The sequence below is a fragment of the Streptomyces polyrhachis genome, from assembly GCF_042663125.1.
GTDB classification, from domain to species: Bacteria; Actinomycetota; Actinomycetes; order Streptomycetales; family Streptomycetaceae; genus Streptomyces; species Streptomyces polyrhachii.
Genome location: NZ_JBHSZO010000012.1, coordinates 54605 through 112275, shown reverse-complemented (window position 1 = coordinate 112275; position 57671 = coordinate 54605). Strand labels below are relative to the sequence as shown.

At 74.4% G+C, this 57671-nt stretch carries 46 protein-coding genes, 1 other RNA gene and 1 pseudogene (2 of these 48 running past the window's edge); 25 read left to right on the top strand and 23 right to left on the bottom strand.

What is annotated here, in order from left to right; all coding sequences use genetic code 11:
* The 5 genes from ACFQLX_RS10260 to ACFQLX_RS10240 form a co-directional block, all read left to right on the top strand.
* On the top strand, nucleotides 1-280 hold the 3' end of the coding sequence (locus ACFQLX_RS10260; RefSeq protein WP_386413916.1) for an NAD-glutamate dehydrogenase. It extends 4661 nt beyond the left edge of the window; the window shows 280 of its 4941 coding nt (coding positions 4662-4941); its start codon lies off the left edge, out of view; the stop codon is at nucleotides 278-280.
* Nucleotides 281-742: 462 nt separating this feature from the next.
* On the top strand, nucleotides 743-2368 hold the full coding sequence (locus ACFQLX_RS10255; protein WP_386413915.1) for a stealth family protein: 1626 nt from the start codon (nucleotides 743-745) through the stop codon (nucleotides 2366-2368).
* Entirely contained in the window at nucleotides 2365-3150 is a 786-nt protein-coding gene (locus ACFQLX_RS10250) for a hypothetical protein (RefSeq protein WP_386413914.1), read from the top strand. The genes ACFQLX_RS10255 and ACFQLX_RS10250 overlap by 4 nt, the downstream gene beginning before the upstream one ends.
* Entirely contained in the window at nucleotides 3147-6047 is a 2901-nt protein-coding gene (locus ACFQLX_RS10245; protein WP_386413913.1) for a stealth conserved region 3 domain-containing protein, read from the top strand. Before ACFQLX_RS10250 ends, ACFQLX_RS10245 begins: the two co-directional genes overlap by 4 nt.
* A gap of 337 nt (nucleotides 6048-6384) precedes the next feature.
* A complete protein-coding gene (locus tag ACFQLX_RS10240) occupies nucleotides 6385-6924 on the top strand; it encodes a hypothetical protein (protein WP_386413912.1) in 540 nt (179 codons plus the stop codon).
* Between the two features lie 60 nt (nucleotides 6925-6984).
* Here the strand turns inward: ACFQLX_RS10240 and ACFQLX_RS10235 are convergent, their stop codons facing one another.
* The 4 genes from ACFQLX_RS10235 to ACFQLX_RS10220 all read right to left on the bottom strand — a co-directional run bounded on the left by ACFQLX_RS10235 (nucleotide 6985) and on the right by ACFQLX_RS10220 (nucleotide 14088).
* The gene (locus ACFQLX_RS10235) at nucleotides 6985-7893 is read right to left on the bottom strand and encodes a carbohydrate ABC transporter permease (RefSeq protein ID WP_386413911.1); all 909 of its coding nucleotides are present in this window, start codon (nucleotides 7891-7893) and stop codon (nucleotides 6985-6987) included.
* Entirely contained in the window at nucleotides 7890-9281 is a 1392-nt protein-coding gene (locus ACFQLX_RS10230; RefSeq protein ID WP_386413910.1) for a carbohydrate ABC transporter permease, read from the bottom strand. The genes ACFQLX_RS10235 and ACFQLX_RS10230 overlap by 4 nt, the downstream gene beginning before the upstream one ends.
* A 9-nt stretch (nucleotides 9282-9290) precedes the next feature.
* Nucleotides 9291-10673, bottom strand: coding sequence for an ABC transporter substrate-binding protein (locus ACFQLX_RS10225; protein WP_386413909.1), 1383 nt, complete (start codon nucleotides 10671-10673; stop codon nucleotides 9291-9293).
* A gap of 241 nt (nucleotides 10674-10914) precedes the next feature.
* Entirely contained in the window at nucleotides 10915-14088 is a 3174-nt protein-coding gene (locus ACFQLX_RS10220; RefSeq protein ID WP_386413908.1) for an FtsK/SpoIIIE domain-containing protein, read from the bottom strand.
* A 418-nt stretch (nucleotides 14089-14506) separates the two neighbouring features.
* Between ACFQLX_RS10220 and ACFQLX_RS10215 the strand changes: the two genes are divergently transcribed.
* From ACFQLX_RS10215 to prfB, 3 genes are all read left to right on the top strand, one after another.
* A complete protein-coding gene (locus ACFQLX_RS10215) occupies nucleotides 14507-16231 on the top strand; it encodes a serine/threonine-protein kinase (protein WP_386413906.1) in 1725 nt (574 codons plus the stop codon).
* A 93-nt stretch (nucleotides 16232-16324) separates the two neighbouring features.
* Nucleotides 16325-17635 (top strand): serine/threonine-protein kinase, encoded by a 1311-nt coding sequence (locus tag ACFQLX_RS10210; RefSeq protein WP_386413905.1) that lies wholly within the window; start codon nucleotides 16325-16327, stop codon nucleotides 17633-17635.
* Nucleotides 17636-17644: 9 nt separating this feature from the next.
* Complete coding sequence (gene prfB / locus ACFQLX_RS10205) at nucleotides 17645-18757, top strand: peptide chain release factor 2 (protein WP_386413904.1); 1113 nt, start codon at nucleotides 17645-17647, stop codon at nucleotides 18755-18757.
* 72 nt (nucleotides 18758-18829) lie between these two features.
* On the opposite strand, the gene ACFQLX_RS10200 is transcribed toward prfB, so the two are convergent.
* The 9 genes from ACFQLX_RS10200 to ACFQLX_RS10160 form a co-directional block, all read right to left on the bottom strand.
* The gene (locus tag ACFQLX_RS10200; protein ID WP_386413903.1) at nucleotides 18830-19024 is read right to left on the bottom strand and encodes a hypothetical protein; all 195 of its coding nucleotides are present in this window, start codon (nucleotides 19022-19024) and stop codon (nucleotides 18830-18832) included.
* Between the two features lie 182 nt (nucleotides 19025-19206).
* Nucleotides 19207-19575, bottom strand: a transfer-messenger RNA (tmRNA) gene (gene ssrA / locus ACFQLX_RS10195).
* A gap of 140 nt (nucleotides 19576-19715) precedes the next feature.
* Nucleotides 19716-20201, bottom strand: a complete 486-nt coding sequence (smpB, locus tag ACFQLX_RS10190; RefSeq protein ID WP_386413902.1) for an SsrA-binding protein SmpB — start codon at nucleotides 20199-20201, stop codon at nucleotides 19716-19718.
* Nucleotides 20202-20219: 18 nt separating this feature from the next.
* The gene (locus tag ACFQLX_RS10185; RefSeq protein ID WP_386413901.1) at nucleotides 20220-21446 is read right to left on the bottom strand and encodes a S41 family peptidase; all 1227 of its coding nucleotides are present in this window, start codon (nucleotides 21444-21446) and stop codon (nucleotides 20220-20222) included.
* A gap of 78 nt (nucleotides 21447-21524) precedes the next feature.
* Entirely contained in the window at nucleotides 21525-22445 is a 921-nt protein-coding gene (gene ftsX / locus ACFQLX_RS10180; protein WP_386413899.1) for a permease-like cell division protein FtsX, read from the bottom strand.
* A 57-nt stretch (nucleotides 22446-22502) separates the two neighbouring features.
* Nucleotides 22503-23192: a cell division ATP-binding protein FtsE gene (gene ftsE / locus ACFQLX_RS10175; RefSeq protein ID WP_386413898.1), complete on the bottom strand. Its 690-nt coding sequence runs from the start codon at nucleotides 23190-23192 to the stop codon at nucleotides 22503-22505.
* A gap of 185 nt (nucleotides 23193-23377) precedes the next feature.
* Complete coding sequence (locus ACFQLX_RS10170; RefSeq protein ID WP_386413897.1) at nucleotides 23378-23623, bottom strand: methylated-DNA--[protein]-cysteine S-methyltransferase; 246 nt, start codon at nucleotides 23621-23623, stop codon at nucleotides 23378-23380.
* A 182-nt stretch (nucleotides 23624-23805) separates the two neighbouring features.
* Nucleotides 23806-25587, bottom strand: a complete 1782-nt coding sequence (locus ACFQLX_RS10165) for a serine/threonine-protein kinase (protein WP_386413896.1) — start codon at nucleotides 25585-25587, stop codon at nucleotides 23806-23808.
* A gap of 89 nt (nucleotides 25588-25676) precedes the next feature.
* A complete protein-coding gene (locus ACFQLX_RS10160) occupies nucleotides 25677-26930 on the bottom strand; it encodes an MFS transporter (RefSeq protein ID WP_386413894.1) in 1254 nt (417 codons plus the stop codon).
* Between the two features lie 228 nt (nucleotides 26931-27158).
* On the opposite strand from ACFQLX_RS10160, the gene ACFQLX_RS10155 reads away from it, so the two are divergent.
* From ACFQLX_RS10155 to ACFQLX_RS10125, 7 genes are all read left to right on the top strand, one after another.
* Nucleotides 27159-28547 (top strand): nitrate/nitrite transporter, encoded by a 1389-nt coding sequence (locus tag ACFQLX_RS10155; RefSeq protein WP_386413893.1) that lies wholly within the window; start codon nucleotides 27159-27161, stop codon nucleotides 28545-28547.
* 159 nt (nucleotides 28548-28706) lie between these two features.
* On the top strand, nucleotides 28707-29876 hold the full coding sequence (locus ACFQLX_RS10150) for a uroporphyrinogen-III synthase (RefSeq protein WP_386413892.1): 1170 nt from the start codon (nucleotides 28707-28709) through the stop codon (nucleotides 29874-29876).
* Nucleotides 29877-29960: 84 nt separating this feature from the next.
* Nucleotides 29961-30518 carry a sigma-70 family RNA polymerase sigma factor gene (locus tag ACFQLX_RS10145; protein WP_386413891.1) on the top strand — a complete coding sequence of 186 codons (558 nt, stop codon included), beginning with the start codon at nucleotides 29961-29963 and terminating at the stop codon, nucleotides 30516-30518.
* Entirely contained in the window at nucleotides 30515-31336 is an 822-nt protein-coding gene (locus ACFQLX_RS10140; protein ID WP_386413890.1) for a zf-HC2 domain-containing protein, read from the top strand. The genes ACFQLX_RS10145 and ACFQLX_RS10140 overlap by 4 nt, the downstream gene beginning before the upstream one ends.
* Nucleotides 31337-31425: 89 nt before the next feature.
* Entirely contained in the window at nucleotides 31426-33816 is a 2391-nt protein-coding gene (locus ACFQLX_RS10135; RefSeq protein WP_386413888.1) for a HelD family protein, read from the top strand.
* A 401-nt stretch (nucleotides 33817-34217) separates the two neighbouring features.
* Nucleotides 34218-35651, top strand: a complete 1434-nt coding sequence (locus ACFQLX_RS10130; protein WP_386413887.1) for an NAD-dependent malic enzyme — start codon at nucleotides 34218-34220, stop codon at nucleotides 35649-35651.
* Between the two features lie 395 nt (nucleotides 35652-36046).
* A complete protein-coding gene (locus ACFQLX_RS10125; RefSeq protein WP_386413886.1) occupies nucleotides 36047-36328 on the top strand; it encodes an HU family DNA-binding protein in 282 nt (93 codons plus the stop codon).
* A gap of 77 nt (nucleotides 36329-36405) precedes the next feature.
* Here the strand turns inward: ACFQLX_RS10125 and murA are convergent, their stop codons facing one another.
* A complete protein-coding gene (gene murA, locus ACFQLX_RS10120) occupies nucleotides 36406-37743 on the bottom strand; it encodes a UDP-N-acetylglucosamine 1-carboxyvinyltransferase (protein ID WP_386413885.1) in 1338 nt (445 codons plus the stop codon).
* Between the two features lie 281 nt (nucleotides 37744-38024).
* On the opposite strand from murA, the gene ACFQLX_RS10115 reads away from it, so the two are divergent.
* The 5 genes from ACFQLX_RS10115 (at nucleotide 38025) to ACFQLX_RS10095 (ending at nucleotide 44235) form a co-directional block, all read left to right on the top strand.
* Nucleotides 38025-38630 (top strand): YqgE/AlgH family protein, encoded by a 606-nt coding sequence (locus ACFQLX_RS10115; protein WP_386413884.1) that lies wholly within the window; start codon nucleotides 38025-38027, stop codon nucleotides 38628-38630.
* Nucleotides 38631-38708: 78 nt separating this feature from the next.
* On the top strand, nucleotides 38709-39005 hold the full coding sequence (locus ACFQLX_RS10110; protein ID WP_386413883.1) for a DUF3039 domain-containing protein: 297 nt from the start codon (nucleotides 38709-38711) through the stop codon (nucleotides 39003-39005).
* 528 nt (nucleotides 39006-39533) lie between these two features.
* Nucleotides 39534-40460, top strand: coding sequence for an FAD binding domain-containing protein (locus ACFQLX_RS10105; protein ID WP_386413881.1), 927 nt, complete (start codon nucleotides 39534-39536; stop codon nucleotides 40458-40460).
* Complete coding sequence (locus ACFQLX_RS10100; RefSeq protein ID WP_386413880.1) at nucleotides 40457-41905, top strand: (2Fe-2S)-binding protein; 1449 nt, start codon at nucleotides 40457-40459, stop codon at nucleotides 41903-41905. Before ACFQLX_RS10105 ends, ACFQLX_RS10100 begins: the two co-directional genes overlap by 4 nt.
* On the top strand, nucleotides 41902-44235 hold the full coding sequence (locus ACFQLX_RS10095) for a xanthine dehydrogenase family protein molybdopterin-binding subunit (protein ID WP_386413879.1): 2334 nt from the start codon (nucleotides 41902-41904) through the stop codon (nucleotides 44233-44235). Before ACFQLX_RS10100 ends, ACFQLX_RS10095 begins: the two co-directional genes overlap by 4 nt.
* Before the next feature lie 52 nt (nucleotides 44236-44287).
* On the opposite strand, the pseudogene ACFQLX_RS10090 reads toward ACFQLX_RS10095, so the two are convergent.
* Nucleotides 44288-45049, bottom strand: a pseudogene (locus ACFQLX_RS10090) (DsbA family oxidoreductase); the annotation flags it as partial.
* 95 nt (nucleotides 45050-45144) lie between these two features.
* A complete protein-coding gene (gene hppD / locus ACFQLX_RS10085) occupies nucleotides 45145-46290 on the bottom strand; it encodes a 4-hydroxyphenylpyruvate dioxygenase (RefSeq protein ID WP_386413878.1) in 1146 nt (381 codons plus the stop codon).
* 130 nt (nucleotides 46291-46420) lie between these two features.
* Here hppD and ACFQLX_RS10080 point away from each other — a divergent pair, with 130 nt between their 5' ends.
* The 3 genes from ACFQLX_RS10080 to ACFQLX_RS10070 all read left to right on the top strand — a co-directional run bounded on the left by ACFQLX_RS10080 (nucleotide 46421) and on the right by ACFQLX_RS10070 (nucleotide 48862).
* Nucleotides 46421-46906: an Lrp/AsnC family transcriptional regulator gene (locus ACFQLX_RS10080; protein ID WP_386413877.1), complete on the top strand. Its 486-nt coding sequence runs from the start codon at nucleotides 46421-46423 to the stop codon at nucleotides 46904-46906.
* Between the two features lie 88 nt (nucleotides 46907-46994).
* Complete coding sequence (locus tag ACFQLX_RS10075) at nucleotides 46995-47582, top strand: ArsR/SmtB family transcription factor (RefSeq protein ID WP_386413876.1); 588 nt, start codon at nucleotides 46995-46997, stop codon at nucleotides 47580-47582.
* Nucleotides 47579-48862 carry an MFS transporter gene (locus tag ACFQLX_RS10070; protein WP_386413875.1) on the top strand — a complete coding sequence of 428 codons (1284 nt, stop codon included), beginning with the start codon at nucleotides 47579-47581 and terminating at the stop codon, nucleotides 48860-48862. Before ACFQLX_RS10075 ends, ACFQLX_RS10070 begins: the two co-directional genes overlap by 4 nt.
* A 45-nt stretch (nucleotides 48863-48907) precedes the next feature.
* Here ACFQLX_RS10070 and ACFQLX_RS10065 read toward each other — a convergent pair whose 3' ends face one another.
* From ACFQLX_RS10065 to ACFQLX_RS10040, 6 genes are all read right to left on the bottom strand, one after another.
* Nucleotides 48908-49687, bottom strand: a complete 780-nt coding sequence (locus ACFQLX_RS10065) for a S16 family serine protease (protein ID WP_386413874.1) — start codon at nucleotides 49685-49687, stop codon at nucleotides 48908-48910.
* 43 nt (nucleotides 49688-49730) lie between these two features.
* Entirely contained in the window at nucleotides 49731-50390 is a 660-nt protein-coding gene (locus ACFQLX_RS10060) for an IclR family transcriptional regulator (RefSeq protein ID WP_386413873.1), read from the bottom strand.
* Nucleotides 50391-50599: 209 nt separating this feature from the next.
* Entirely contained in the window at nucleotides 50600-52384 is a 1785-nt protein-coding gene (locus tag ACFQLX_RS10055; protein ID WP_386413872.1) for a DEAD/DEAH box helicase, read from the bottom strand.
* 130 nt (nucleotides 52385-52514) lie between these two features.
* Entirely contained in the window at nucleotides 52515-52913 is a 399-nt protein-coding gene (locus tag ACFQLX_RS10050) for a type II toxin-antitoxin system death-on-curing family toxin (RefSeq protein WP_386413871.1), read from the bottom strand.
* Nucleotides 52910-53110 carry a ribbon-helix-helix protein, CopG family gene (locus tag ACFQLX_RS10045; protein WP_386413870.1) on the bottom strand — a complete coding sequence of 67 codons (201 nt, stop codon included), beginning with the start codon at nucleotides 53108-53110 and terminating at the stop codon, nucleotides 52910-52912. Before ACFQLX_RS10045 ends, ACFQLX_RS10050 begins: the two co-directional genes overlap by 4 nt.
* Nucleotides 53111-53135: 25 nt before the next feature.
* Nucleotides 53136-54626 carry an MFS transporter gene (locus ACFQLX_RS10040; RefSeq protein WP_386413869.1) on the bottom strand — a complete coding sequence of 497 codons (1491 nt, stop codon included), beginning with the start codon at nucleotides 54624-54626 and terminating at the stop codon, nucleotides 53136-53138.
* Between the two features lie 144 nt (nucleotides 54627-54770).
* Between ACFQLX_RS10040 and ACFQLX_RS10035 the strand changes: the two genes are divergently transcribed.
* The gene (locus ACFQLX_RS10035; protein ID WP_386413868.1) at nucleotides 54771-56138 is read left to right on the top strand and encodes an FAD-binding oxidoreductase; all 1368 of its coding nucleotides are present in this window, start codon (nucleotides 54771-54773) and stop codon (nucleotides 56136-56138) included.
* 16 nt (nucleotides 56139-56154) lie between these two features.
* On the opposite strand, the gene ACFQLX_RS10030 is transcribed toward ACFQLX_RS10035, so the two are convergent.
* Nucleotides 56155-56637 carry an SsgA family sporulation/cell division regulator gene (locus tag ACFQLX_RS10030; RefSeq protein ID WP_386413867.1) on the bottom strand — a complete coding sequence of 161 codons (483 nt, stop codon included), beginning with the start codon at nucleotides 56635-56637 and terminating at the stop codon, nucleotides 56155-56157.
* A 252-nt stretch (nucleotides 56638-56889) separates the two neighbouring features.
* On the opposite strand from ACFQLX_RS10030, the gene ACFQLX_RS10025 reads away from it, so the two are divergent.
* Nucleotides 56890-57671: the 5' portion of an RDD family protein gene (locus ACFQLX_RS10025; RefSeq protein WP_386413865.1), read on the top strand. It continues 466 nt past the right edge of the window; the window shows 782 of its 1248 coding nt (coding positions 1-782); its start codon is at nucleotides 56890-56892; its stop codon lies beyond the right edge, outside the window.

Below are 57671 nucleotides of genomic sequence, written 5' to 3'. Positions count from 1 at the left end.
ACTGCCGCGCTCCGACCGCTGGCAGTCGATGGCGCGGGCGTCGATCCGGGAGGACCTGTACGCGGCGCATCAGCTGCTGGCGGCGGACGTGCTCGCCGTCGAGGTCGAGGCGTCGGCCACGCCGGAGGAGCGGTTCAAGGCGTGGGAGCAGAAGAACGCGGCGATTCTCGGGCGGGCGCGGGCGACGTTGGAGGAGATCCAGAACTCGGACTCCTTCGATCTGGCGAACCTGTCGGTGGCTATGCGGACGATGCGGACGCTGCTTCGCAGCAACCGGTGAGGGGCTGACGCGGTCGGGTGTTCTGGGGGCTGCGCCCCCAGACCCCCGTCGCGCCTGGCGGCGCTCGCCCTCAAACGCCGGGCGGGCTGGGATTGCGGTTGCGCTGGGTTGTCGGGTGCGGGCGGGCTGGGATTGCGGTCGGGCTGGGTTGTCGGGTGCAAGCAGGCTGGGATTCGGGTCGGGCTGGGTTGTCGGGTGCGGGCGGGCTGGGATTCCGGTTGGGCTGGGTTCTCGAACGCCGGGCCGACCGGGGTTCCGGTGGGGTTCGGTTGTCGGGTGCCGCCATGCGTGGGGGGTGAGGGTGTGCCGCGTTTCTGCTTGATCGGAATGGGCTAATTCGGGTATTCAGGTCAAATGGTGACCGTGGAGCCCCGTGTCAATCCTGAGACGTCTGCCGTTGTGGCCGCCTATCGGCGGGCTGTTCCCGTGTCGCTGCGGCGGGTTATCGCCGATCGGTACTCCGTGCAACTGCGGCGGGACATCAAGGCGCGGATCGCCAGGGCCGCGCCCGCGCGGCAGGTGGGGCGGCTGCGGGCCGCCGCGCTGGCGCGGCGGTGGGGTGAGCTGGCGCGGGTGCCGGGGCGGGTCGTGGTGGTGGACGGCGGGCAGCCGCGGATCGCGCACGTGCAGCGCGACCTCTCGCCGGTGCACGCGCGGCGGGCGGGGCTGGTGGCGGTCACGCGGGCGCTCAAGGGTGCGGGCGTCGACTTCTTCGTGGTGCGGGGCAGGCCCCGCGGGCCCAGCGTGGTCGCCGTGCCCGAGCCGCAGCGGCGCCGGGCGGTCGGGGCGCTGGCGCGGCTGGCCAAGGCGCAGCCCGCCTATGTGGGAGTGCCGGGGCGCCCGCCCGTGCCCGGGTTCGAGGCGGCCGGCTGGCGGCGGGTCGCCGGGGCGCCGGTGCTCGCGCTGACGTGGTTCCGTACCACCGCGTTCGGGGCGCCCGTACTGGGTGAGCGCTACGCCTGCGAGGTGGAGTTCTGGACGCAGGAGGGCGAGCGGCTCTACGCGCCGCGGCCCGAGCGCGTCACCGAGTCGGTCGCGGCGCACGCCGAGCCCGTGACACTGCCCGACGCGAGCGACTGGGGCTGCGGGCGGCTGAAGGTCCGCACCCGCGCGGAGTTCACCAGCCCGCTGCCCGACGACGTCCGCTTCCCCGTCGACGCGGTCTACACCTGGGTCGACGGCTCGGACCCCGCCTGGCTGCGCCGGCGCGCCCGCTACAGCGGGACGGCCTACCACGCGGAGGCCGCCAACGCCGCCCGGTACGCCGACCACGACGAACTGCGCTACTCCCTGCGGTCGTTGGCCACGTACGCGCCCTGGATCCGCAACGTCTACCTGGTCACCGACGACCAGGTGCCCTCCTGGCTGGACACCGCCCATCCGAGCCTGCGCGTCGTCAGCCACCGCGAGGTCTTCCGCGACCCGGACGTGCTGCCGACCTTCAACTCCCACGCCATCGAGAGCCAGTTGCACCGCATCGAGGGCCTGAGCGAGCACTTCCTCTACTTCAACGACGACGTCTTCCTCGGCGCGGAGGCGCTGCCCCAGGACTTCTTCCTGGCCAACGGGCTGACGAAGTACTTCCCCTCCCCGGCGCTGGTCCCCCTCGGCGCCCCCGGCGACGAGGACGTCCCCGTCTCCGTCGCCGCCAAGAACAACCGCGCCCTGATCGAACGCCGCTTCGGCGCGACGCCCGTGCAGAAGATGAAGCACACCCCGCACGCGCTGCGCCGGAGCGTACTGGAGGAGATCGAGCGGGAGTTCGCCGCCGAGCACGCCGCCACGGCCTCCCACCGCTTCCGCAGCCGCGAGGACCTGGCCATCCCCTCCTCGCTGCACCACTACTACGCCTTCTTCACCGGCCGCGCGACCAGCGCCCGCATCCGCTACGCCTACCTCGACCTCTCCCACCCCAACGCGGGGGCGAGACTGGACAGACTGCTGGCCCGCCGCGACCGCACCGTCTTCTGCGTCAACGACACCCTCTCCCAGGAGGAGGACACCGCCGGGCACACCGCGCTGCTGCGGCCCTTCCTGGAGGCGTACTTCCCGATCCCCAGCCCCTACGAGCTGGGGGAGGGGGAGTGAGCGCGCGCCGCCTGATCGCCACCCTGCTGCGCCGCCCGCTGCCCCGGCTGCGCGCCGCGCACCTGTCCGTACTCGACGGCCGGACGCTCAACATCTGCCTGCGCCTGCCCGACGACACGGCCACCGCGCACCTGGACGGCTTCGGTGAACTGACGCTGGGCGCCGGTACGTTCAGCGCCGCCCACATCGACGGCACCGTCCCGCTGCGCGTCGAGGTCACCCCCGTACGGGGCCGCCCCCGCCGCTACGCCGTGGACGTCCCCGCCCCGCGCGGCGACGGCCCGACCCTTCCCGGCCCCGGCGCACCGGTGGGCCTGTGCCGGGAAGGGGGCCGCGAGCAGGGCGCCGCGGCCCTGCGCCGCACACCCCCGGCGCCCGGCGCGGAGGTCGAGGACGTCGAGGTCGGCTGGACCCGCGTGACCGTACGGGGGCGGCTCCTGGGCGCCTCCCCGGCCGGAGCGGTGGCCGAACTGGCGCTCAGGAGCGGGGAGTTCACGGTCGAGCTGCCCACCCGCTGGGACGGCGACCGCTTCACCGCCCACCTCGGTCCCGGCCCGCTGGCGCAGGCGGTCCGCGAGCAGACGTACGACCTGCGCCTGCGCCTGCCCGGCGGCGGCCGGCCGCTGCGGATGGGCCGGCTGCGCACGGACGTCGCCGCGCCGAAGAAGGTCTTCCGGCTGCCCGACCGGCTGCTGCTCGACCCCTCGGGGCTGCGCGTGCGCGTCGCCCCGTACTACACCCCCACCGGCCGGCTCGCCCTCACCGCGGAGCGCCTGACATGACACCGAGCCCCGCGAAGAGCCCGACGCAGAGCCCGGCGCAGCGCCCCGCGCAGACCCCCGCACCGGCCATGAAGCTGACCTTCCTCATCACCTGGATCGACGAGATGGGCGGCACCGAGCGCGCCGTCCTCACCCAGGCGCGCCATCTCGCCGCCGCCGGGCACGAGGTGGAGGTGCTCGGCGTCTTCCGCACCCGCGAGGAGTCCTTCTTCGCGGCGGGCGACGGCGTGCGCGTGCGCTATCTCGTCGACCGTACGGGCCCCTGGCCGCGCCCGGTGCGCGCGCACACGCTCGGCGAGGACGAGTGCCGGGCGCTCGCCGCCCGGCGCAGCACGATCGTCGACCCGCGCTGGGAGCCGGCCTTCGACGGCCTCTCCGACGCCGAACTCGCCCTGGCACTGCGCTCCTTGGACGCGGACGCGGTGATCACCACCTCACCGGCCCTGATGTCGGCGGTGGCGGACCTGGCGCCGGCCGGCGTCCTCACCGTCCACCAGGAGCACCGCGCCTCGCAGGTACGCGGCGACACCGGCGGACCGCTGCTGGCGCGGGCGCCGGAGATGGACGCGGTGGTCGTACCGACCGACTGGACCCGGGGCTGGCTGGCGGAGTCCCTCGGCGCCTGCGCGCCCCGACTGGAGGTCATCCCCAACGCGCTGCCGGAGGGCTTTCGCCCGCGCTCCTCGCGCGCCGGCCGCACGGTCGTGGTGGCCGGCCGGCTGGTGGCCGACAAGCGGATCGACCACGCCGTCATCGCCTTCGCCAAGGCGCGGGTGGAGCACCCCGGCTGGCGGCTGCGGATCTTCGGCGACGGCCCGCTGACGGGGCGGGTGCGGCGGCTGGTCGGCGAGCTGGGGCTGCACAACCATGTCGAACTCCTCGGCGCCACCCGGCACATGGCCGACGAGTGGGCCAAGGCGTCCCTCGCCGTGCTCCCCTCGACGGCGGAGGGCTTCGGACTGGTGCTGGCCGAGGCACTGGCGGCGGGCGTGCCGGCGGTCGCGTACGACGTGCCCAGCGGGCCGGTGGAGATCATCCGGCACGGGGTGGACGGGCTGCTGGTGCCGCCGGGCGACACCGAGGCGCTCGCGGCGGCCATGGGCCGGCTGATGGGCGACGAGCACCTGCTGCACACCCTGGGGGAGAACGCCGCCCGGGGCGCCGGGCGCTTCGCGGCCCGCGAGGTCGACGCCCGCTGGGAGGCGCTCCTGCGTGAGCTGTACGACCAGCGCCTCGACCCCCGCCGCCAGGCCCGGCGCGCGGACCGCGCGGCCCGCCGGCAGGCGGTGGCGGGCGGCGGCTTCCAGCCGCAGGCCACCGCCTCGCCGCTCTCGCCCTCGCGGGGGGAGCAGCGCGAGCGCGAGGACGAGCTGATGCGAACGGCTCTCCCCTTGCGGCGACTTGTCCGCTCGGCGGGCCAACTCGCCGAGATCCGCGACGACCTGCGGGCCGGCGACGCCTACGAGGCCAACCTCGACCTCGCCGCCGACGCCCTCGAATCCGCCGCGATCCCCTACGTCCTGCTGCGCACCACCACCGGCCACCCCCACCGCCGCCTCGCCGTCGACGCCGCACTGCGGCAGCAGGTGTACGAGGCCCTCGCGGCGGCCTACGCCGGCCAGGCGGTCTACGCGGAGCTGCTGAACCCGGCGACGGACGCCCCCGGCGCCGTACTGGCGGAAAGGACCCCGGAGTTGGGGGAGACGGCCGGTCTGCGGCTCTACCGGCCCTGCGTCACGGCCGGCCGCACCCTGCGCTACGGGCCGCTCTTCGGCTGCGACATCGAGTTCTGGGACCGGGACGAGACCGGCACGCCCACCACTCCCACCCGCCCGCACGCCCTGGGCACCACCCTGCCCGCCCTGCGCCCCGACACCGCGACCCGCGCCGGCGGCCGCGAGCGCACCACGCTGGAGTGCTTCACCGCCCCGCTCGTCACCGACCTCGACTTCCCCGTCGACGCCGTCTACACCTGGGTCGACGACACCGACCCCGCCTGGCGCACCCGCCTGGACGCCCGCCGGGCCGGGCTGGGCCTGGATGCGGCCGGGAGCGCCGTCGCGGGCGACGCCCCGGTGCGCTTCCGCAACCGCGACGAACTGCGCTACAGCCTGCGCTCGCTGGCGATGTACGCGCCGTGGATCCGGCGCGTCTTCCTGGTCACGGACGACCAGCGGCCCGAGTGGCTGGCGGCGGAGCACCCGGGGCTGGAGCTCGTCGCGCACCGGGACGTCTTCGCCGAGCCGGACGCGCTGCCGGTCTTCAACTCCCATGCCATCGAGAGCCAGTTGCACCGCATCGAGGGTCTGAGCGAGCACTTCCTCTACGTCAACGACGACGTCTTCCTCGGCCGCACCCTCACCCCCGGCGCCTTCTTCCACTCCAACGGCGCCACCCGCTTCTTCTGGTCCCCCACGGCCGTCCCCGCGGGCGCGGCCACCGAGCACGACGAGCCGGTCTTCGCGGCGGCCAAGAACAACCGGGAGCTGCTGCGGAGCCGCTTCGGGGTCGCCGCCACCCACTGCTTCCTGCACACCCCGCACGCCCTGCGCCGCAGTGTGCTGGAGCGGATGCACGAGGAGTTCCCCGAGGCGCTGGGCCGCACCGCCCGCTCCCCGCTGCGCGGTTGGCGCGACGTGGCGCCGCTGTCCTCCCTGGCCCACCACTACGGCTACCTCACCGGCAGCGCGGTGCCGGGCAGCCTGCGCTACGGCTATGTGGACATGGGCAGGCGCGAGCAGCAGGCCCAGCTCAGCCGGCTGCTGGCGACGCGCGGCAAGGACGCGTTCTGCCTCGGCGAGGGACCGGAGGCGGACGTCCCGGCGGAGGAGCAGGCGGCGGTCATGCGGGCGTTCCTGGAGGCGTACTTCCCCGTGCCGGGACCCTACGAGCGCTGAGGGTACGTCTCCGGCTCAGGTGTGCGTACGGTCACCCGTGGCGGGGACCCCGTATCCCGGCCTCAGGTGATCGACTGCCGTCTGCCGCATGGAAGATGACCTTGCTGCCGGCTCTCCGCCACCCGGCCCCGACCTGCGCCGACGCCGTACGGACCGCCGCCTCCGGAGCGCGGGCGCCCGGCCCGATGAACGCCGACCGTACCGTCGTACCGGCCCCCAATCAGCCGATGAGGTGCGTAATGCGCCGACCGGGTGGGGCTGTTCGGGGGGACGTGACGGCCGCCCGGCGCGCCGCGTTGGCCCGGCGACAGAACACGCCCTAGTGGAGGCGCCAGCCATGACGGTCACCAGCATCGGCAGCGAGCCCGCGATCCTCGTACGGGATGACCGCGCCTACGTCGGCTGCCCGGAGTTCTTCGACCCCGAGCGGCTCATCGGCGACGAGTTCTTCGACGTCACCGAGACCACCGCCCGCCGCCTCGCCACCCAGCGCTTCGAACTGGCCTCCGCCATCTGGGAGATGGACGCGGGCGGCCGGCTGCAGGCGCTGATGCTGATCGCCCGCAGCTCGATGACCGACCTGATCGCCATGGGCGACGCCCCCGTGCGGGTCAACCACGGGGCGCGGGCCGACCTGGTCAGCCTCGCGCCCTCACCCGGCGGCACCGAGATCGTGGTGCGGGTCAAGCCCTGGGAGCTGCCCGCAATGTGGCCGCTGGGGCTGCGGATCCACGCCCTCGGCGTGATCCGCGCGGCGAGCGTCCCGGCGGGGCTGCTGCTGCCCCGGATCGACTACCGCCGGGGACTGCGCCGCTTCACCTCCACCGGCGCCATCGACCCCCTCGGCCGCCTCGTGGTCCTCACCCGGCGGCGCTGAGTCCCGCAGCCGAGCCCGTGCCCCAACCCCGCCCGTGCCCCAACCCCGTACGAGAAACCGTCACTTCACCGCGCCGGCCATCACCCCCGAGACGAACTGCCGCTGGAAGGCGAAGAAGACGATCAGCGGGACGATCATCGAGATGAAGCCGCCCGGGGCGATCACGTCGAAGTTGGAGCCGAACTGGCGCACCTCCTGCTGCAGCGCCACCGTGATCGGCGGTTTGGCCGGATCGGCGAAGATCAGGGCGATCAGCATGTCGTTCCAGACCCACAGGAACTGGAAGATGCCCAGCGCCGCGATGGCCGCCCCGCCCAGCGGCAGCACCACCCGCAAGAACAGCCGGAACTCGCCCGCCCCGTCCAGCCGCGCGGCCTCCAGCAGCTCCCGGGGGATCTCCGCGAAGAAGTTGCGCAGCAGGAAGATGGCGAACGGCAGCCCGAACGCCGTGTGGAAGAGCACCACTCCGGCGATGGTGTGGAAGATCCCGAGGTCGCCGAAGAGCCGGGCCAGCGGGATCAGCGCCACCTGCACCGGCACCACCAGCAGCCCGACGACGGCCAGGAACCACCAGTCCCGGCCGGGGAAGTCCATCCAGGCGAAGGCGTAGCCGGCCAGCGAACCGATCAGCACCACCAGCAGCGTGGACGGCACGGTGATCAGCACGGTGGTGAGCAGCGACTCCATCACCGCGTCGTTGCCCAGCAGCGCCTCGTAGTTGGCGGCGGTCAGCTCCGCGGGCGCGGTCAGCACCGTCCACCAGCCGTCGCGGGAGAAGTCCGCCGGATCGCGGAAGGAGGACAGCAGCAGGCCCAGGGTCGGCATCAGCCAGAACAGCGCCACCAGGACCAGGAAGAGCCGCATCAGCCCGCCGCCCGCGCGGGCGGAGAGCCGGGCTCCCAACGAGCGCCGGGGGCGCGGCACTTCGGGGGCCGCGGTGGCGGGCGCGGGGGGAGCGGTGGCGGTCATCGGCGGGTCTCCCTCCGCAGGCGGCGGATGTTGACGATCATCACGGGGATGACCAGCAGGAGCAGCAGCACCGCGATGGCGCTGCCGATGCCGTGGTCCGGGTCGGAGGTGCCGATGCCGACGTTGTAGAGGAGCACCGCCAGCACGGTGGCCTCGTCGGCCGACTCGTTGGGGGCGATGACGTAGACCAGGTCGAAGATCTTCAGCACGTTGATCATGAGGGTGACCATGACCACCACCAGCACCGGGGCCAGCACCGGCACCGTGATGCGGCGGAAGACCTGCCACTCGGTGGCCCCGTCGACCCGGGCGGCCTCCAGCAGCTCGCGCGGGACGGCGGCCAGGCCGGCGGCGATCAGCACCATCGCGAAGCCGGCCCACATCCAGACGTAGCTGCTCATCACGCCCCAGGTGACGACGGAGGGGCCGAGCCAGTACACGCCGTTGTACTTCTGCGCGAAGTTGGCGGCCGGCAGGCGCAGGTGGGCCCCGTCGGCCGAGGCGGGCAGGGCGAAGGTGCCGTCCGCGGCGGTCGTGGCACTCGCGACCACCTCGCCGCCCTTTACCGCCTGGACGGTGATGCCCGCGAGGGCCTTCTCGCCGTCGTCGACGGCGCTCTGGTTGTTGCGTCCGGCCCGCGGCGGCAGTACGTCCAGCCATACGGTGCCGGTGACGCCGGCGGCGTCCGCGGCGGGGCGCCCGGCCGGCTGGGCGGCGGTGACCGCGGTGGGCCGTACCCCCACGACCGGCAGCAGCGCCGGGGTGCCGGAGCGGACCGCCTCCCTGGTGGTGAAGTCGCTCCCGGTCTTCTCCAGCGGGGCGTTCGGGGTCGCCCGGCCCCGGGCGCCCGGCCAGGGGGCGCCGTCGGCGAAGGTGTCGTGGACGGTCGTCCACATGGCGTTGGCGACGCCCCGGTCCGGGTCCGACTCGTACACCAGGCGGAAGATGATGCCCGCCGCCAGCATCGAGATGGCCATCGGCATGAAGACGACCAGCTTGAACGCCGTTCCCCAGCGCACCCGTTCGGTCAGGACGGCGAAGATCAGCCCCAGCGCCGTGCAGACCGCGGGGGCGACGGCCACCCAGATCAGGTTGTTGCGGACGGCTGTGAAGAACGCCTCGTTGGTGAAGACCTCGGTGTAGTTGTCCAGGCCGACGAAGGAGGAGCCGCCCTTGTCGAAGAGGCTGCGGTAGACGGAGTAGACGATCGGGTAGGCGACCAGGGCGCCCAGCAGCGCGAGGGCGGGCAGCAGGAAGACCCCGACCGCCCAACCCCGCGACTTCGTCACTGACCTGTGCGGGCCCGAGGGCGTACGGGCGGCGGGGGCCTCGGTGGCGGGGTCCCCGCCGCCCGCCCCGCCCGGGGCCGCGGTGGCGGCGCTCGACACGGCCGGCCGTCAGCTCTTGAACGCCGCGGCCGCTTCGGCCTCCAGCGCTTTCTGCGCACCGGCCACGTCGTCGGGCTTGGCGAGGAAGTCCTGCAGCGCCTTCCACTCGCCGTCGCCCTTGGTGCCGCCGAAGGCGGCGGGCGCCTGGTCGGACATGTCGAAGCGGACGCTGTCACCGGCGGCGATCAGCGCCTCGGCGCTGGTGCGCTGCACCTCGTCGGGGTAGACCGCCAGGTCGGTGTTCTTGTTGGGGGAGAGGTAGCCGCCCTGCTTGGCCCAGATCTCCGCCGCCTCGGGCGAGGCCAGCCAGGTCAGCAGCGCCTGGGCGCCCTTGCCGTCCTTCAGCGCCACGGCCGCGTCGCCGCCGGTCACCACCGGGGAGGTGTCGCCGACCGGGGGGAAGGGGAAGACCTTGGCGTCCGTACCGATCTTCGCGCCGGTCTCGCCGATGGCCGCCGCCGAGAAGTCGCCCTCGAAGGCCATCGCCGCCTCGGGGGCGTCGGGGTCGGTGAAGGGCTTCTTCATCGAGTCGGGGTAGTCGGTCTTCAGCGCGCCGGCCTTGCCGCCCGCCAACAGGTCGTCGTTTCCCCACAGTTGGGCGAGCGAGGTGAGCGCGTCCTTGACGGAGGGGTCCGTCCACGCGATCTCGTGCTTGGCCAGTTGGTCGTACTTCTCCGGGCCCGCCTGCGAGAGGTAGACGTTCTCGAACCAGTCGGTGAGGGTCCAGCCGTCCGCGCCGCCGACCGAGAGCGGCTGGACACCGGAGTCGGAGATGGTCTGCGCGGTCCGCAGCAGCTCGTCCCAGGTCTTGGGCTCCTGTACGCCCGCGGCCTCGAACGCCGCCGGGCTGTACCACATCAGGGACTTGTTGGCGGCCTTCCAGTAGACGCCGTACTGCTCGCCGTCCACGCTGCCGAGGTCCTGCCAGCCCTGGGAGAAGTTCCTGCCCAGCTCCGCCTTGGCCTCGGCGCCCAGCGGCTTGGCCCAGCCCTTCTGGGCGAACTCCCCGAGCACGCCCACCTGCGGCACCATCACCACGTCCGGCGCGCTGCCGCCCGCGACCTGGGTCGCCACGAAGCCGGCGACGTTGTCACCGGTGGGGACGAAGTCGACCTTGGCGCCGGTGCGCTTGGCGAACTCGTCCAGCACCATCGTGAAGTTGTCCTTCTCGGCGCCCGTCCACACGGCGCCGACCTGCAGCGTCGTCCCGTCCAACCGGGGCAGGGCCACCCCGTCCCCGGACCCCTCGGTGTTCTTGCCGTTGCCGCTGTCCTTGCCGCCGTCGTCGCCGCAGCCCGCCGCGCACAGGGCCAGCAGGCCCGCGCCGGCGAGGGCCAGTGCCGCGCGGCCGGCGCGGCGCCGCGAGCGGATCGACGTGTCAGACCTCTGCATGTCAGCCTCCAAGGAGCCCGTCCCGTGCCAACTGTCCTACGCCTGCGCCCAGTCCTCCGCAATACCGCCTTCCAAGGTCGGCCGTGCATCGTGACCTTGCCGTGATGGGGCGCGGAGGGTGTTTACGGCGCCGGGGCGCGGCAAAGCCCCGGTCAGCCGTCTGCCGGGTCGCCTGCCGCGCGGAAACCGCTGAAGTCCCGTACGGACAGGGGGAGTCGGGCGCGGGGCGGGCAAAAGCGCGCTACGCCAGCGCCGGTGTCGACGTCGCGCCCGCCGACTGCGCGGCCCGCTGCAGGGCGCTCGCCAGCAGCGCCAGGTCCGTCGGCCCGTTGCCCAACTCCCGCAGGGGGCGGCTCGTCGGCGGGGCGCCCATCCGCTCCCACTCCAGGGGGACGACCGTGGGCCGCGCCGTCGCCGTACGCGGAATACGCCCGGTCACCCGGCCCGCCTGGAAGGCCACCGGGGCCTGCCCCGCCTGGTGCAACTCGCCGCGCCCCGGCGGCAGATCGCTGCCGCAGCCCAGCCGCACCAGCAGCCCCGCCTCCGTGCGCGCCGCCGACTGCGCCGTCAGCCCCGGGCGCCCCGAGGCGGCGATCAGGTCGACGCCCAGCCGCCCGCCGTCGCGCACCACGGTGTCCAGCGCCCGCAGCACCGAACCGGCCGCGGGACGGGCCGGACTGCCCAGGGCCGGGGCCGTCAGCGCGTCGTAGTCGTCGACCAGGATGACCAGCCGGGGCTGCTCGGCGAGCGTCTGGCGGGCCAGCCGCATCCGGGCCTCGGGGTCGATGTCGACCGCGGGCGGCGCCGGCTCCCGGCGGCGCAGCCGCAGGGTGCCCTCCCCGAGCTCGTCGAGCACGGGATACCCCGGGGGCGGGGCGTCGAGGTCCCCGAAGCCGGAGACGGTGGGGGCGCCGGGACGGCCGGGCCCGGCCGAGGGGCTGTCGTCCGAGCCCTCGTCGGAGCCCGAGCGCTGGCCCGGCACCGGATACGCGCCGAGCGAGGCCGCCAGCACCTCGGCGCGCCGCTTCAGCTCGGCCGCCAGCGCCTGCGCGAACTCCCGCATCCGGCGCGGGTCGTTGGCCGGGAGGTACGTCGTGACGTGCGGCAGCTCCGTCACCACCCGCAGCCCCTCGCCGCGCTCCGCGCCGCCGCCGTCGATCAGCACCAGCTGCAGCCGGTCGGGCCGCTCCGAGGCGGCCAGGGAGGCCGCCAGCGAACGGATCAGCTCCGTGCGCCCCGAGCCCGCCGGGCCCTCTATGAAGAGATGCCGGACCCCGTCGGTGTCCAGATCCACCTCCAGCGGACCGCGCGCGCAGGCTCCCAGCACCGCCAGCGGCCGGCCCTGCTGCGCCCACCGCGCCGTGAGCGCCGCCGGTGTCGCCCGCGCCAGCCCCAGCTCGTCCAGCAGCCGAACCGAGAGGGGCAGCTCGCCCGCCCGCCCGCCGCCCGCCTCGCGGCCGGCCGGCCGCAGCGGCGCCAGCGCGCGGGCCGGCCGCTCGGCCCAGGCCGCCGAGACCGCGTCCACGATGCCCTGCCGGCCCGAGGACTCCGCCGCCCCCGGCGCATCCCCCGCCCCGCGCGCCGGATCCGCTCCCGCGACCCGGGGCAGGCCCGCCTCCTCCGCGCGGCGCCCCTCCGCCACGGCGGCGGCGAACCAGTCGCCGCCCGGCGAGCCCTGGGGGTCGGGCCCCGGCCCGTACAGCCAGCCGCGCCCCGTGGCGTGCCCCGTGCCGCTCTCCCCGCTGGGCGGCTCCGCGGCCGCGAGCGGGCGGCGCAGCAGCCGCAGCCCCGTGGCCACCTCGCCCGTGAGCAGCCCCACCGCGCCGCACTCCGCGAAGCCCGGCGTGGCCGCGCAGGCGGCGGCATAGCTCTCGGTCAGCGGGGAGCGGGGGGAGGCGGCGGGCGTCGCCGCCAGGCAGAGCAGATGGATGCCCGCCGCCGGACCGCGCACCGCCAGCCGCGCCAGCGCCTCGCGCTGGTCGGGCGGCCCCGGATCGCCGTCCACCACCACGACCGTGTGCGCCGGGCCGCCCGGATCGCGCTCCAGGCGGCGCAGCAGCTCGCCCAGTCGGGCGGCGGCCTGCTCCCTGTCGTACGCCGTCAGCAGCCGGCAGTCCTGGCCGCGCGCCGGACGCAGCTGCGGCAGCCAGCCCAGCCAGGACCAGTCCGCCAGCCGCTCGGCGAGCGGACGCAGCCGGTCCGGGGCGATCAGCACGAGCTCCAGCTCGTCCACCGCGTGCAGCACCGCCAGCTGCGCCAGCACCGAGCGGGCCAGCCCCAGCAGCCGCGGCCGCGGGCCGGCCAGCCCTAGCGAGCCGGCCTCCCGCAGGGAGGCGACCAGCGGCGTGGGCCGCCCCTGCCCGTACGCCGTCCCCAGCCGTACGCTCAGCGCGTCCGGATGCTCCGCGTCGCGCTCCCCGAGCCGCGCACCGGGCAGCCCCTCCTGGGCGCCCCCGAGCGCCGTCAGCAGCACCTCCGCCGGATCGGGCCAGCGCTCGCGCTGCGGCGCCCCGAAGGGGTCGGCCGCCCGGGGGGACGCCCCGGGGAACGGCTCGGCGGTGGTCGGGGCCGGGGTCTGCGCGGACAGGGGCGCCGGGCCCGCGCCGAAGCGCCGCGCCCACGCCTTCAGCCCCCCGCGTCGGACCGGCGCGGTGTCCGCGTGCAGCGAGGGGGCCGGGGTGCCCCGCAGCGGGGTGGCGCCGGGGCCGGGGACGACCAGGCCGCTGCCGTGCGTCCCCCCGGCGTAGAGCGCGTCGTCCGGCGGGGCTTCGGAGAAGGCGGCCGGGCCGGCGCCGGGGGCGGCGTTGCCCGCCACCCGCAGCACGGACTCGCCGACGCGCAGCACGGCCCCCTGCCGCAGCGGCACCGGACGGCGGCCCACCGGGGCGCCGTCCACCGTCGTGCCGTTGGTCGAATCCAGGTCCAGCACCGCCGCGCGGCCGTCGGCGTCCACCGTCACCGCGCAGTGCAGCCGCGAGACGTCCGGGTCGTCGAGCGGGACCTCGGCGTCCGCCGAGCGCCCGATGCGCACCTGGCCGCCGTGCAGGAGATGCACCCCGCCGGCGTCGGGACCGGAGGCCACCAGCAGCCGCACCGGGGCGTCGGCGGGCTCGCCCGCCACCCCGGGCGCGCCCAGGCCGAGCACCGCCCCGTCCACCAGCGGGGGCTCGCCGAGGATGCTGCGGTCCGGGTCGAGCAGCCGCTCCCCGGCGTAGAGCGCGCCGCCGGCGGGGGGCGGCGCGCCGGCGCCTCCCGCCGCACCCTCCAGCGCACCCGCCGCGGCCACCGCGTCGGCGAGGCCGACCGCGACGGCGGACAGCGGTGTACCGGACGGCGCGGTGACGAGCACGTCCACGCTCGAACCCCGCCCGCCCTGAGGACCCTGCGGCCCCAGAACGGTCATCCGGATCTGCATCAGCGGCCACCGGCCCCTTCTCGCATCGGTCTCGCATCGGTGCGTGGCTGGCATCCTCCCATCTCCCACTGACACCCGGTGCCCGGCCCGGAGTTGGCGGATCTTGATTGGTCGCCCGGTGACGTGAATATGCCTGCTTGGGACCGCGATTGTCCGCGTTCGTACGAGCGCCGCGGACACGGCGGACACCGGGGTGCGACCGCGCGGGCAACCAACCGCCGCCGCCAGGCGTCCTCTCCATGCCACCCTGCTTCCCGCAGGGCCTTCCCATGGGTCGCACATCAGTCCGGCCAGGGGGAGGCGCACGGCTACAGTGGAGCCCTCGGAGGCTGTCGGACCGCCTCCCAGCAGGGCACGGGGACGACAGTCACCAGCGACGGTCACCAGCGACAGTCATCAGCGACAGGGAGCACATGACGTGCGGCCGGTAGGAAGCAAATACCTTCTCGTGGAGCCGCTCGGCCGCGGCGCCACCGGCACCGTCTGGCGTGCCACCGGGACCGCCTCGCCGGAAGGCGCCGCCCCCGGCGACACGGTGGCGATCAAGGTCCTCAAGGAGGAGCTGGCGAGCGACCCGGACGTGGTCATGCGCTTCCTGCGCGAGCGCTCCGTCCTGCTGCGCCTCACCCACCCCAACATCGTGCGCACCCGCGACCTGGTGGTCGAGGGCGATCTGCTCGCGCTCGTCATGGACCTGATCGACGGCCCGGACCTGCACCGCTACCTGCGCGAGAACGGCCCGCTCACCCCCATCGCCGCCGCCCTGCTCACCGCGCAGATCGCCGACGCGCTGGCCGCCAGCCACGCCGACGGCGTCGTGCACCGCGACCTCAAGCCCGCCAACGTGCTGCTCGCCGGGAGCGACGGCGCCGGCGGCCGACTGCACCCGATGCTCACCGACTTCGGCATCGCCCGCCTCGCCGACTCCCCGGGCCTGACCCGCACCCACGAGTTCGTCGGCACCCCCGCCTACGTCGCCCCCGAGGCCGCCGAGGGCCGCCCGCAGACCTCCGCCGTCGACATCTACGGCGCGGGCATCCTGCTGTACGAGATCCTCACCGGCCGCCCGCCCTTCGCCGGCGGCTCCGCGCTGGAGGTGCTCCACCGCCACCTGCAGGAGGAGCCGGTCCGCCCGGGCAACGTCTCCGAGCCGCTGTGGACGGTCCTGCAGGCCTGCCTGAGCAAGGACCCCGCCCGCCGCCCCGGCGCCGAGAGCCTGGCCCGCGCCCTGCGCACGGTCGCCGCCGGCAGCGGCGCCTCGTCCACCCCCGAGCAGATCAACGCCGCCCTGGGCGTCGCCGCCCTGCTGGTCCCGGACGCCTCGCCGACCTCCGTCCCCGGCAGCGCCGCCCTGGGCCCGGTGGGCACGGCGGACCCCACGCAGGTCCTCCCCACGCGCGGCCCGGCCGGCTCCGAGGACCGTACGCAGATGATGTCCGCGTACGGCGCCCCGCCCACGTACGACCCGAACGCGGCGACCGGCTCCGTGCCCGGCGGCCCGGCCGGCGACGACGGCCGCACCCGGCTGCTGCCGCCCACCCCCGCGGAGCCGCAGGGCCCGCACCCCTGGGCGACGCAGATGAACGCGGCACGCGACCGCAACGAGGCGACCCAGCAGCTGCCCTACGACCCCGACCAGGACCCCCTGCGCCGCCGCCCCCAGCGCCGGAGCCAGCGCGAGCAGGGCGGGTACGGCGGCCGCTCCTCCTACGAGCAGGGCTACGAGCAGGGCTACGAGCAGGGCCGCCCCCCGGCCGCCCCCCAGCGCCGCCGCGAGCCCCAGCGCCCCGCCCCCCGGCAGTCCGCGCCCCCGCAGCAGCGCCCCTCCGCGCCGCCCCCGGCCGCCCCGCCGCCCGCGCAGCCGCGCCGCGAGCGTGGCGCTAACCCCAACCGGATGCGCATCCCGGGCCTGGGCTGCCTCAAGGGCTGCCTCTTCCTCGTCCTGCTCTTCTTCGTGGGCGGCTGGGCCGTGTGGGAGCTGACGCCGCTGCAGGACTGGGTGGCCGAGGGCAAGAGCTTCTGGCAGCAGCTCGGCGACACCTACACCCAGGTCAAGGACTGGCTCGCGGAGCTGGCCGACCTGCAGGAGAAGGCCGGCGACGTGAAGGAGGGTGTCGAGGGCGGCGCCCCCCAGGCGCCCTGACCGGCGGCGACCTTGGTGATTTATCGACACCCACGGGTTGTTTAGCCGGGACCGCGTCCCCCAACCCGCCCCCGGCCGCGTACTTTTGTCGCCATGGCACGGAGAATCGGCAGCCGGTACACCGCCAACCAGGTGCTCGGCCGGGGAAGCGCGGGCACGGTCTGGCTGGGCGAGGGTCCGCAGGGGCCCGTCGCGATCAAGCTGCTGCGCGAGGACCTCGCGGAGGACCGCGAGCTGGTCGACCGCTTCGTCCAGGAGCGCAGCGCCCTGCTCGGGCTCGACCACCCCCGCGTCGTGGGCGTGCGCGACCTGGTCGTCGACGGCAACGACCTGGCGCTGGTGATGGAGCTGGTGCGCGGTACGGACCTGCGCACCCGCCTGGACCACGAGCGCCGCCTCACCCCCGAGGCCGCCGTCGCCATCACCGCCGACGTCGCCGACGCCCTGGCCGCCGCGCACGCCGCCGGCGTCGTGCACCGCGACGTCAAACCGGAGAACGTCCTGCTGGACTCCGCCGCCCCGACCGGCCCCGGCGGCGCCCCGCCCGCCCTGCTGACGGACTTCGGCATCGCCAAGCTCATCGACGCCCCCAGCCGCGCCCCCCAGCCCACCCCCGGCGGCGTGCGCATCCCTTCCCAGCGCCGCGTCATCGGCACCCCCGACTACCTCGCCCCCGAGCTGGTCGAGGGCCTCCCGCCGCGCGCCGCCGTCGACATCTACGCCCTCGCCACCGTGCTGTACGAGCTGCTGGCCGGCTTCACGCCCTTCGGTGGCGGCCACCCCGGCGCCGTACTGCGCCGCCATGTCACGGAGAGCGTCGCCCCGCTGCCCGGCATCCCCGACGAGCTGTGGCAGCTGATGCTCCAGTGCCTGGCCAAGGCCCCCGCCTCCCGGCTGCGCGCCGCCGAGCTGGCCGCCGCGCTGCGGGAGGTCCTGCCCGACCTGCGCGGGATGCCGCGCCTGGACGTGGACGAGCCGCACGAGCCGGAGGCGCCGGCCGCCCTCCCCGAGCAGCGCTACGAGCCCCGCCCCGGCGCCCGGGGGTCCGGCGGGCGGCCGCCGCGCGGCGCCGTCCCCCTCGTCCCCCTCGCGCACGGCTCCGCCCCCGACTCCAACCGCGACACCCACACCAGCATGCGCGTCCCCACCCCCGAGGCGCTGGCCGGCGGCGCCCTGGGCACCGCCCGCGTCCCGCGCGTCCCCGGCCGCCCGCGCCCCGGCTCGGCCCGCCACCGCACCGCCGCGCGCAGCCGCCGGATGCGGCTGGGGGCCGCGGTCGGCGTGGTCGCGCTGACCGCGGCGCTGCTGGGCTGGCTGGCCACGGACAGCGACGCCCACTCCGGCCCGGGGGGCCCGTACCCCCGCAGCAGCCCGGCCGCTCCGCCCGCCCCCGCCAGCAGATAGGCTGTCAACGTGGCAGTACCTGATTTCGCCGAAGCGCTCAAAGACCTCCGGACGACGATGGAGTCGATCGTCGCCGTCCTCGACCTCGACACACTGCGGGGTGAGGCCGCCGCGCTTGAGGAGCGGGCAGCCGACCCCGGACTCTGGGACGACCCGGAGAACGCCCAGAAGACCACCAGCAAGCTCTCCGCCGTGCAGGCGCAGATCCGCAAGGTCGAGGAGCTGGCCGCCCGGATCGACGACGTCGAGGTCCTGCACGAGCTGGCCGAGGCCGAGGACGACGCGGACTCCCTGCAGGAGGCCGAGCGCGAGCTGCGGGCCGCCCGCAAGGACGTGGACGAGCTGGAGGTGCGCACCCTCCTCTCCGGGGAGTACGACCCCCGCGAGGCCATGATCACGATCCGTGCCGAGGCCGGCGGCGTCGACGCCTCGGACTTCGCCGAGCAGCTCCAGCGCATGTACCTGCGCTGGGCCGAGCGCAAGGGCTACCCGACCGAGGTGCTGGACACCTCCTACGCGGAGGAGGCCGGCATCAAGTCGACGACCTTCGCGGTGAAGGCCCCCTACGCCTACGGCACGCTCTCCGTCGAGCAGGGCACGCACCGGATGGTGCGCATCTCGCCCTTCGACAACCAGGGCCGCCGCCAGACCTCCTTCGCGGGCGTGGAGGTGCTGCCCGTGGTGGAGCAGACCGACCACATCGAGATCCCGGAGAACGACATCCGGATCGATGTCTTCCGCTCCTCCGGCCCCGGTGGCCAGTCCGTGAACACCACGGACTCCGCGGTCCGCATCACGCACCTGGAGACCGGCATCGTGGTCTCCTGCCAGAACGAGAAGTCGCAGATCCAGAACCGCGCCGCCGCCATGCGCGTCCTGCAGGCCCGCCTGCTGGCCCGCCGCAAGGAGGAGGAGCAGGCCAAGATGAACGCCCTCAAGGGCGACACGGCCGGCTCCTGGGGCAACCAGATGCGCTCCTACGTCCTGCAGCCCTACCAGATGGTCAAGGACCTGCGCACCGACCACGAGGTCGGCAACCCGCAGTCCGTCCTGGACGGCGAGCTGGACGGCTTCCTGGAGGCGGGCATCCGCTGGCGCAAGCAGCAGGAGAAGGAGGCGTAGGCCCCCGCTCCCGTACGCACGTGGAGGGCCCCGGCTTGTCGAAGCCGGGGCCCTCCACGCGTTCGGTACGTCCTACGCCGCCTGCTGCTCCAGGTACAGCACCGCCGTCAGCGCCGCCAGCAGGCCCAGCAGCCACAGCAGCAGCGCGGGGCTCAGCGTGAACCCCGACTCGCGCCGCAGGCGCTCCCTGCTCGCCCGGCAGACCCGGCAGCGGCCCTCGCTCACGGGCCCCGCGCAGTTGGCGCACACCAGCCAGTCGCTTGTCATGCGCTCTCCTCCTCCCGCCCCGGTCCCCGACGTCCTGTCCCTCTACTGTGCCAGGTCGCCGCGAATCCAGCGCGCGCCCGGTACACCCGGTACATCAGCCCCCGGCACGGGCGGCGGGCCGGGACAACGAGAAGCCCCCGGCCTGCGATGGCTCGCAGACCGGGGGCTGCCCGACATGGTGATGGTGGAGATGGCGGGAATCGAACCCGCGTCCAACGGTGCGGAATCAGGGCTTCTCCGTGTGCAGTCCGCTTCGATTTTCTCGGCCCCGGAGATCACGCGGACAAGTCTCCGACGGGCTCAGTCACTGTTGGATTTCCCTCTTCACCCCGTGACCGGGATCAAGGTTTAGTCCCCTAGCTGATGCCAGGATCCGGGTCGGGAACAGCCCCGGGCTGACACTTCGCAAGTCGCTACTTAGGCAGCGAGGGCGAAGGAATCGCGCTTGGTGTTGGCGATTATTGTTTGCGACATATGGTTTACGAGATCATTGCCGCTTCCTCGACACGCTTCCCCTGCTTCGACAGCCGCTGTCGAAACCGATCATCCCCATGTTGTTTTTTCAAACCGGCGGTCTCGGACGGGAGACACCGGAGGCGCACCGCGACGGGTGCCCCTCCATCCTACGGGAACCACCCCGCCGGATGCCAGATCATTTAATGGAGCTCACACCGCGCGCACCGGGCCGGTCCTACGCCCGCTGCCGGCGCCGGGCCGCCGAGACCGCCTTGTCCGTCTCGCGGCGGTCCTGCTTCTCCCGCAGGGTCTGGCGCTTGTCGTACTCCTTCTTGCCCTTGGCGAGCGCGATCTCGATCTTCGCGCGGCCCTTGTAGAAGTACAGCGCCAGCGGCACGATCGTGTGCGCCGCCTCCTGCGACTTCGCCCCGAGCTTGTCGATCTCCGCGCGGTGCATCAGCAGCTTGCGCCGGCGGCGGGCGGAGTGGTTGGTCCACGTGCCCTGGGCGTACTCGGGGATGTGCACGTTGTGCAGCCACGCCTCGCCGCCGTCGATCTGCACGAAGCCGTCGGCCAGGGAGGCACGCCCCTGGCGCAGCGACTTCACCTCCGTGCCGGTCAGCACGAGGCCGCACTCGTAGGTGTCGAGGATGAGGTAGTCGTGTCGCGCACGCTTGTTCTGCGCGATCAGTTTGCGGTCCGGGTCCTTTTGCTTAGCCATAGCGCGGCCATTCTCGCACTACGCACCCGCCCCCAGGCCACCCAATACTTTCCTCGCCTCGGCCTCCGCGTCCGAGCCCCGCCCGACCAGCAGGTCGGGCTCCACCCCGGAGCCCTCCAGCGTCCGCCCGGAGGGGGTGCGGTACTGCCCGACGGTCAGCTCCGCCACCGAGCCGTCGGGCATCGCCCGGGGCAGCTGTACGGAGCCCTTGCCGAAGGTGCGGCCGCCGACCACGATCGCGCGGCCCCGCTCCTGCAGGGCGCCGGTGAGCAGCTCGGCGGCGCTCATCGTGCCGCCGTCCACCAGGACCACCAGCGGGGTCGCGGTGTCGCCGCCGGGCTCGGCGTAGAGGGCGTGCTGCTCGCCGCGCAGGTCGTAGGTGGCCACCACGCCGTCGTCGAGGAAGGCGGAGGCGGCGCCGACCGCCTCGGTGAGCAGCCCGCCGGCGTTCCCCCGCAGGTCCAGCACGATGCCGGGCGACGCCTCGCGGGACAGGGCGCCGCGGGCGGCCTGGCGGACCCGTTTGCCGCTGCCGCGGGTGAAGGACTCGACCTTGATGACGGAGGGGCCGGCGCCGCGCCGCACCGTCACGGGCTCGACGGTCAGGCGCTCGCGGTGCAGGACGTACTCCCGGCGGCCCTGGCCGGGGCGCTGGACGAGCAGGGTGACGGGGCTGCCCGCGGCGGCGGGGGCGCCGCCGGCGGCCCGCAGCCGGGCGACGACCTCCGTGACCGGGCGGCCCGTGACGTCCGCGCCGTCGATGGCGTGCAGCCGGTCGCCGGGGCGGATCCCGGCGCGGTCGGCGGGGGCGCCGGGCTGGACGCGGGTGATCTGGACGCGCCCGCCCCTGGTGCGTACGACCCACAGGCCGACGCCGGTGTACCGGCCGTCCAGGGACTGGCGCACGTCCTCGTACTCGCCCGCGCTGTAGGCCGCCGACCAGCGGTCGCCGCTGCGGCTGACCAGCTCGCGGGCCGCCGGCTCGCCGCCGTCGGCGCCCTGCCCGCGGCCCTGGTCCGCGTAGGGCACCCGGGGCGGGCCCTGCTCGCCGCCGCCCAGCAGCCGCATCGCGCGCCGGCCGTCCTCCGCCCAGGAGCCGCCGGCGGCCCCGAGGCCCAGCACCCCGGCGAGGGCGAGCGACAGGGCGGTCGCCCGGCGTACGCGGCGCGGGCGGCGGAGCCGCCGGGGGCGCCGGGGACCTGCCGCCGGCAGCGCGCCCCGTACACGGGCAGACAGTCCGGACATGGCGCCGAGTCTAGGGCAGCGGGCTGTGTCCCAGGGAGGGTTGACGGGAGCGGGGCCCGGGTACGGCGCCCGCCCTGCTCACACCTTCAGGTACTTGCGCAGCGCCACGAAGGCTGCCATGGCCGGCATCAGCAGGCCGACGGCGAGGACCAGGGGGAGGACCTTGACCACCTCGTCCCAGCCGATGAAGTGGATCAGCGGCAGCTTCTCGGCGAGGGACATGCCGTGGTCGATGAGGAAGTACCGGCCGCCGACGAGCATCAGGCAGGCGAAGCCGGCGCCGAGCGCGCCCGCGACGGCGGCCTCCATGATGAACGGCATCTGGATGTAGAAGCTGGAGGCGCCGACCAGCCGCATGATCCCGGTCTCCCGGCGGCGGCTGAAGGCGGAGACCCGGACCGTGTTCACGATCAGCATCAGCGCGACGACCAGCATCAGCGCCATGATCCCGATCGCCGCGCGGTTCATGCCGTACAGCAGCTCGAAGAGGTTCTTCAGCAGATTGCGCTGGTCCTGGACCTCCACGACGCCGGGGCGGTCGGCGAAGGCGCTGGAGACCACCTTGTACTGGGTTGGGTCCTTCAGCTTGACGCGGTAGGACTCCTGCATCTGGTCCGAGGTGATGGAGTTGGCCAGCAGCGAGTCGCCGAACTGCTCCTTGTAGTGCTTGTACGCCTCCTTGGCGGTCTCGTGGTGCACCGACTCGACCAGGTTGTCCATCTTGTCGAGGTCGGTCTCGATCGCCTTCTTCTGGCCGTCGGTGATCGCCCCCTTCCCGCAGCGCGGGGAGGACTCCTGGTCGGCCTTGTTGCAGAGGTAGATCGAGACGTTGACCTTGTCGTACCAGTACCCCTTCATGGCGTCGACCTGCTTGCTCAGCAGGAGCGCCGCCCCGAAGAGGGCCAGGGACAGGGCGACGGAGACGACGACCGCGAAGGTCATGGTGAGATTGCGCCGGAGACCGGTGCCGATCTCCGAGAACATGAACTGGGCGCGCATGCCCGTCCTTTCGGCTGGAGCTGGAACTGCTGGCGGGGACCCGGGGACCCTGAGGACTCAGTGCTGGTATCCGTAGACGCCGCGCGACTGGTCGCGTACCAGGTGGCCCTTCTCCAGCTCGATGACGCGCCGGCGCATCTGGTCGACGATCTGCTGGTCGTGGGTGGCCATGATCACGGTGGTGCCGGTCCGGTTGATGCGGTCCAGCAGCTTCATGATGCCCACCGAGGTCTGGGGGTCCAGGTTTCCGGTGGGCTCGTCCGCGATCAGCAGCATGGGGCGGTTGACGAAGGCGCGGGCCACGGCCACGCGCTGCTGCTCGCCGCCGGACAGCTCGCCGGGCATCCGGTCCTCCTTGCCCGCCAGGCCGACGAGGTCGAGGACCTCGGGGACGGTCTTGCGGATCTGGCCGCGCGGCTTGCCGATCACCTCGAGGGCGAAGGCGACGTTCTCCCCCACGGTCTTGTTGGGCAGCAGCCGGAAGTCCTGGAAGACGGTGCCCAGCTGGCGGCGCATGTGGGGCACCTTCCAGTTGGAGAGCCGGGCCAGGTCCTTGCCCAGGACGTGGACCTGGCCGTGGGTGGTGCGCTCCTCGCGCAGGACGAGCCGGAGGAAGGTGGACTTGCCGGAGCCGGAGGACCCCACCAGGAACACGAACTCGCCTCTCTCGATGTCGAGAGACACGTCCCGGAGTGCCGGGCGGTTCTGCTTGGGGTAGATCTTCGTGACGTTGTCGAATCGGATCACGGCGCTGGCTCCCTGTCGGTCGCTGGCGACCCTACGCGAAGCGTGGGGGGCGGCGCAGCGGGCCTGAACGGTTGGTGCGTTTCCTCACGTTTGCCCATCGGACATTTCCGGCACCGGCTCTCGGTGCCCACGGACGGTGACCGGCTCCTCCCCGTCCTGGCAGCGCAGCAGTCGCAGGTACGCCGTCACCGGGACGCCTCCTGCGGCAGGGGCGGCGGGAGGGCCAAGGGCCTGCCGGCCTCGTGGGCGAGGAGGCGGCGTTTGACGTCGAGGCCGTAGTAGTAGCCGCCCAGGGTGCCGTCCGAGCGGCGGACGCGGTGGCACGGCACGATCAGCGGCACCAGGTTCTTCGCGCAGGCCGCGCCCGCGGCCCGGGCCGCGTCCGGGCGGCCGGCGCGCAGCGCCGAGGGGGGTCGGCACCGTGGTGGCATCCATGAGGACATGCCTTTCGGGCGGAGAGCGGGTACGCGGAGGTCCGCTGACCACCCCGGCGGGCGCTGCTCACGCGCCCGCGCCGGGTGTGGCCTCGTCGCGGCACTCCGGCATTCTTCGTCCGCCCGGATCCGCCCGGATCCGCCTGTCCGGCAGGAATCCGACGTTCAGCAAGCGCGGCTCAGGAGTCCCTGGTGAACGTCATGTCCGCTTTCGAGCCGTCCGGCCACTCGCGGCGCAACTGGCTGCTGCTCAGCGCGGTGAGCGTGGTGGCCGGGTCGGCGGAGCAGGCGGAGGCCGGGTCGGCCTGGGTGAGGGTGGCCGTGCCCAGGGTGAGCGGGGCGCCGGGGGAGCCGGCCTTGGCGAGCGGGGCGGTCCAGACGCAGGTGTACGTGGCGCCCAGCAGGCCGCTGCCCGTGCCGGTGATGGTGACCACCGGCTGGCCGATCCCGCCCTGGACGATGGAGAGGCGGCGGCTGTGCGAGGCGAGGAGCGCGCTGGAACTCCCGCTCCAGGTGCCGAGGAAGGCGGCCGGTACGTCCGCCGCGGCCGGCTCGAAGCTCGGCGCCACCTCGCCGGGGTCGACGGGGCGCGGGGGCGGCGGGGGAGTCGCGGCGGGGGAGGCGCCGGGGGAGCCGGGGGCGGGCGCCTTGCCCCCGGGCGCGGTGGTGGCGGGGGCGCCGGACGGCGGGGGCGTTCCCGTAGCGCCGCGCGGCGGGGTCGCGGGGGCGCCGGGTTTCTTCGTACCCCCCGGTGAGGCGCTGGACGAGGGGCCGGCGTCGGCGCCGGCGGAGACGGCGTGGCGGCCCTGGGTGCGCGTGTCCGGGTCGCCGGAGTCGCCGACCTCGTCGGCGGTGAGGTAGACCGCGCCCCCGCCGAGCAGGGCGACCGCCGCGACGGCCGCCGCGACGAGGGCCAGGCGGCGCGAGCGGCGCCGGGGGCGCGCCCGGCGGCGGTCCGCGGGGGCCGCACCGCCGGCCTTGCCAGCGGTGCCGGAGGACGCCGACGCGGCTTGCGCGTCCGGTCGTCCGCTCTCACCGGACCCGCCCGCCTGCGGCGCCTCGACCTCCAGCAGCCGCACCGCGTGCCGCCCCAGCCGGGCCAGCACCCCGCCCGGCAGCCACGGCTCGCCCCCCGCCCCCGGGCGCGGCGCCCGGGCCAGCGCCACGATCTCCTCCGGCGTCGGACGGGCGGCGGGGTCCTTGGCCAGGCAGCTCGCGACCAGCGGATGGAGCTGCGGCGGGACGCCGGAGAGGTCGGGCCGCTCGTTGGCGATGCGGTACATCAGCGCCATCACCCCGCCCTCCGGGGTGCCGAACGGCATCCGCCCCGAGGCCGCGTAGACCAGCACCGCGCCGAGGCTGAACACGTCGCCGGCGGGCGTCAGATGCTCGCCGCGCACCTGCTCGGGCGACATGAAGGCGGGGGAGCCGACGGCCATGCCGGGGCGGGTGACGGCGTCGGCGCCGGTGGCGTGCAGGGCACGGGCTATGCCGAAGTCGATGACGCGGGGGCCGTCGAGGGTGAGCAGGACGTTGGACGGCTTGAGGTCGCGGTGGATGATGCCGGCCGCGTGGATCGCCTGCAGGGCGCGGCCCAGGCCGGCGGCGAGGACCCGCAGCGAGTGCTCGGGCAGGGGGCCGTGGTCGTGGTCGACGATGTCCTCGAGCGCGGGGCCGGCTATGTAGCCGGTGGCGACCCAGGGCACCTCGGCCTCGGTGTCGGCGTCCAGTACGGGGGCGGTCCACTCGCCGCCGACGCGGCGGGCGGCCGTCACCTCCTGCCGGAAGCGGGTGCGGAACAGGGGCTCCTGGGCGAGCTGCTCGTGGATCAGCTTGACGGCGACGGTACGGCCGAGGTCGGAGCGGGCGAGGTAGACCCGTCCCATCCCGCCCGCGCCGAGCCGACCTATGAGGCGGTACTCACCGATGACCCGCGGGTCCTCGGACTCCAGGCTCTGCATGACCGAACGCCGTCCTCCCCGTTGCTCCTCACCCGCGACCGGGACGACGGCCGCGGGGGCGGCCCGCGATGACGGGTGGGGCCGAAGGGTCAACTTTGCAGGGGTACCGCCCGCTCGTGCAAGCCACGCAGCGTGAGGGAGGTTGCCGCCGCGGTGATCGCGGCGGCCGGCGGCAGCCAGTAGCCGGCCGCGGCGCCGGCGGCGTGCTCCACCACCCAGCCCCCGGCGGCCGAGCCGGCGGCGATCCCGCCGAGGATCGCGGTCACCGAGACCGTCATGCCCTCGTTGAGCCGCTCCGGCGGGGTGAGGCGCTGGACCAGGCCCATCGCGGTCACCATCGTCGGGGCGGTCGCCATCCCGGCCAGCAGCAGCGCGGGGGCGAGCGCCGCCAGACCGCCGAGGGAGGCCGCGAGCAGGGGGGTCGAGGCCAGCAGGGCCATCGCCGCCAGGCACCACCGCAGTCGTACGGCGGGATCGGACGCCGGCCGCACCAGCCCGTACAGCAGCCCCGCCGCGCAGGAGCCGGCCGCCTGCAGGGCCAGCACCCAGCCGGCCGCCGAGGGGCTGCCGGCCGCGTCGGCGTAGGCGATCGTCACCACCTCCGTCGAGCCGAAGAGCACCCCCGTCGCGGCGAACACCCCCAGCAGCGGCGGCATTCCGGGCGCGCGCAGCGGCGCGGGCGCGCGGGTACGGGCGGCGACCGGCGGCTCGGTGGAGCGCTGGGCGGCGAAGAGCAGCACGCCGGTGAGCATCAGCAGCGCGGCGGTGAGCGTGCCGGCCTCCGGGAAGAGCGCCGTGCACAGGAAGGCCGCGAGCACCGGGCCGCCCAGGTAGCAGACCTCGTCGGCGGCCTGCTCGAAGGCGTTCGCGGTGTGCAGCGCGCCCGGGTCCTTGCGCAGCAGGTGCGCCCAGCGGGCGCGGGACATCCCGCCGGTGTTGGGGGTGGCGGCCATCGCGGTGTAGGAGGCGAAGAGCGTCCACGGCGGCGCGTGCAGGTGGACGCAGGCGGTCAGGGCCAGCGCGCCGCAGGTGGCGACCACCGTGGCCGGTACGGCGGTACGGGCCTGCCCGCGCCGGTCCACCGCCCGCGCGATCAGCGGGCCGGCGAGCGCGTTGGCGGCGAGGCCGGTGGCGGCCACCGCGCCGGCGAGGGCGTAACTGCCGTACCCGGCGGCGATCATCATCACCGTACTGATGCCGAACATCCCCATGGGGAGCCGGGCCAGGAGGTTCCACGCGGTGAAGGCACGGGCGCCGGGGACGGCGAAGATCCGGCCGTAGGACCGCAGGCCCCCGGCGGGGCGGGTCGCACGGGCGGGGGCCGTGTCACGGGGGGTGCTCATGATCGCGCCATCGTGCCCGCAGCGCGGGCGCCGCGGCAACGGGATTCCCGCGCCCTCACCCCGCCCTCCTGCCAAAGGTGAGCGCACGGTTGCGTACGTGTCACCTCCGGCCACGCGGGGGGAAACGCCGCGTCCCTACCGTCGCGTTCATCGGCAGCACCCCAACAGAACCCCGACAGCACCCCCGTCAGCAGGCAGACGGTCGACAGGCAGCAGGGAGGCACGGCTATGACGGCGACGAGCAGCAGGCCCGCCGCACGTGGCGGCAAGCGGTGGATCGAGACCTGGGACCCGGAGGACGGGCGCTTCTGGGCGGAGAAGGGCCGGCGGATCGCCCGCCGCAACCTCCTCTACTCCGTCCTCGCCGAGCACATCGGCTTCTCCGTCTGGACGATGTTCTCCGTGCTGGCCCTCTTCATGGGCCCGCAGTACGGGCTCACCCCGGCCGACAAGTTCTTCCTGGTGGCCATGGCCACCCTGGTCGGCGCCGTCGTCCGCGTCCCGTACACCTTCGCGGTGGCCCGCTTCGGCGGCCGCAACTGGACGGTCGTCAGCGCCACCCTGCTGCTGGCGCCCACCATCGCGCTGGCGGTGGTGATGGAGCCGGGCACCTCCTACGGCACCTTCCTGGCGGTGGCGGCGCTGGTCGGCGTCGGCGGCGGCAACTTCGCCTCCTCGATGACGAACATCAACTCCTTCTTCCCGCTGCGCGAGAAGGGCTGGGCGCTGGGCCTGAACGCGGGCGGCGGCAACATCGGCGTCCCCGTGGTGCAGCTGCTCGGCCTGCTGGTCATCGCCCTGGCCGGCGCCGGGCAGCCGCGCGTGCTGCTGGCGGTCTACATCCCGCTGATCGTGCTGGCCGCCGTACTGGCCGCGCTGCGGATGGACAACCTCGCGCCCGTACGCAACGACACCGGCGCCGCCCGCGAGGCCGTCCGCGATCCGCACACCTGGATCATGTCCTTCCTCTACGTCGGCACCTTCGGCTCCTTCATCGGCTACAGCTTCGCCTTCGGACTGGTGCTGCAGAGCCAGTTCGGCCGCACCCCGCTGCAGGCCGCCTCGCTCACCTTCGTCGGACCGCTGCTCGGCTCGCTGATCCGCCCGGTGGGCGGGCGCCTCGCCGACCGCTTCGGCGGGGCGCGCATCACGCTGTGGAACTTCCTGGGCATGGCCGCCTTCACCGGGCTGGTCGTCACCGCCTCCGTACAGAAGTCGCTGCCGCTGTACCTGGCCGGCTTCATCCCGCTGTTCGTCCTCACCGGGCTGGGCAACGGCTCCACGTACAAGATGATCCCCGGCATCTACCAGGCCAAAGCCCTGGCCAAGGGCCTGCGCGGCGAGGCGGCGGCGGCCTACGGGCGGCGGCTCTCCGGCGCCTCGATGGGCCTGATCGGCGCGGTCGGCGCGCTCGGCGGGCTGGGCATCAACCTCGCCTTCCGCCAGTCCTTCCTGAGCGCCGGCAACGGCACCATGGCCTGCGTGGGCTTCCTCGTCTTCTACGCGCTGTGCTTCGCGGTGACGTGGACCGTATACCTGCGCAGGGCACCGGCCCCGGCCGTCGGCGGGGAGCCGCGGTCCCAGACGTCCCACCAGCCCGCCTACGCACAGGTGTGAGGCCGGTGGGGCCAGTGTGGCCGCAGCAGGCGGCGCGCACCGCGTAACGCACGGGAAACGCGGGTGAACCGCGCACGTCACCGGAGCCCGGCAGGATCCGGAGGGGACACCCTCGGATCCTGCCGGGCCGCACCGGGGCAGCGAGGTGGGACAGGAGCCATGCACACACCGCACGAAGCCGAAGGCGCCACCGGCACGGCCGCGCCCGTCAAACCCCTCGCCGGTTTCACCGTCGGGGTGACCGCCGCCCGCCGCGCCGAGGAGTTGGGCACCCTGCTCCAGCGGCGCGGCGCCGCCGTCCTGCACGCCCCCGCGCTGCGCATCGTGCCGCTGCCCGACGACACGGAGCTGCTGGCGACGACCAAGCAGCTCATCGACCACCCTCCGCACCTCGTCGTCGCCACCACCGCCATCGGCTTCCGCGGCTGGGTGGAGGCGGCCGGCGGCTGGGGGCTGGGGGAGGAGCTGGTGGCGTGCCTGGCGGGGGTGCGGCTGCTGGCGCGCGGCCCCAAGGTGCGCGGCGCGATCCGGGCCGCCGGGCTGACCGAGGAGTGGTCCCCGGCCTCGGAGTCGATGGCCGAGGTGCTGGAGCGGCTGCTGGCGGAGGGCGTCGAGGGCCGCCGGGTCGCCCTGCAGCTGCACGGGGAGCCGCTGGGCGGCTTCACCGAGACGCTGGAGGCGGCCGGCGCGCAGGTCGTCGCGGTGCCGGTCTACCGCTGGATGCCGCCGGAGGACCTCGCCCCCGTCGACCGGCTGCTGGACGCCGTCCTCGCCCGCTCCCTCGACGCGGTGACCTTCACCTCCGCCCCCGCCGCCGCGAGCCTGCTGGAGCGCGCCGCGCACCGGGGGCTGCGCGAGGAGCTGCTCGGCGCCCTGCGCCAGGAGGTGCTGGCGGCCTGCGTCGGCCCGGTCACCGCGCTGCCGCTGGAGCGCTACGGGGTGCCGACCGTGCATCCCGAGCGCTTCCGACTGGGCCCGCTGGTCCAGCTGCTCACCCTCGAACTCCCCGGCCGGGTACGCCCGTTGCAGGTGGCGGGGCACCGCCTGGAGGTACGCGGCCAGGCCGCCGTGGTGGACGGCGAACTGCGGCCCGTACCCCCCGCCGGCATGGCGCTGCTGCGGGCCCTGGCCCGCCGGCCCGGCTGGGTCGTCGCGCGCGCGGAACTGCTGCGCGCGCTGCCGGGCACCGGGCGCGACGAGCACGCGGTGGAGACGGCGATGGCCCGGCTGCGCACCGCGCTGGGGCGCCCGAAGCTGATCCAGACGGTGGTCAAGCGCGGCTACCGGCTGGCGCACGACCCCTCGGCGGACGGCAAGTACGACGGATAAGTCCCCCTGATCGCCCGGGTGTCGAGACTTTTCCCGGCCCCCGGCGTACCACCCGGCGGAGAGGTCTCGACCCGGAGGTGAGCCGTGCGCCAGGATGCCTCCGTGGACGAACGGCCGTACGACTCCCTGCCCGGATTACCGGACGAGGAGCTGATGCGCGCCCTCTACGAGGAGCACGCCGCCCCCCTGCACGCCTTCGCCCTGCGCCTCGTCGCCGGCGACCGCCACCGCGCCGAGGACGTCGTCCAGGAGACCCTGCTGCGCGCCTGGAAGAACGCAGACCACCTGCGCGGCGCCACCGGCTCGCTGCGCCCCTGGCTCGTCACCGTCGCCCGGCGGATCGTCATCGACGGCCACCGCAGCCGCACCTCGCGTCCCCAGGAGGTCGACCCCGCCCCCCTGGCCGCCGTGCCCGCCGCCGACGAGATCGACCGGGTGCTGCGCCGGATGACCCTCGCCGACGCCCTCGGCGACCTGACCGCCGCGCACCGCCAGGCGCTGATCGAGACGTACGTCAAAGACCGTAGCGTGCAGGAGGCCGCCGAGGCGCTGCGCGTACCGCCGGGGACGGTCCGCTCGCGGGTCTTCTACGCCCTGCGCGCCCTGCGACTCGCGCTGCAGGAACGGGGGGTGGAGGCATGAGCGGGCACGACGGGCCCGCGCACACCGACGTCGGCGCCTACGCCCTCGGCCTCCTCACCGGCGAGGAGGCCGACCGCTACGAGGCGCACCTCGCCGGCTGCGCGCCCTGCGCGGCGGAGCTGGAGTCCCTGCTGGGCACCGCCGGGGTGCTGGCCGAACTGGGGCCGGGCGCACCCGAGTTCGAGCCCGCCCCGCCGGCGGTGCTGCGGCGGGCGCTGGACGCCGATGGGGCGCGGCGGCGCACCGCGCGCCGCCGGGGGCTGGCGCTGGTGTGCGCGGCCGGGGTGCTCGTCGTGGGCGGCCCGCTCGCGACGGGGCTGCTACTCGGCGGCGGCGAGGCCCGTACCGGACCGCCCCGGGCCCGCACCACCGCCACCGCGGCCCCCACGCCCCCCACGCCCTCCACCGCTACCGACTCCGCCCGCCTGCTCTTCGAGCACGGCGGCCTGCCCAGGGCCACCGCCACCGACCCCGCCACCGGCGTCACCGCCACCGTCGCCACCGCCGCCGGGCCCTGGGGCACCAGCGCGGTGCTGGAACTGCGCCACGTCACCGGACCGCGCACCTGCGCCCTGATCGCCGTCGGCCGCGACGGCCGCGAGGAGACGCTGGCGACCTGGAGCGTCCCGGCGGGCGGCTACGGCACCGGACCCGGCACCGAACCCGGCGCCCGCCCCGGCCCGCGCCCCGGCTCCCAGGACGCCGCCGCCCTCTACGTCCAGGGCGGCGCGGGCCTGGCGCCGGAGCGCATCGCGCGCTTCCTGGTGCGTACGCCCGAGGGAAAAGTGCTGGTCTCCGTCCCGATGCCACCCCGTTGACACGCGCTGAAACCCCCTCCCCCCGCTGGCTCCCCCGGTGCGGATCGCGTACGGTGGACGGCTGCCCAATCCGTACGAAGGGGGACGCGTTGGCCGCGCAGGGTGTCAGAGCGTCGAACGGTGCAGCCGAGTCGGCGCGCGACCGTGAGATCACCTCGGAACAGGACCACCTGGACCGGGTCTACGACCGCCTGGAGGAGAAGATCCACGAGGCGGAGTTCCTCATGGACGACGCCGCCAAACGCGGCCACGTCGGCACGCCCGGCGCCCTCGCCGAGCGCGACGCGCAGGTCTTCCGCGCCGGCGTCCACCTCAATCGGCTCAACAGCGAGTTCGAGGACTTCCTCTTCGGCCGCATCGACCTGCTGCGCGGCAAGGACGGCGTCCGCGGCGCGGACGGCGCCATGACCTCCGTCGAGCCAGCCGACGACGCGGTGGCCGACGGCCGTGCGGAGATCTCCGAGACCCTGCACATCGGCCGCCTGGGCGTGCTGGACGCCGAGTACTCGCCGCTGGTCATCGACTGGCGCGCGCCCGCCGCCGCGCCCTTCTACCGCTCCACCCCGCTGGCCCCCGGCCGCGTGGTGCGCCGCCGGGTGATCCGCTCCAAGGGCCGCCGGGTGCTCGGCGTCGAGGACGACCTGCTGCGCCCCGAGCTGCGCGCCACCCTGGACGGCGCCGAGCTGCCGGTGATCGGCGACGGCGCGCTGATGGCGGCGCTGGGCCAGGCCCGCACCCACTCGATGCGCGACATCGTCTCCTCCATCCAGGCCGAGCAGGACCTGGTCATCCGCGCCCCCGCCGCCTCCGTCACCGAGGTCGAGGGCGGCCCCGGCACCGGCAAGACCGCCGTCGCCCTGCACCGCGCCGCGTACCTGCTCTACCAGGACCGCAGGCGCTACGCCGGCGGCATCCTCATCGTCAGCCCCACCCCGCTGCTCGTCGCCTACACCGAGGGCGTGCTGCCCTCGCTCGGCGAGGAGGGCCAGGTCGCGATCCGCGCCATCGGCTCGCTGTACGACGGCGTCCCGCACGTCACGGCCACCGGCTACGACGAGCCCGCCACCGCCCGGGTCAAGGGCTCGGGCCGGATGACGACGGTGCTGCGCCGGGCCGCGCGCGGCGCGATCGAGCAGGCCCGCCCCGCCCGGGCGGCCACCCCCGGCGGCGGCCTGCGCGTCGTCGCCTTCGGCGCCCGCGTGGAGCTGGACGAGGGCGACCTGCGCCGCGTCAAGCAGTCCGCCCTGGGCGGCACCGCCCCCCTCAACCTGCTGCGCCCGCGCGCCCGCCGCCTGCTGCTGGACGCCCTGTGGACCAGGTCCGGCGGCCCGCGCCGCCACCTCGACCCCGAGCTGGCAGCCGAGGCCCGCCGCGCCTTCGACGAGGACGTGTCCGACGAGGACGCCTTCACCGCCTTCCTCGACGCCTGGTGGCCCGAGCTGACCCCCGCCGGCGTGCTGGCCGCGATGGCCGACGAGCGCTCCCTGCACCGCTGGGCGCGGCGCGTCCTGCGCCCGGAGGAGGTGCGCCTGCTGCACCGCTCCCTGGCCGCGCTGGTACGGGGCGGCCAGGAGGCGGCGCAGCCCGCGTACTCCGTGCACGACATCGCCCTCCTGGACGAGCTGCAGGCGGTCCTGGGCGTCCCCGCCCTCCCGAGGAAGCCCCGCGAGGCCGACCCGCTCGACCAGCTCACCGGCCTGGAGGAGCTGATGCCCGGCCACGCCGCCGAGATCCGCCGGGAGCGCGCCGAGCGGCTGGCGGAGGAGCGCCGCGAGTACGCGCACGTGATCGTGGACGAGGCGCAGGACCTCACCCCGATGCAGTGGCGGATGATCGGCCGCCGGGGCCGCCACGCCACCTGGACGGTCGTCGGCGACGCCGCCCAGTCCTCCTGGCCGGAGCCCGAGGAGGCCGCCGAGGCGCGCCGCGAGGCCCTGGGCAGCCGCCCGCGCCGCCGCTTCGAGCTGACGGTGAACTACCGCAACCCGGCGGAGGTCGCCGAGATCGCCGACCGCGTCCTGGCCCGCGCCATGCCCGGCAAGGTCCCCCCGCGGGCGGTGCGCTCCACGGGCCTGGAGCCGCGCTTCACCACCGCCCCGGACGCCCCGGGCGCGCTGGGCGCGACGGTGCGGGCCGAGGCCGAGCGGCTGCTCGCGGAGGTCGACGGCACGGTCGGCGTGATCGTGGCCATGGACCGCCGCGCGGAGGCCGCCGGCTGGCTGGCGGGTCTGGGCGAGCGGGTGGTGGCGCTGGGCAGCCTGGAGGCCAAGGGCCTGGAGTACGACGCCACGCTCGTCGTCTCCCCGGCGCGGATCGCCGGCGGTGAGGGCGCCGCCGGGAAGCCGACCGAGGGCACCCCGACCGGCCTGCGGGTGCTGTACGTGGCCCTGACCCGCGCCACCCAGCGCCTCACGGTGGTCTGCGACCCCGCCCTCGACGCCCCCGACGAGCAGGGCGTCCCCCACCTCCTGCGGACGTAGGGCCGCGGGAGGACCCCACCCACGGCGAAGGGCGCCTCTCCCCGGGGGAGAGGCGCCCTTCGCCGTGAAGTCGATGACACCGACCCGCCAGCTCGCCTCGCGGCAAAAGGCCGCTCGCAGCGGCAAAGGTTGGGCCCGGGGGCATGGATCGAGCCGGTGTCACCACCAGCCTAACAAAGCTGCCCCGAAAGGCCATTCCAGTCCCAGAGGTCCCTTGCCCCGGTCCGCGTTCCCCCTGCGTACGACGCCCTGCGGGCTCCCGGCGCCGACGTGCGAACCGGACCCGTTACCGCGTACCGGCCAGTAGGTGCGACGATCGGCAGACATACGAACGAAAGCCGCCGCGGCTTTCCGCAGCCGCCGCGGAGCAGAAGCAGACAGAAGCGAAGAGGTATCACCGCATGGCAACCGCGCCGAGCGTCTCGTACTCGATCACGGTCCGACTGGAGGTCCCGGCCGGCGGGACGGCGGTGAGCCAGCTCACCTCGGCCGTGGAGTCCTCCGGCGGCCATGTCACGGGCCTCGACGTCACCGCCTCCGGGCACGAGAAGCTCCGCATCGACGTCACCATCGCCGCCACCAGCACCGACCATGCCCAGCAGATCGTGGAGAAGCTCCGCGGCATCGAGGGCGTGCAGGTCGGCAAGGTCTCCGACCGGACCTTCCTGATGCACCTCGGCGGCAAGATCGAGATGCAGTCCAAGCACCCCATCCGCAACCGCGACGACCTCTCCATGATCTACACCCCCGGCGTCGCCCGGGTCTGCCTGCAGATCGCGGAGAACCCCGAGGACGCCCGCCGCCTGACCATCAAGCGCAACAGCGTCGCGGTGGTCACCGACGGCTCCGCGGTGCTGGGCCTGGGCAACATCGGCCCCAAGGCCGCGCTGCCCGTGATGGAGGGCAAGGCGGCCCTCTTCAAGCGCTTCGCCGGCATCGACGCCTGGCCGCTGTGCCTGGACACCCAGGACACCGACGAGATCGTTGCCATCGTGAAGGCGATCGCCCCGGGCTTCGCCGGGATCAACCTGGAGGACATCTCCGCCCCGCGCTGCTTCGAGATCGAGGCACGGCTGCGCGAGGCCCTGGACATCCCCGTCTTCCACGACGACCAGCACGGCACCGCGATCGTGGTGCTGGCCGCGCTGACCAACGCGCTGCGGGTCGTCGGCAAGGGGATCGGCGAGGTGCGGGTGGTGATGTCCGGCGCCGGCGCGGCGGGCACCGCGATCCTGAAACTGCTGCTCGATGCGGGGGTCAAGCACGCCGTCGTGGCCGACATCCACGGTGTGGTGCACGCCGGGCGCGCGGACCTGGTGGACGCCGACGAGTCCTCCGCACTGCGCTGGATCGCCGAGAACACCAACCCCGACGGCGTCACCGGCACCCTGAAGGACGCGGTGCGCGGCGCGGACGTCTTCATCGGCGTCTCCGCCCCCGACCTGCTCGGTGGTGAGGACGTGGCCGCGATGGCCGAGGGCGCGATCGTGTTCGCACTCGCCAACCCGGACCCGGAGGTCGACCCCTCAGAGGCCCGCCGCACGGCCGCCGTGGTGGCCACGGGCCGCAGCGACTTCCCCAACCAGATCAACAACGTGCTGGTCTTCCCCGGCGTCTTCCGCGGCCTGCTGGACGCCCACTCGCGGACCGTCAACTCCGACATGATGCTGGCCGCCGCCCGCGCCATCGCCGACGTGGTGGCGGACGACGAGCTGAACGCGAACTACATCATCCCGAGCGTCTTCAACGACCGCGTCGCCCCCGCCGTGGCCGGCGCGGTCCGCGAGGCCGCGAAGGCGGCGGGCGTCACCGAGCAGCCGACGATCCCGGACTAAGACCGACCGGCACATGCGGGGGCGGCGTCGCGGGGTCCGGCAGGCGCGTCTGCCGCGTTGTGGTCGGTCGCCAGGCGCCGGTCGGTCCAAGGGCGCACCGGGGCCCCGGGGTCCGTACGCCCCAAGGGCCCGGGGATGATTCGTCCCGGCGCGTCGCCCGCTCCGGGGCCCGAGAGGGCGCCATAGGGTGACTCGGTCGGACAGACGAGGGCCGCCGGATTGGCTTTCCTGCCGCAGGTGGGTGCAGGATGCTTCTGCCGATGGCCGGAAACGGCCGAAAAGCCCGCCCCGGTCCGGGGGCTGTCAGAGGGCCCTGGCAGCATCGGTGTCGCCGTGCCCGACACGGCGCTGCCGCATGGCACGGCGCATAGGCAAGATGAACACGGGAGTTAGATATGAACCGCAGTGAGCTGGTGGCCGCCCTTTCCGAGCGTGCCGAGGTGAGCCGCAAGGACGCCGACGCCGTTCTGGCCGCCCTCGCCGAGGTTGCCGGGGAGGTCGTCGCCAAGGGTGACGAGAAGATCACCGTCCCCGGTTTCCTCACCATCGAGCGCACCGCGCGTGCCGCTCGCACCGCGCGCAACCCGCAGACCGGTGAGCCGATCGACATTCCGGCCGGCTTCAGCGTGAAGGTCTCCGCGGGCTCCAAGCTCAAGGAAGCCGCCAAGGGCAAGTAAGGCGCCAGGCAGAAGGACCCGCCTCCCCCGTCCGCGGACGGGGGAGGCGGGTCCTTCGCGTACGGTCCCCGCGGCCGCTACCCGGCCGAGGGCAGCGCCACGTTCGCGCCCAGGTCCGCCAGCTTCGCCATGAAGTTCTCGTAGCCGCGGTTGATCAGCTCGATGCCGTGCACCCGCGAGGTGCCCTGCGCGGCCAGCGCCGCGATCAGGTACGAGAAGCCGCCGCGCAGGTCCGGGATGACCAGGTCGGCGCCCTGCAGCTTGGTCGGGCCGGAGACGACCGCCGAGTGCAGGAAGTTGCGCTGGCCGAAGCGGCAGGGCGTACCGCCCAGGCACTCGCTGTAGAGCTGGATGTGCGCGCCCATCTGGTTGAGCGCGGAGGTGAAGCCCAGCCGCGACTCGTAGACCGTCTCGTGCACGATCGACAGGCCCGCGGCCTGCGTCAGCGCCACGACCAGGGGCTGCTGCCAGTCCGTCTGGAAGCCCGGGTGGACGTCCGTCTCCAGCGCGATGGCGTTCAGCGGGCCGCCCGGGTGCCAGAAGCGGATGCCCTCGTCGTCGATCTCGAAGGCGCCGCCGACCTTGCGGTAGGTGTTGAGGAAGGTCATCATCGAGCGCTGCTGCGCCCCGCGCACGTACACGTCGCCGCCGGTCGCCAGCGCCGCCGAGGCCCAGGACGCCGCCTCCAGGCGGTCCGGGAGGGCCTTGTGGTTGTAGCCGCCCAGGCTGTCGACACCGGTGATCCGGATGGTCCGGTCGGTGTCCATCGCGATGATCGCGCCCATCTTCTGCAGCACGCAGATGAGGTCCTCGATCTCCGGCTCCACGGCCGCGTTGGACAGCTCGGTGACGCCCTCGGCGAGCACCGCGGTGAGCAGCACCTGCTCGGTCGCGCCCACGGAGGGGTACGGCAGCGCGATCTTCGTGCCGCGCAGCCGCTGCGGGGCCTCCAGGTACTGGCCGTCGTCGCGCTTCTCGATCGTCGCGCCGAACTGGCGCAGCACGTCGAAGTGGAAGTCGATCGGCCGGCCGCCGATGTCGCAGCCGCCCAGGCCGGGGATGAAGGCGTGGCCGAGGCGGTGCAGCAGCGGGCCGCAGAAGAGGATCGGGATCCGCGAGGAGCCGGCGTGCGCGTCGATGTCCGCGACGTTGGCGCTCTCGACGTGCGAGGGGTCGAGCACCAGCTCGCCCGGCTCCACTCCGGGGCGGACGGTCACCCCGTGCAGCTGCAGCAGACCGCGTACGACACGCACGTCGCGGATGTCCGGCACGTTGCGCAGCCGGCTCGGGCCGCTGCCGAGCAGCGCGGCGACCATCGCCTTGGGCACGAGGTTCTTCGCGCCGCGGACGTGGATCTCGCCCTCCAGCGGAGTGCCGCCGTGGACAATCAGTACGTCGTCGGGGACTGAAGTCATTGAGACTCGCGATCACAGGTGGACGGGCGGGGGGACAGTGGGAAATGCTAATCCGTCCCGCACCCCCTTCCGTAGGGCCCGGGGCGCTACGGGTCGGTCATGAATTCGCTACAGAACCCTGTGTTGACGGCCCCGTCGCACTGGGTGAGCGATTCCGGCCGTGGTACGCACCTGCGGCCCGTACCCGCCGGAACGTCTCCTTCCGCTCTGGCGGGAGTCCTTTGCCGTATCCGTACGGCGGTTGACTCCCCCCGCGCCCCGATCTGCGGGATCATGGGGTCATGACGGAGGTGTCATCGCTCACAGGCCGGCTGCTGGTGGCCTCCCCCTCCCTGGCCGACCCGAACTTCGCGCGGGCGGTCGTGCTGCTGCTGGACCACGACGGCGACGGCGCGCTCGGCGTCGTGCTGAACCGCCCCACGCCGGTCGGGGTCGCCGACGTACTGGAGCCCTGGGCGCGGCTGACCGGCAGCCCGGACGTCGTCTTCCAGGGCGGCCCGGTCTCGCTGGACGCGGCGCTGGGGGTCGCGGTGGTCCCGGGTGGTGCCGACAGGGCCGGCGGTACTGACAGGGCCGGCGGTGCCGAGGAGTCGGCGGTGCTGGGCTGGCGGCGTATCCACGGCGCGATCGGCCTGGTGGACCTCGACGCCCCGCCGGAGCTGCTCGCCGCCGAGCTGGGCACCCTGCGCATCTTCGCCGGCTACGCGGGCTGGGCGCCCGGCCAGCTGGAGGAGGAGCTGGCCGAGGGCGCCTGGTACGTGGTGGAGTCCGAGCCCGGCGACGTCTCCTCCCCGGCGCCCGAGGGCCTGTGGCGCGAGGTGCTGCGCCGCCAGCGCGGGGAGCTGGCCATGTTCGCCACGTACCCGGACGACGCCGGCCTCAACTGAGTGCCCCGCAGGCGTCCGCGGCCGTCCGCCGCGGCCCGCACGGTCCGCCCCGGCCTGCCCGGCGGTACCCTGGCCGACATGAGCACCCCACTCTCCGAGCCCGAGCGCGGCACGGGCACCGGCACCCTCGTCGAGCCGGTACCGCAGGTCTCCCACGGCGACGGCGACCACGAGCGGTTCGCCCACTATGTCCAGAAGGACAAGATCATGGGCAGCGCGCTGGACGGCACGCCCGTCGTGGCGCTCTGCGGCAAGGTCTGGGTCCCCAGCCGCGACCCGAAGAAGTACCCGGTCTGCCCCATGTGCAAGGAGATCTACGAGTCCATGGGCGCCGGCGGCGGCAAGGGCAAGGACGGCAAGGACGGCAAGAAGTAGCTCCGGCGGCCCGGGGCCTGTTCTGCGCCCCGGGCCCCGAAGTCTCGGACGCCCGATCGAAGTGCTCTCCCGATCGTGTGATGCGCGGGCACACGACCCCCGCGGCGTCCGAAGTGCTGGCAGCCTGGCGGTCGCATCGGACCGATGCGACCGGCTGTCCTTTTCCGGGACGGGTCCGGACCGTTCTGGGTCGGGAGTGGTCGGAAGTGACAATCGCCACTCGGCGTTTCTCACTGATCCCGGGCATAGCAGCAGGATCGGGAGCAGAGGTACGCTCGGTCTTCCTCGGACCACCCGGACGTTTCGGCTGCCGGGCCGTCCGCGCCGGACGTCCGCCGCGGTGTTCTCGTGACGTGTGAAGGGCTTCCGGAGAGTGTGCGACAGTAGGCCCAGTCCAGCCCGCCGCCCGGTCGGGGGAGTGTTCCGGAGCAGGCTCGCGGACAGCTCGTCGGGGGCGCGTCGGACGGCACGTCGGGCAACACGTCGGGCAACAAGAGCATTCGGGGACTTGCAGAAGGGGCTGCCGAGTTGACCGCTCACGCACCGCAGACCGCGGGGCAGAGGCAGACGGTGCTGTTGCCGGACTCGATCGACGAGGCCGTGGCGGCTCTGCTCAGTACGCCCGCCGCCATCCCGGTCGCCGGCGGCACGGACCTGATGGCCGCCATCAACGCCGGCCAGCTGCGCCCCTCCGCTCTCGTCGGCCTCGGCCGGATCAACGAGATCCGCGGCTGGCACTACCAGGACGGCCACGCCCTCCTCGGCGCCGGCCTCACCCACGCCCGCATGGGCCGCCCCGACTTCGCCGCCCTCATCCCCGCCCTCGCCGCCGCGGCCCGCGCCGCCGGCACCCCGCAGATCCGCAACGCCGGCACCCTCGGCGGCAACATCGGCACCGCGGACCGTACGGGCGACGCGCTGCCGGTGCTGGTCGCCCTGGAGGCGACCGTGGTCATCGCCGGCCCGCAGGGCGCGCTGCGCGAGGTGCCCGCCTCGCATCTGCTGGGCGGCCTGGACCGGTTGCGCGCCGGCGAGCTGATCGGCTTCGTACGGGCCCCCCTGCTGCACGCCCCCCAGGTCTTCCTCAAGGCCACCGGACGCACCGGCCCCGGCCGTGCGACCGCCTCCGTCGCCCTGGTGCTCGACCCCGCCCGCCGCGGGGTGCGCTGTGCCGTGGGCGCGGTGGGACCGGCGCCGATGCGGCCGCTGGAGGTCGAGGCGTGGGTGGCCTCGCTGATCGACTGGGACGGCGAGCGCACCCTGGCGCCCGAGGCGCTGGCCGCCTTCGGCGACTACGTCGCCGCCGCCTGCATCCCCGACCCTCCCGCCACCTCCGCCACGGACGCGGCGGGGACGCCGGGGGACGCCGCCCCCGCCCTGTCGTCGGGTGCGCTGCACCTGCGGCGCACGGTGTCGGTCCTGGCCCGCCGCGCACTCGGAAGGGCGCTCTCATGAGCCCGCAGAACGAGGGCTGGCAGCCGCTGCCGCCCTCCGGTGACTTCGACCCCGAGGCCACCGGTTTCGTCCAGATGCCGTCCGGCGGCTGGGACGCCCACTTCGCCCAGGACGAGGACGCCCCCCAGGCCCCCGGCGCGCACCCCCTGGCCGCCCCCGGCCACGGCTTCGTCCCGCCGCCGATAGCGGCGGCCTCCACCGACCCGGCGGAGACCACCTCCTTCCGCGTACCGGACTTCAGCTCGCCGCCCGACGCCGTGCACACGGGGGAGACCGGCACCTGGACCCTCACCACCGGCGAGGCCAAGCACCCCGCCGACGGCGAGGCCTCGCGCACCCAGGGCCAGATCAGCGCCTGGACGCAGGTCGCCGGCGGGGACACCGCCGCCGACGCGGCCCGCCCCACCTCCGAGGGCGCGGCGATGCGCCGCGGCCTGAGCGCCTCGGCCGCGGGGGGCCCGGCGCCCGCCGGTGCGCAGACCGGCGAGTACCAACTCCTGCCCGAGGGCGCCCCGTTCGGTGACGGCCGGGCCCCCGGCGACTGGACCGTCTCCGGCGAGGGCACGAGCGGGCACCACTGGCCCTCCCCGGTCGCCCCGGCCGAGGACGAGTCCGGTGAGTACGCGATCAACCCCGGCGAGGTCGCGCACGCCTTCGCCGAGGACACCGCCGCCCCCGTCGCCGCCGAGGCCGCGGAGCCCGTACGGGAGGAGGACGGCGGGGCGGCGGACGAGCGGCCCGACGGCCCCGGCACCGCCGACCCCGCCGGCCTCCAGGACCTTCCGGACCTCCCCGACGAGCACCCCCGCGTCTCCTACGTCCTGCGCGTCAACGAGGCCGACCGCCCCGTCACCGACGCCTGGATCGGCGAATCCCTCCTGTACGTGCTGCGCGAGCGCCTCGGCCTCGCCGGCGCCAAGGACGGCTGCGCCCAGGGCGAGTGCGGGGCCTGCAGCGTCAAGGTCGACGGCCGCCTGGTCGCCTCCTGCCTGGTCCCCGCCGCCACCGCGGCCGGCTCGGAGATCCGTACCAGCGAGGGACTGGCCCGGGACGGCCTGCCCTCCGACGTGCAGCGCGCGCTGGCCGCCTCCGGCGCCGTGCAGTGCGGCTTCTGCATCCCCGGCCTGTCGATGACCGTGCACGACCTGCTGGAGGGCAACCACACCCCCAGCGACCGCGAGACCCGCCAGGCGCTCTGCGGGAACCTCTGCCGCTGCACCGGCTACCAGGGCGTCCTGACGGCCGTCCAGGAGGTCATCGCCCAGCGCCGCTCCCCCGAGCAGGACGCCGGATCCGAGGCGCACATCCCGCAGCAGGCCGGGCCCGTCCGCCAGGAGTCGGCCCCCGAGTTCGGAGCCGGCCCGGTGGCGGCCTCGGCGGGTCCGGGCGACCCGCCGATGCCGCCGCCGCGCCGCCCCGGTGAGCAGGAAGGCCCGAGCGCGTGACGGAGCCCACCACCACCGCGACCCCGCCGCACGGCACGCCCGTCGAGGGCGGCGCCCCGCGCGGCATCGGCGCCTCGGTCCCCGCGCTGGATGTCCGCGCCAAGACCGAGGGCACCTTCCCCTACGCCGCCGACCTGTGGGCGGAGGGGCTGCTCTGGGCGGCGATCCACCGCTCGCCGCACGCGCACGCCCGGATCGTCTCCATCGACACCTCCCTGGCCGAGGAGATGCCGGGGGTACGGGCCGTCGTCACGCACGCCGACGTCCCCGCCGAGGCGCTGCACGGCCGCCGGGTGGCCGACCGCCCGGTCTTCGCCCGCGACGTCGTACGCCACCACGGCGAGCCGATCGCCGCCGTCGCCGCCGACCATCCGGACGCCGCCCGCCTCGCCGCCGCCGCGATCATGGTCGAGTACGAGCTGCTGGAGCCGGTCACCGACCCGCAGGCCGCCTTCGAGGCCGAGCCGCTGCACCCCGACGGCAACCTCATCCGCCACATCCCGCTGCGCTTCGGCGACCCGGAGGCGAGCGGCGAGGTCGTGGTCGAGGGCCTGTACCGCATCGGCCGCCAGGACCCCGCCCCCATCGGCGCCGAGGCCGGCCTCGCCGTGCCCCGCCCCGACGGCGGCGTGGAGCTGTACGCCGCCTCCACCGACCCGCACGCCGACCGCGATCTGGCCGCCGCCTGCTTCGGGCTCGCCCCCGAGCAGGTCAAGGTCGTCGTCACGGGCGTCCCCGGCGCCACGGCCGACCGCGACGACCCCGGCATGCAGCTGCCGCTCGGCCTGCTCGCGCTGCGCACCGGCACCCCGGTGAAGCTGACGGCCACCCGCGAGGACTCCTTCCTCGGCCACGCCCACCGCCACCCCACGCTGCTGCGCTACCGCCACCACGCCGACGCCGCGGGCACGTTGGTGAAGGTCGAGGCGCAGATCCTGCTGGACGCCGGCGCCTACGCCGACTCCTCCGCCGAGGTCCTGGCCGCCGCCGTCGCCTTCGCCTGCGGTCCGTACGTCGTGCCGCACGCCTTCGTCGAGGGCTGGGCGGTGCGGACGAACAACCCGCCGTCGGGGCACATGCGCGGCGAGGGCGCGCTGCAGGTCTGCGCCGCCTACGAGGGGCAGATGGACAAGCTGGCCGCGAAGCTGGGGATGGACCCGGCCGAGCTGCGGCTGCGCAACGCGATGGCGACCGGCGACCTGCTGCCCACCGGCCAGACCGTCACCTGCCCGGCGCCGGTCGCCGAGCTGCTCACCGCGGTGCGCGGGGCCCCGCTGCCGCCGCTGCCCAAGGACCTCCCGCAGGAGGAGTGGCTGCTGCCCGGCGGCCCCGAGGGCGCGGGCGAGCCCGGCGCGGTGCGGCGCGGGGTGGGCTACGCGCTGGGCATGGTGCACATGCTGGGCGCGGAGGGCGCCGACGAGGTCTCCACCGCGACGGTGCGGGTGGACGGCGCCGGTCCCACCACCGCCACCACCGCCACCGTGATGTGCGCGGCCGTCGACACCGGCCAGGGATTCGCCACGCTCGCCCGGCAGGTCGTGCAGGAGGTGCTGGGCATCGACGAGGTGCACGTGGCCTCCGTCGACACCGACCAGCCCCCGGCCGGACCGGCGGCGCGCGGCCGGCACACCTGGGTCTCGGCGGGGGCGGTGGAGCGGGCGGCCAAGATGGTCCGTACCCAGCTGCTGCAGCCCCTGGCGCAGAAGTTCGGGATGAGCACCGAGCTGCTCTCCCTCGCCGACGGCAAGATCACCTCCTACGACGGGGTGCTCTCCACCACGGTCGCCGAGGCCCTCGGCGGCAAGGAGCTGTGGGCCACCGCGCAGTGCCGCCCGCACCCGACCGAGCCGCTGGACGAGGCCGGCCAGGGCGACGCCTTCGTCGGCCTGGCGTTCTGCGCGATCCGCGCGGTGGTCGACGTGGACGTGGAGCTGGGCACGATCCGGGTGGTGGAGATGGCCGTCGCCCAGGACGTCGGCAAGGTCCTCAACCCGGCCCAGCTGGCGGTCCGTATCGAGGCCGGCGTCACGCAGGGCGTGGGCGCGGCGCTGATGGAGAACCTCCGCACGGTCGACGGCATCGTCCGCCACCCCGACCTGACCGGCTACACGCTGCCCACCGCGCTGGACGCCCCGGCGGTGCGGATCGTGAAGCTGGTCGAGGAGCGCGACGTGGTGGCGCCCTTCGGCGCGAAGGCGGCGGGCGCGGTGCCGGTGGTGACCTCCCCGGCGGCGGTCGCGGCGGCGGTCCGCGCGGCGACCGGCCGCCCGGTCAACCGCCTGCCGATCCGCCCCCAGTCGGCGATCCTCCTGCCTGCTTCGCAGGGCTGACGGGAAAGGGCGCGGACACCGGCCGGTGTCCGCGCCCCGTACCACGCCGCCCCTACACCGGGTCGGACCCTGCCTGGCAGCATCCGTCGGGGCCGCAGGTCTCGCCCGGGGTGTCGTCGGTCAGCAGCTGGACCTGGGGGGTGCGCGACTCCCACGCCTGCTCCAGTGCCTGGCGGAAGACCTCCGGCGGCTGGGCGCCCGAGACGCCCAGGCGTCCGTCGAAGACGAAGAACGGCACCCCCGTGATGCCCAGGGCCTGCGCCTCCTGCTCGTCGCCGCGCACCTCGGCCGCGTAGGCGGCGGGGTCGGCCAGCACGGCCGCCACCTCGGCCGCGGGGAGCCCCGCCTCCGCGCCCAGGCTGATCAGGGTCTCGGGGGCGAAGACGGACTCCTCGCCGGCGAAGTTGGCGCGCAGCACCAGGTCGAGGAGCTCGTCGCCCTTGCCGCGGGTCTTGGCGTAGTGCAGCAGCCGGTGGATGTCGAAGGAGTTCGCCGAGTCGCGGCCCTCGACCACGTACGGCAGCTCCGACTCGTGGGCGGCGTCGGCGACGCGCTGCTCCGCCGCGAGGGCCTGCTCGGGGGTGAGGTCGTACTTCTTCGCCAGCAGCGGCAGGACGTCCCGGGGCTCCTTGGGCGCGTCCGGGTCCAGCTCGAAGGACCTGAACTCCACCTCGACACCGTCCCCGTGGCCGAACTCCTTCAGCCCCTCCTGGAAGCGGGCCTTGCCCACGTAGCACCAGGGGCAGTTGACGTCGCTCCAGACCTGGACCTTCACGGGCGCACCCGACCTTCCGGCGGCGGGGCGGTCCCGGCGACCGGCCCCTGCTGCCTCCCAGTGTGGCGAGGCGGGGCCGGTCGCGGCGACGCGGGCTGCCCCATCCGGAGCAGTACGCGGGTGGTGTGCGGCGGTCAGAGGTTGCCGCGGCGCTCCTGCTCGCGCTCGATGGCCTCGAAGAGGGCCTTGAAGTTGCCCTTGCCGAAGCCCAGCGAGCCGTGGCGCTCGATCATCTCGAAGAAGACGGTCGGGCGGTCCTGCACCGGCTTGGTGAAGATCTGCAGCAGGTAGCCGTCCTCGTCGCGGTCGGCGAGGATCTTCAGCTCGCGCAGCTCGTCGAGGGGTACGCGGGTGTCGCCGACCCACTCGCCGAGGGTGTCGTAGTACGTGTCGGGCACGTCCAGGAACTCCACGCCGGCCGCGCGCATGGTGCGTACGGTCGAGACGATGTCGTTGGTGGCCAGCGCGATGTGCTGGACGCCGGGGCCGCCGTAGAACTCCAGGTACTCGTCGATCTGCGACTTCTTCTTCGCGATCGCCGGCTCGTTGATCGGGAACTTGACCTTGCGCTTGCCGTCGGCGACGACCTTGGACATGAGCGCGGAGTACTCGGTGGCGATGTCGTCGCCCACGAACTCCTTCATGTTGGTGAAGCCCATGACCTTGTTGTAGAAGGCCACCCACTCGTTCATCATGCCGAGTTCGACGTTGCCGACGCAGTGGTCGACCGCCTGGAAGGTGCGCTTGGCGGGCGGCGCGACGATCGGCTCGGCGGCGGTGAAGCCCGGCAGGTAGACGCCGTCGTAGTCCTTGCGCTCGACCAGGGTGTGGCGGGTGTCGCCGTAGGTGGCGATGGCGGCCAGGACGACCGTGCCGTGCTCGTCCGCCAGTTCGTACGGCTCCACGAGGCCGGTGGCGCCCAGGGCCACGGCGTGCGCGTAGGCGGCGCGGGCGTCGGGGACCTCGATGGCCAGGTCGACCACGCCGTCGCCGTGGTGGGCGACGTGCTCCGCCAGGCGCTTGCCCTCGTCGGTGGCGGCCTTGATGACGGAGGTCAGGACGAAGCGGGCGCCGCCGTTGGTGAGCACGTAGGAGGCGGTCTCGCGGTTGCCGTTCTCCGGCCCGCAGTAGGCGACGAGCTTCATGCCGAAGGCCGAGGAGTAGTAGTGGGCGGCCTGCTTGGCGTTGCCGACGGCGAACACCACGGCGTCCATGCCCTTCACCGGGAAGGGGTCGTCCTGCCGGGGGGTGAGGGGCGCGTTGTCCAGGGTCTCAGTCATGGTCGAAGCGTCTCGCGGGTCCACAGGGTGTGCAATAGTTCGCCGCCCCACTGGGCATTCTGTACAGTCGAACGGCCGACTGCGGTGCGTATCTGTGCACCCTGACCAGGGTGGCGGAGGGGAGTGCGGGATGGGGATCGACGAACTGGACGGGCGGCTGCTCGCCCTGCTGGCCACCGAGCCCCGGATCGGGGTGATGGAGGCGTCCCGGCGGCTCGGGGTGGCGCGCGGCACGGTGCAGGCGCGGCTGGACCGGCTGCAGGGCGGCGGCGTCATCCGGGGCTTCGGCCCGGACGTGGACCCGGCGGCCCTCGGCTACCCGGTGACGGCCTTCGCCACGCTGGAGATCAGCCAGGGCCAGGGCGCGGACGTACGGGCCCATCTGGCCACCGTGCCGGAGGTGCTGGAGCTGCACACGATCACGGGCCGCGGCGACATGCTCTGCCGGCTGGTCGCCCGCTCCAACGCGGACCTGCAGCGGGTGATCGACAAGGTGGTGGCCTTCGACGGCATCGTGCGCGCCTCGACGGCGATCGTGATGGAGAACCCGGTGCCGCTGCGGATCGTGCCGCTGGTGCGGCAGGCGGCGGGGCTGGCGGGGGAGCAACTCCCGTAACCCGTCCGGCAGTTCCGCAAAGAAGCTCTGCAAAGAGATTCTGCAAAACATCTATGCAAAGAGTCTTTGCATCTTCTACGGTACGGGCATGCCTCCTCCCACGCCCAAGCGCCTCCACCAACTCGACCCCAAGTCCCTGCGCGCCCTCGCCCACCCCCTGCGGATGCGCCTGCTCGCCGCCCTGCGCCAGTACGGCCCCGCCACCGCCTCCCGACTCGGCGAGCGCCTGGGCGAGTCCAGCGGCTCCACCAGCTACCACCTGCGCCAGCTCGCCGCCGCCGGACTGATCGAGGACGACCCCGAGCACGGCACGGGCCGCGAGCGCTGGTGGCGGCCCGCCCACCACGGACTGAAGATCGAGAACATCGACGAGTTCCTGAACAGCGCCGACCCCGAGGTACGCGGGGCGATGACCACCTACCTGCACGAGATCGCCGCCGAGCACACCCTTGAGGTCGGCACCGCCCTGGCCGCGATGCACTCCTGGCCCAAGGAGTGGCAGACCCGCTGGACGCTCAGCGACCTCAAGGTCACCCTCACCCCCGAGCTGGCGAAGGAGCTGTACGACCGCCTCATCGAGGTCGTCCGCAGCTACGAGGACCGCGTCCCGGCGGACGCCGAGCACGCCCGCAAGGTCCGCATCCACCTGCACGGATTCCCCCAGGAGACCGAATGAGTACGCAGCCGGGCCGCGACCGCCGCCCGCTCGCCGCCCTGCTCACCGCCGGCGTCGTCTCCGCCACCGGCAGCTCGATGAGCCTGATCGCCGTGCCGTGGTTCGTCTTCGACACCACCGGCAGCGCCGCGAAGACGGGCCTGGTCGCCTTCTGCGAGGGCGTGCCCATGGTGCTCGCGGCGCTGCTCGGCGGCCCGCTCATCGACCGGACGGGCCGGCGCCGGATGAGCGTGCTGTGCGACACGGTGAGCGCGGCGGCGATCGGGCTGATACCGCTGCTGCACTACACCGGGGTGCTGAGCTTCTGGATGATCTGCGCGACCGTCGCGGTGATGGGGCTGTGCGGCTCGCCCGGGGAGACGGCGCGCGGCGTGCTCGTCCCGCACCTGTCGGAGCGGGCCGGGATCACGGTGGCGAAGGGCGCCGGCTACTACGAGAGCGCCCGCCAGCTCGCCCGCCTCCTCGGCGCCCCCCTGGCCGGGGTGCTGATCGCCTTCCTGGACGCGCCGTCCGTGCTGGTCCTGGACGCGGTGTCCTTCCTGGTGGCGGCCCTGCTCATCGGCGCCGGCCTGCGCACGCTGGCCGTCGCGGCCCCGGTGCGCGACGCCCCCGCCTTCAACGCCCGTGTCTACCGGGCGGAGTTGCGCGAGGGCTTCGCCTTCCTGCGCCGTACGCGCCTGCTGCTGGGCATCGTGCTGATGGTGATGGCGACCAACGCCCTCAACAACGGCTGGGCTGTCGTCCTGCTGCCCCTGCACGCCCGCCAGGACCTCGGCGGCTCGGTGGACCTGGGCATCATCTCCGGCATCGCGGCCGCCGGTTCGGTGGCCGGGGCGCTGCTCTACGGCCGGGTCGCCCACCGCTTCCCGCGCTGGCCGGTCTACACGGCGGCCTTCCTCGTCTGCGGCGCCCCCCGCTTCGTCCTGGCCGCGCTGGTGCCCGAACTCGCCCCGCTCGCCGTGATGATGGCGTTCTCCGGCTTCGCGGCGGGGACGCTCAACCCGGTGCTCGGGCCGGTGATCTACGAGACGGTCCCGGAGGAGCTGCGCAGCCGCGTCGGCAGCGTCACCACCGCCGGCGTGCTCTCCGCCATCCCGATCGGCGTGCTCGGCAGCGGTCTGCTCACCGGCGCCGCGGGCCTGGACACCGCACTGTGGGTACTCGGCGGGATCTACCTCGCGGTGACCGCCTGCCCGCTGGTCTTCCCGGTCTGGCGCACGATGGACCGCAGACCCCCGGCGGACGCGCAGGTCCGCAAGGAACGGGTCGCCGCCTCCTGACGGGCGCGGGCGGGGGCGCGGGCAGGCGGCAGGGCGGCGGCGGGATCAGCAGGCCGGCACCCTGCCGCCCGCCCGCAGCGCCTCCAGCGAGCGCACCGCGTCGTCCAGGGTCTCCACCGGGACCAGGCGCAGCCCCTTCGGCAGATGGGCGCCCGCCTCGGCGCACTCCGCCCTCGGGACGAGGAAGACCGTCGCCCCGTCCCGCCGCGCGGCCTGCGTCTTCAGCGGCACGCCCCCGACCGCACCGACCCTCCCGGCATCGTCGATGGTGCCCGTGCCCGCGATGGCCGCACCGCCCGCCAGGTCCTCGCGGGAGAGCTTGTCGACGATGCCCAGGGAGAACAGCAACCCCGCGCTGGGACCGCCCACATCGGCCAGCCGCAACCGGACCCTCACCCGCTCCGGGTCCAGCTTCAGGTGGGCCAGCGCGGCGGTGGCGGCGGCGCTCTGCGACTCCCGCATCGTCGCCGCGTTGTGCTCGCGGATCTCGCGCACCGAGTCGCCGACCGGGTAGACCGAGTCGCGCGGCAGCACGGCCTCGTCCGCCGCCAGCCAGCTGCGCGCCACATCGCCCAGGCGCACCGTGGCGTCCGGCGAGGTCGCGCTGATCGTCGTCATCCGCAGCTGGCCGCCCGTCGGGTACGTGCGCGCGCCCTCGATCGTGATCACCGGCTTGCCGCCGTCCCTGCCCAGCACGTCCGTCGTGGAGCCGGGCAGCGCGATGGAGTACGGCAGCGGCGCCAGCACGGCCGCCGCGATCAGGGCGAGCGGCGGCAGCGCACTGAGCGCGAGGAGAGCGGGCCGGGGGAGGGGAAGTGTGCGCACGGGGGCCAATCTACTGGGCGGCGGCTACGGGCCCCGTACGGCCTCAGCGCAGTGCCTGGGCGACCTCGCGGGCCGCGTCCACGACCCTGGTGCCCACCTGCTCGGGTATGGACGCGGCGAGCATGACCACGCCCACGCTGCCCTCGATGCCCGTGATGCCGAGCAGGGGGGCGGCGGCGCCGCTCGCGCCGGGCTGCAGCTCGCCGTGGGTGAGGGCGTAGCCGGCGGCGGCGTCCTCGCCGGTGGCGCCGGCGCCCAGGCCGCGGCCGTTGAGGATGGCGCGGCCCGCCGCGCCCTGGTCCAGCGGATGGCGGAAGCCGGCGCGGTAGGCCACGTGGTAGTCGGTCCAGCTCGGCTCGACCACGGCCACCGCGAGCGCCTCGCTGCCGTCGACCAGCGTCAGGTGCGCGGTGGCGCCCACCTCCTCGGCGAGCGCCCGCAGCGTGGGCAGCGCCGCCTCCCGTACCAGCGGGTGCACCTGGCGGCCCAGCCGCAGCACGCCCAGGCCGACGCGGGCCCGGCCGCCGACGTCGCGGCGCACCAGCGTGTGCTGCTCCAGGGTGGCGAGCAGCCGGTAGACGACGGTGCGGTTGACGCCCAGCTTCCCGGCCAGCTCGGTCACGGTCAGCCCGTGGTCGGTGTCGGCCAGGAGCTTCAGCACACGCAGCCCTCGATCGAGGGTCTGGGAGGTCTCCGCGGTCAACGCCGCCTCCTCGGGGTCTGGCGGCTGTTCCCGGGGGCCTTGCCGCCGGGGACAGGGCCCGGCGCGCTCTGCGGCGTGCAGGGGGCGCGTGCGTGAGGCGCCGGGGCGGCGCTTCGTGTCGGGAAACCTAGCGAGCCGCACCGCTCAGCGGAAGACCCCGTCCAGAATCCGGGCGGAATATGCCCGACGGGCCTGCTTCCGCCCCTGTTTCACCGCACCCGCGTCGCCCACTCCTGCACCTTCGCGATGCGCTGGCGGATCTGCCCCGCCGTCGCCTCCGCGCTCGGCGGCCCCCCGCAGCTGCGGCGCAGCTCGGTGTGGATCACGCCGTGCGGCTTGCCGCTCTGGTGGACGTACGCCCCCACCAGCGAGTTGAGCTTCTTGCGCAGCTCCAGCAGCTCCTTGTGCGTGACCACCGGACGGCGCTCGGCGGGCAGTTCGACCAGATCGGCCTCCGCGTCGGGCCGCTTCCTGCTGTGCGCGATCTGCCGGGCCTGGCGCTTCTGCAGCAGCATCTGCACCTGGTCGGGCTCCAGCAGCCCGGGGATGCCGAGGTAGTCCTGCTCCTCCTCGCTGCCGGGGTGCGCCTGCATGCCGAACTCGGCGCCCTCGTAGAGCACCCGGTCGAAGACCGCGTCGGAGCCGAGCGCCTCGAAGGGCAGCGTGTCCTGCTCGCCGGTGTCCTCGTCCTGCTGGCGCTCCGCCTCCGCCAGCTCCTTCTCGGACTCGGCGTAGGGGTCCTCCTCGGTGTCCTTCTTCGGCTTGTCGAGGGCGTGGTCGCGCTCGACCTCCATCTCGTGCGCGAACTGCAGCAGGCCCGGAATCGTCGGCAGGAAGACCGACGCCGTCTCACCGCGCCGCCGCGACCGTACGAAACGACCCACCGCCTGCGCGAAGAACAGCGGGGTGGAGATGGTCGTGGCGTAGACGCCGACGGCCAGCCGCGGGATGTCGACGCCCTCGGAGACCATCCGCACCGCGACCATCCAGCGGTCCCGGCTCTCGCGGAAGCCGTCGATGCGCTCGGAGGCGCCGGTGTCGTCGGAGAGCACGACCGTGGCGGCGTCGCCGGTGATCTCGCGGATGAGCTTGGCGTACGCGCGGGCGGAGTCCTGGTCGGAGGCGATGACCAGGCCGCCCGCGTCGGGGATGCCCTTGCGGACCTCGCTCAGGCGCCGGTCGGCGGCGCGCAGCACGCTGGGCATCCACTCGCCGTGCGGGTCCAGCGCGGTGCGCCACGCCTGGGAGACGGCGTCCTTGGTCATCGGCTCGCCGAGCTTCGCCTCGATCTCGTCGCCGGCCTTCGTACGCCAGCGCATGTTTCCGCTGTACGACATGAAGATCACCGGGCGGACCACGTGGTCGGCGAGGGCGTGGCCGTAGCCGTAGGTGTAGTCGGCCGAGGAGCGGCGGATGCCCTCGCGGTCCTCCGCGTAGGTGACGAAGGGGATCGGGTTGGTGTCCGAGCGGAACGGCGTACCGGTCAGCGCCAGGCGCCGGGCGGCCGGCTCGAACGCCTCCAGGCACGCCTCGCCCCAGGAGCGCGAGTCGCCGGCGTGGTGGATCTCGTCCAGGATGACGAGCGTCTTGCGCTGCTCGCAGCGGTTGCGGTGGAGCATCGGGCGCACGCCGACGCCGGCGTAGGTCACCGCGACGCCGTGGTACTCGCGGCTCAGCGGGCCCGAGCTGTACTCCGGGTCCAGGCGGATGCCCACCCGGGCGCCGGCCTCGGCCCACTGCTTCTTCAGGTGCTCGGTCGGCGCGACGACGGTGACCTGCTGCACGACGTGGTGGTGCAGCAGCCAGCTGGCCAGCGTCAGCGCGAAGGTCGTCTTGCCGGCGCCGGGGGTGGCGACGGCGAGGAAGTCGCGGGGCTGCTCGGCGAGATAGGCGTCCATCGCGCCCTGCTGCCAGGCGCGGAGCTTCCCGGCGGTGCCCCAGGGGGCGCGGCCGGGGAAGGCCGGGGACAGGTGGTGCGAGGTGGCGGTACTCACGGTCTCCGGGGCGGGTCGGGGGCACGGGCGCGGCACCCGGGGATCCGGGCCGCCAACCGCGTCAGCCTACCGGGGCGCGGGGCCCCGCTCCGGAGGTATCACCGGGAGGCGCCCGCGAGTGGGAGCATCCTCACAACGCGGTGGCGTGCTCGTCGCGCAGGGCGCGGAGGGCGTCCGCGATCGGCTTGACCTCGCTCATGGTGCCGGTGGCCACTGCCAGTACGAGCTGCTCGGCGGCGTCGATGTCGGGGTGCAGCAGTACTCCGTTGATGCGCAGGAAGACGGTGCACGACAGCCATGCGGTGCGCTTGTTGCCGTCGACCAGGGGGTGGTTGATGGCGAGGGACTGCAGCAGGGCCGCGGCCTTGTCGAAGAGGTCCGCGTACGCCTCCTGCCCGAACATCGCAGCCGACGGCCGATGGGCGGCCGACTCAAGGAGGCCGATGTCGCGGACCGCGACCTGCATGTCGCCGCATGCGTGCGCGGCGACGGCCAGAACGTCCTCGGCGGTGAGGTAGATGACCGTCACTTCAGCCGCTCCATCAGCTCGTGCCACTTGGCCGCTTCCTGGATGGCCGTCTCGCGGATCATCGACTCCCGTGCGTTCTTCGCCAGGTAGTCGTCCACTGCCCGGAGCACTATGGCGTGCATGCTGCGGCCTTCCAGTTCGGCCTGCTTCCGCAGCGCCTCGGCGCGTTCGTCGTCCAGTCGAAGGTTCATAGCCATACCAAAACGGTACCACGATATGGGGTCACGGTGATACCGGATTGGCCCGCGTTCGGCCCTTGCCCGCTTCCCGAGGCGCCAGCCGCCCCGCGAGGCCCGCGCCCGCCAGGGCGACCAGCGCCATCGGCGCGAAGACCGCCGCGAACGCCCACGGACGGTCCGCCGCCCCCGCCGCCGCGTCGTGCGCGGCCCCCGCGCCGCCCAGCGCCGCGAAGACCACCCCCGCCAGCGCCAGCAGCACCACGCTCGACAGGCTGTCGGAGAGCTGCAGCGCCGCGGAGTTCGTGCCCTGCTCCTGCGGCGGCGACAGCTTCAGCAGCAGCACGCTCGTCGCCGCGATGGCGAGCCCCATCCCGAAGCAGCCCACCAGCCACGCCCCCGCGATGAGCGCCAGCGGCGGCACCGCCTCCACCAGCGCCAGCGGCGCCGCCGCGATGGCGAGCGCCGCCATGGCCATCCCCAGCCGCACGAGGGCGACGCGGTGCGCGTCCAGCCGGGGCCGCGCCTGCACCCACGAGCCCAGCGCCCACGCCGCGCCGCCCACCGCCATCGACAGGCCGGCCGCCGTCACCGACAGCCCGCGCTGCGTCACCAGCATCAGCGGGATGAAGGACTCCGCCGCGATGAAGGACCCCGCGGCGATCCCGCGCATCAGCACCACCGCCGGCAGCCCGCGCGCCGCGAGGTACGTACCGCGCGGCAGCAGCCCCCGTACCGCCGGTACGAGCAGTGCGACCCCCGCCAGCGCAGGCAGCAGCGAGAGCCAGCGCACGTCCTGCGCCCCGTACTGCACGAGCCCCGCCCCCGCCGCGATCCCGAACGCCAGCCGGATGCGCCGGCGGTCCGGGGCGGGGACGTTCGAGGGGTCCGCCGGCCCGTTCGCCGTGCGGCGGATCGCCGGCAGCGCCATCGCCAGCGGCAGCAGCACCAGCGGCGGCAGCCCGAGGAACACCCAGCGCCAGCCCAGCTGCTCGGTCACCGTGCCCGCCGCCAGCGGGCCCACCACGGAGGGCACCACCCACGCCGCCGCGAAGGACGCCACCACCGGCGGACGCAGCCGCTCCGGATAGGCCCGGCCCACCACCACGTACAGCGCCACGATGTCCAGCCCGCCGCCGAAGCCCTGCACCGCGCGGCCGAGCACGAACACCCACATCTCCTGGGCCGTACCGGAGACCACCAGCCCCGCGACGAAGCAGGCGATGCCCGTGGTGAGCGGACGCAGCGGCCCGGCGCGGTCGCACCACTGGCCGCAGACGACCATGGCGAGCAGCGAGGTGGTGAAGTACGCGGAGAACGCGAAGGCGTAGAGCCCGACCCCGTCCAGGGTCCGCGCCGCCGCCGGCATCGCCGTGCCCACCGCCGTCGCCTCGAAGGCGATCAGCAGCACCACGGTCACGATCCCCAGGGTCAGCGCCCGGTACGGGCGGCCGAGCACCCCCGGCTCGCGGGCCGCGGGGGAGGGGGACGGGTCGATCCGCGCAGGAGTGCCCTGATCGGCGGCTATGTCGGTCATAGGCGTCAGCGTAAGGGGTGAAGTGCGGGGTGACTCCTGAGCCCGGGAGGGAATCCGTCTCGGCCATTCGTCTTAGGTCCTGCCGGGAGTTCCCCGCCCCCGCAGCCCCTTCCGATGATCGCCGGAACGCGGTTCACTGGCCGTATGGCCGATCTCATTGCCGCACTGCGCGAAGGACTCGACGACTCCGCGGTCCTCACCGACCCCCAGGTGACCGCCGCCTACGCCAACGACATGGCGAGCTTCTGCCCCGCCGGGGCCCCGGCCGTCGTGGTCCTGCCGCGCACGGTGGAGGAGGTCCAGCACGTGATGCGCACCGCCACCGCGCTGCGCGTCCCCGTCGTCCCGCAGGGCGCCCGCTCCGGGCTCTCCGGCGCCGCCAACGCCTCCGAGGGCTGCATCGTGCTCTCCCTCGTCAAGATGAACCGCGTTCTGGAGGTCAACGCCGTCGACCGCTACGCCGTCGTCGAGCCCGGCGTGATCAACGCCGACCTCGCCCGCGCGGTCGCCGAGCACGGCCTGTCCTACCCGCCGGACCCCTCCAGCTGGGAGATGTGCACCATCGGCGGCAACATCGGTACCGGCTCCGGCGGACTGTGCTGCGTGAAGTACGGCGTCACGGCCGAGTACGTCCTGGGCCTGGACGTCGTCCTCGCCGACGGCCGCCTGCTGACCACCGGCCGCCGCACCGCCAAGGGCGTCGCCGGCTACGACCTCACCCGCCTCTTCGTCGGCTCCGAGGGCAGCCTCGGCATCGTCGTACGGGCCGTGCTGGCGCTCAAGCCCACCCCGCCGCCCGCGCTGGCGCTGGCCGCGGAGTTCCCCTCGACGGCCGCCGCCTGCGAGGCGGTCTGCGCGATCATGGCCGGCGGCCATGTCCCGGCGCTGCTGGAGCTGATGGACAACACCACGCTCAAGGCCGTCAACGCGATGACCGGCATGGGCCTGCCCGAGTCCACCGAGGCCCTCCTCCTGGCCTCCTTCGACACCCCTGACCCGGCCGCCGACCTCGCCGCCCTGGGCGAGCTGTGCACGGCCGCGGGCGCCACCGCCGTCGTCCCCGCCGACGACGCGGCGGAGTCGGAGCTGCTGCTCGCCGGGCGCCGCGCCACCCTGGTGGCGATGGAGAAGGTGAAGGGCACCACGATGATCGACGACGTCTGCGTGCCCCGCTCCCGCCTCGCCGAACTCATCGACGGGGTCGCCGAGATCGCCGCCCGCCACGACCTCGTCATCGGAGTCGTCGCCCACGCCGGCGACGGCAACACCCACCCCACGGTCTGCTTCGACGCTTCCGACGAAGGCGAGTGCGCGCGCGCCAGGGCCTCCTTCGACGAGATCATGGCCCTCGGCCTGGAGCTGGGCGGCACGATCACCGGCGAGCACGGCGTGGGCGTCCTGAAGAAGGAGTGGCTGGCGCGGGAGCTCGGCCCGGTGGGCATGGAGCTCCAGCGCGCGATCCGCGAGGTCTTCGACCCCCTCGGACTGCTGAACCCGGGGAAGCTCTTCTGAGGGCTCCTCAATTCGCTCAGTTCGCCCCCGACTCGTCCGAGGGCCACGGGTCCGAGAGCCACAGGTCGTCGCACGCCTCGCGGACGGTCGGGGCCAGCAGCTTGGCCAGCGCGTCGTCCAGGCCCAGGCGCTCCACCTCCGTCCCCGGCGGCACCAGGCGCATCGTCCGCTCCAGCCACGCCGAGACCGCCGCGGCCGGGGCCTCCATCAGCGCGTCGCCGTCGGGGGAGGTGAGCGCCATGCAGATGACGTTCTGCCCGGCGACCTTCGTCGGCCAGATCCGCACGTCGCCGTGGCCGCAGGGCCGGAAGACGCCCTCGACCAGCAGCTCGCGGGCGAACGTCCAGTTCACCGGCGCGGCGGAGCCGACGTGGAAGGTGATGTGCACGGCGTAGGGGTCGTCGCTCCGGTAGGCCAGCTTCGCCGGAACGGAGATGCTGCGCTCCGGCGAGAGCACCAGCTTCAGGTCCAGGAAGCGTTCCACCTCGGTGTGCTGCATGGGGCCCTTCTCCTTCTGTCTGTACGTGATCCGTCCGTACGCGGGCAGGCGGTATCCGCACCGCTGCCAGGAGAGAGGCACTTGCACGCCGGTTCTTACGCGGGTTTCAAAAGTTTTTTCCGCGACCTTCCACGCGACCTTCGACGGGCCCTCCCGAGCCGCGTCAGGCGTGCGTGCGCACCCTCAGCACTTCGGGGGTTTACGGGTCAAGTAGGCCCAACAGAGCGTGATTCGACGGTTACTGTGTGCGCCATGAGTGCCCCGACTCCTCCTGCTCGCCCCATCACCCCCGTCGCCCCCGTTACTCCCACCGGCCCGGGCGTCCCCGGGCCCGGGTACTACCCGGACCCCTCGATCCCCGGCTACATCCGGTACTGGAACGGCGCGGCCTGGGTCCCCGGGACGAGCCGCCCGCTGCCCGAGGGCGGCCTGCCGCCCGTCGCCGCGGTCCCGCCGCCCGGCCACGCCGCCGCGCTCGCCCCGTCCGTCGCGGGGCCGCCACCGCCCGCGGCGCCGGTCGCGGAGGAGACCGGGCCCGTCTTCTTCGACGAGCTGCCCACGGGCGAGCAGCCGGCCGCCTGGCAGCCGATCCCCACCCAGCAGGACGCCCCGGCGGTGCGGCAGACGGAGAGCGGCGGGGTCCGCATCCTCAACCGCGCGGACCGCGGCCTCGCCCCGGCGCCCGCCCAGCCGCAGGCGGAGCCCAAGCCGCAGCCGGACGAGGCCCGTACCCCCGACCCGGCCGCGCCCGCGCGCCCCGCCACCCGGCCGCGCGAGTCCCGTACCGCCAAGGCCGCCGCCGAGGCGGCAGCGGTCGCCGCCGACCTCGCGGCCCGATCCGCCCAACCCGCGCCCGAACGCGCGACCGAGCGCCGGCGCCCGACCCCGAGCCCCGCCCAGGCCCCGGCCGGCGACCAGGCCCAGCCCCCCGCCCAGGCCCCCCTCCCCGCAGTCCCCCCGCAGGCCGGCGAGCGCCCCGTCACCGAGCGGGGGGCCAAGCGCCCCGCCCGCCCCCGCCCGGCCGCCCCCGCCCC

Bases quoted from the DNA above. Each gene is read 5' to 3' on its own strand.
- ACFQLX_RS10245 (WP_386413913.1), top strand. From the start codon at position 3,147: ATGACACCGAGCCCCGCGAAGAGCCCGACGCAGAGCCCGGCGCAGCGC.
- ACFQLX_RS10240 (WP_386413912.1), top strand. From the start codon at position 6,385: ATGACGGTCACCAGCATCGGCAGCGAGCCCGCGATCCTCGTACGGGAT.
- ACFQLX_RS10235 (WP_386413911.1), bottom strand. From the start codon at position 7,893: ATGACCGCCACCGCTCCCCCCGCGCCCGCCACCGCGGCCCCCGAAGTG.
- ACFQLX_RS10225 (WP_386413909.1), bottom strand. From the start codon at position 10,673: ATGCAGAGGTCTGACACGTCGATCCGCTCGCGGCGCCGCGCCGGCCGC.
- ACFQLX_RS10220 (WP_386413908.1), bottom strand. From the start codon at position 14,088: ATGCAGATCCGGATGACCGTTCTGGGGCCGCAGGGTCCTCAGGGCGGG.
- ACFQLX_RS10210 (WP_386413905.1), top strand. From the start codon at position 16,325: ATGGCACGGAGAATCGGCAGCCGGTACACCGCCAACCAGGTGCTCGGC.
- ACFQLX_RS10200 (WP_386413903.1), bottom strand. From the start codon at position 19,024: ATGACAAGCGACTGGCTGGTGTGCGCCAACTGCGCGGGGCCCGTGAGC.
- smpB (WP_386413902.1), bottom strand. From the start codon at position 20,201: ATGGCTAAGCAAAAGGACCCGGACCGCAAACTGATCGCGCAGAACAAG.
- ACFQLX_RS10185 (WP_386413901.1), bottom strand. From the start codon at position 21,446: ATGTCCGGACTGTCTGCCCGTGTACGGGGCGCGCTGCCGGCGGCAGGT.
- ftsX (WP_386413899.1), bottom strand. From the start codon at position 22,445: ATGCGCGCCCAGTTCATGTTCTCGGAGATCGGCACCGGTCTCCGGCGC.
- ACFQLX_RS10170 (WP_386413897.1), bottom strand. From the start codon at position 23,623: ATGCCACCACGGTGCCGACCCCCCTCGGCGCTGCGCGCCGGCCGCCCG.
- ACFQLX_RS10165 (WP_386413896.1), bottom strand. From the start codon at position 25,587: ATGCAGAGCCTGGAGTCCGAGGACCCGCGGGTCATCGGTGAGTACCGC.
- ACFQLX_RS10160 (WP_386413894.1), bottom strand. From the start codon at position 26,930: ATGAGCACCCCCCGTGACACGGCCCCCGCCCGTGCGACCCGCCCCGCC.
- ACFQLX_RS10155 (WP_386413893.1), top strand. From the start codon at position 27,159: ATGACGGCGACGAGCAGCAGGCCCGCCGCACGTGGCGGCAAGCGGTGG.
- ACFQLX_RS10150 (WP_386413892.1), top strand. From the start codon at position 28,707: ATGCACACACCGCACGAAGCCGAAGGCGCCACCGGCACGGCCGCGCCC.
- ACFQLX_RS10140 (WP_386413890.1), top strand. From the start codon at position 30,515: ATGAGCGGGCACGACGGGCCCGCGCACACCGACGTCGGCGCCTACGCC.
- ACFQLX_RS10130 (WP_386413887.1), top strand. From the start codon at position 34,218: ATGGCAACCGCGCCGAGCGTCTCGTACTCGATCACGGTCCGACTGGAG.
- ACFQLX_RS10125 (WP_386413886.1), top strand. From the start codon at position 36,047: ATGAACCGCAGTGAGCTGGTGGCCGCCCTTTCCGAGCGTGCCGAGGTG.
- murA (WP_386413885.1), bottom strand. From the start codon at position 37,743: ATGACTTCAGTCCCCGACGACGTACTGATTGTCCACGGCGGCACTCCG.
- ACFQLX_RS10115 (WP_386413884.1), top strand. From the start codon at position 38,025: ATGACGGAGGTGTCATCGCTCACAGGCCGGCTGCTGGTGGCCTCCCCC.
- ACFQLX_RS10110 (WP_386413883.1), top strand. From the start codon at position 38,709: ATGAGCACCCCACTCTCCGAGCCCGAGCGCGGCACGGGCACCGGCACC.
- ACFQLX_RS10100 (WP_386413880.1), top strand. From the start codon at position 40,457: ATGAGCCCGCAGAACGAGGGCTGGCAGCCGCTGCCGCCCTCCGGTGAC.
- hppD (WP_386413878.1), bottom strand. From the start codon at position 46,290: ATGACTGAGACCCTGGACAACGCGCCCCTCACCCCCCGGCAGGACGAC.
- ACFQLX_RS10080 (WP_386413877.1), top strand. From the start codon at position 46,421: ATGGGGATCGACGAACTGGACGGGCGGCTGCTCGCCCTGCTGGCCACC.
- ACFQLX_RS10075 (WP_386413876.1), top strand. From the start codon at position 46,995: ATGCCTCCTCCCACGCCCAAGCGCCTCCACCAACTCGACCCCAAGTCC.
- ACFQLX_RS10070 (WP_386413875.1), top strand. From the start codon at position 47,579: ATGAGTACGCAGCCGGGCCGCGACCGCCGCCCGCTCGCCGCCCTGCTC.
- ACFQLX_RS10045 (WP_386413870.1), bottom strand. From the start codon at position 53,110: ATGGCTATGAACCTTCGACTGGACGACGAACGCGCCGAGGCGCTGCGG.
- ACFQLX_RS10040 (WP_386413869.1), bottom strand. From the start codon at position 54,626: ATGACCGACATAGCCGCCGATCAGGGCACTCCTGCGCGGATCGACCCG.
- ACFQLX_RS10035 (WP_386413868.1), top strand. From the start codon at position 54,771: ATGGCCGATCTCATTGCCGCACTGCGCGAAGGACTCGACGACTCCGCG.
- ACFQLX_RS10030 (WP_386413867.1), bottom strand. From the start codon at position 56,637: ATGCAGCACACCGAGGTGGAACGCTTCCTGGACCTGAAGCTGGTGCTC.